Origin of the sequence: Proteus sp. G2675 (genome assembly GCF_963886535.1) — a bacterium.
Lineage (GTDB): Bacteria > Pseudomonadota > Gammaproteobacteria > Enterobacterales > Enterobacteriaceae > Proteus > Proteus mirabilis.
On sequence record NZ_CAWPCB010000037.1, the window covers coordinates 115,344 to 173,014 of the forward strand.

Annotated in this window: 56 protein-coding genes and 2 tRNA genes (2 of these 58 cut by a window edge); 14 read left to right on the forward strand and 44 right to left on the reverse strand. The window is 40.9% G+C overall.

The window, feature by feature from the left end:
* Positions 1 to 25, forward strand: the 3' portion of a protein-coding gene (locus tag AACQ49_RS12660; protein ID WP_004246231.1) for a helix-turn-helix transcriptional regulator. The gene continues 626 nt to the left of window position 1, outside the view; 25 of the gene's 651 nt are visible here — the last part of the coding sequence; its start codon lies beyond the left edge, outside the window; the stop codon is at positions 23 to 25.
* 182 nt (positions 26 to 207) lie between these two features.
* Here the strand turns inward: AACQ49_RS12660 and AACQ49_RS12665 are convergent, their stop codons facing one another.
* From AACQ49_RS12665 to rlmE, 16 genes are all read right to left on the reverse strand, one after another.
* On the reverse strand, positions 208 to 2,043 hold the full coding sequence (locus tag AACQ49_RS12665; protein ID WP_026090516.1) for a DEAD/DEAH family ATP-dependent RNA helicase: 1,836 nt from the start codon (positions 2,041 to 2,043) through the stop codon (positions 208 to 210).
* 171 nt (positions 2,044 to 2,214) lie between these two features.
* The gene (gene nlpI / locus AACQ49_RS12670) at positions 2,215 to 3,102 is read right to left on the reverse strand and encodes a lipoprotein NlpI (protein ID WP_004249600.1); all 888 of its coding nucleotides are present in this window, start codon (positions 3,100 to 3,102) and stop codon (positions 2,215 to 2,217) included.
* 114 nt (positions 3,103 to 3,216) lie between these two features.
* Positions 3,217 to 5,346 carry a polyribonucleotide nucleotidyltransferase gene (gene pnp, locus AACQ49_RS12675; RefSeq protein WP_004246234.1) on the reverse strand — a complete coding sequence of 710 codons (2,130 nt, stop codon included), beginning with the start codon at positions 5,344 to 5,346 and terminating at the stop codon, positions 3,217 to 3,219.
* A gap of 269 nt (positions 5,347 to 5,615) precedes the next feature.
* A complete protein-coding gene (gene rpsO / locus AACQ49_RS12680; protein WP_004253005.1) occupies positions 5,616 to 5,885 on the reverse strand; it encodes a 30S ribosomal protein S15 in 270 nt (89 codons plus the stop codon).
* Positions 5,886 to 6,007: 122 nt separating this feature from the next.
* On the reverse strand, positions 6,008 to 6,964 hold the full coding sequence (gene truB / locus AACQ49_RS12685; RefSeq protein WP_004253007.1) for a tRNA pseudouridine(55) synthase TruB: 957 nt from the start codon (positions 6,962 to 6,964) through the stop codon (positions 6,008 to 6,010).
* Positions 6,964 to 7,365, reverse strand: a complete 402-nt coding sequence (gene rbfA, locus AACQ49_RS12690) for a 30S ribosome-binding factor RbfA (RefSeq protein WP_004246236.1) — start codon at positions 7,363 to 7,365, stop codon at positions 6,964 to 6,966. Before rbfA ends, truB begins: the two co-directional genes overlap by 1 nt.
* A 307-nt stretch (positions 7,366 to 7,672) precedes the next feature.
* Positions 7,673 to 10,423: a translation initiation factor IF-2 gene (gene infB, locus AACQ49_RS12695; RefSeq protein WP_004246237.1), complete on the reverse strand. Its 2,751-nt coding sequence runs from the start codon at positions 10,421 to 10,423 to the stop codon at positions 7,673 to 7,675.
* A gap of 22 nt (positions 10,424 to 10,445) precedes the next feature.
* Entirely contained in the window at positions 10,446 to 11,954 is a 1,509-nt protein-coding gene (gene nusA / locus AACQ49_RS12700) for a transcription termination factor NusA (RefSeq protein WP_004246238.1), read from the reverse strand.
* 20 nt (positions 11,955 to 11,974) lie between these two features.
* The gene (gene rimP, locus AACQ49_RS12705; RefSeq protein ID WP_004253010.1) at positions 11,975 to 12,427 is read right to left on the reverse strand and encodes a ribosome maturation factor RimP; all 453 of its coding nucleotides are present in this window, start codon (positions 12,425 to 12,427) and stop codon (positions 11,975 to 11,977) included.
* A gap of 199 nt (positions 12,428 to 12,626) precedes the next feature.
* Positions 12,627 to 12,703: transfer RNA gene (locus AACQ49_RS12710), tRNA-Met, on the reverse strand.
* 60 nt (positions 12,704 to 12,763) lie between these two features.
* Positions 12,764 to 12,853, reverse strand: a tRNA-Leu gene (locus AACQ49_RS12715).
* Between the two features lie 64 nt (positions 12,854 to 12,917).
* Positions 12,918 to 13,262, reverse strand: a complete 345-nt coding sequence (secG, locus tag AACQ49_RS12720) for a preprotein translocase subunit SecG (protein ID WP_004246240.1) — start codon at positions 13,260 to 13,262, stop codon at positions 12,918 to 12,920.
* A 166-nt stretch (positions 13,263 to 13,428) separates the two neighbouring features.
* Entirely contained in the window at positions 13,429 to 14,766 is a 1,338-nt protein-coding gene (glmM, locus tag AACQ49_RS12725) for a phosphoglucosamine mutase (RefSeq protein ID WP_161779078.1), read from the reverse strand.
* Entirely contained in the window at positions 14,763 to 15,605 is an 843-nt protein-coding gene (gene folP / locus AACQ49_RS12730) for a dihydropteroate synthase (RefSeq protein WP_004246242.1), read from the reverse strand. The genes glmM and folP overlap by 4 nt, the downstream gene beginning before the upstream one ends.
* Positions 15,606 to 15,686: 81 nt before the next feature.
* A complete protein-coding gene (gene ftsH / locus AACQ49_RS12735; RefSeq protein ID WP_004253013.1) occupies positions 15,687 to 17,636 on the reverse strand; it encodes an ATP-dependent zinc metalloprotease FtsH in 1,950 nt (649 codons plus the stop codon).
* 47 nt (positions 17,637 to 17,683) lie between these two features.
* Complete coding sequence (gene rlmE / locus AACQ49_RS12740) at positions 17,684 to 18,313, reverse strand: 23S rRNA (uridine(2552)-2'-O)-methyltransferase RlmE (RefSeq protein WP_004246244.1); 630 nt, start codon at positions 18,311 to 18,313, stop codon at positions 17,684 to 17,686.
* A 145-nt stretch (positions 18,314 to 18,458) separates the two neighbouring features.
* On the opposite strand from rlmE, the gene yhbY reads away from it, so the two are divergent.
* Entirely contained in the window at positions 18,459 to 18,752 is a 294-nt protein-coding gene (gene yhbY, locus AACQ49_RS12745) for a ribosome assembly RNA-binding protein YhbY (RefSeq protein ID WP_012368729.1), read from the forward strand.
* 122 nt (positions 18,753 to 18,874) lie between these two features.
* On the opposite strand, the gene greA is transcribed toward yhbY, so the two are convergent.
* Positions 18,875 to 19,351, reverse strand: coding sequence for a transcription elongation factor GreA (greA, locus tag AACQ49_RS12750; RefSeq protein WP_004249606.1), 477 nt, complete (start codon positions 19,349 to 19,351; stop codon positions 18,875 to 18,877).
* 413 nt (positions 19,352 to 19,764) lie between these two features.
* On the opposite strand from greA, the gene dacB reads away from it, so the two are divergent.
* Positions 19,765 to 21,207 carry a serine-type D-Ala-D-Ala carboxypeptidase gene (dacB, locus tag AACQ49_RS12755; RefSeq protein WP_004249607.1) on the forward strand — a complete coding sequence of 481 codons (1,443 nt, stop codon included), beginning with the start codon at positions 19,765 to 19,767 and terminating at the stop codon, positions 21,205 to 21,207.
* A 110-nt stretch (positions 21,208 to 21,317) separates the two neighbouring features.
* On the opposite strand, the gene cgtA is transcribed toward dacB, so the two are convergent.
* The 3 genes from cgtA to rplU form a co-directional block, all read right to left on the reverse strand.
* Positions 21,318 to 22,487 carry an Obg family GTPase CgtA gene (cgtA, locus tag AACQ49_RS12760; RefSeq protein WP_004253016.1) on the reverse strand — a complete coding sequence of 390 codons (1,170 nt, stop codon included), beginning with the start codon at positions 22,485 to 22,487 and terminating at the stop codon, positions 21,318 to 21,320.
* Positions 22,488 to 22,618: 131 nt separating this feature from the next.
* Entirely contained in the window at positions 22,619 to 22,876 is a 258-nt protein-coding gene (rpmA, locus tag AACQ49_RS12765; protein WP_004246250.1) for a 50S ribosomal protein L27, read from the reverse strand.
* 19 nt (positions 22,877 to 22,895) lie between these two features.
* Positions 22,896 to 23,204 carry a 50S ribosomal protein L21 gene (rplU, locus tag AACQ49_RS12770; RefSeq protein WP_004246251.1) on the reverse strand — a complete coding sequence of 103 codons (309 nt, stop codon included), beginning with the start codon at positions 23,202 to 23,204 and terminating at the stop codon, positions 22,896 to 22,898.
* 262 nt (positions 23,205 to 23,466) lie between these two features.
* Here rplU and ispB point away from each other — a divergent pair, with 262 nt between their 5' ends.
* On the forward strand, positions 23,467 to 24,438 hold the full coding sequence (gene ispB, locus AACQ49_RS12775) for an octaprenyl diphosphate synthase (protein WP_004246252.1): 972 nt from the start codon (positions 23,467 to 23,469) through the stop codon (positions 24,436 to 24,438).
* Between the two features lie 46 nt (positions 24,439 to 24,484).
* Here the strand turns inward: ispB and AACQ49_RS12780 are convergent, their stop codons facing one another.
* Together AACQ49_RS12780 and AACQ49_RS12785 are read right to left on the reverse strand one after the other, a co-directional pair.
* Positions 24,485 to 24,901 (reverse strand): DNA-binding protein, encoded by a 417-nt coding sequence (locus AACQ49_RS12780; protein WP_004246253.1) that lies wholly within the window; start codon positions 24,899 to 24,901, stop codon positions 24,485 to 24,487.
* A gap of 78 nt (positions 24,902 to 24,979) precedes the next feature.
* Positions 24,980 to 25,327 (reverse strand): DNA-binding protein, encoded by a 348-nt coding sequence (locus tag AACQ49_RS12785; protein WP_004246254.1) that lies wholly within the window; start codon positions 25,325 to 25,327, stop codon positions 24,980 to 24,982.
* A 185-nt stretch (positions 25,328 to 25,512) separates the two neighbouring features.
* Here AACQ49_RS12785 and AACQ49_RS12790 point away from each other — a divergent pair, with 185 nt between their 5' ends.
* Complete coding sequence (locus AACQ49_RS12790; protein ID WP_004246255.1) at positions 25,513 to 25,779, forward strand: helix-turn-helix domain-containing protein; 267 nt, start codon at positions 25,513 to 25,515, stop codon at positions 25,777 to 25,779.
* Between the two features lie 100 nt (positions 25,780 to 25,879).
* Here the strand turns inward: AACQ49_RS12790 and mdh are convergent, their stop codons facing one another.
* The gene (gene mdh / locus AACQ49_RS12795) at positions 25,880 to 26,818 is read right to left on the reverse strand and encodes a malate dehydrogenase (RefSeq protein WP_004246256.1); all 939 of its coding nucleotides are present in this window, start codon (positions 26,816 to 26,818) and stop codon (positions 25,880 to 25,882) included.
* Between the two features lie 450 nt (positions 26,819 to 27,268).
* Here mdh and argR point away from each other — a divergent pair, with 450 nt between their 5' ends.
* Positions 27,269 to 27,739, forward strand: a complete 471-nt coding sequence (gene argR, locus AACQ49_RS12800; protein WP_004246257.1) for a transcriptional regulator ArgR — start codon at positions 27,269 to 27,271, stop codon at positions 27,737 to 27,739.
* A gap of 68 nt (positions 27,740 to 27,807) precedes the next feature.
* Here argR and mpl read toward each other — a convergent pair whose 3' ends face one another.
* On the reverse strand, positions 27,808 to 29,187 hold the full coding sequence (gene mpl, locus AACQ49_RS12805) for a UDP-N-acetylmuramate:L-alanyl-gamma-D-glutamyl-meso-diaminopimelate ligase (RefSeq protein ID WP_004246258.1): 1,380 nt from the start codon (positions 29,185 to 29,187) through the stop codon (positions 27,808 to 27,810).
* A 165-nt stretch (positions 29,188 to 29,352) separates the two neighbouring features.
* Here mpl and fbp point away from each other — a divergent pair, with 165 nt between their 5' ends.
* Positions 29,353 to 30,360, forward strand: coding sequence for a class 1 fructose-bisphosphatase (gene fbp / locus AACQ49_RS12810; protein ID WP_004249610.1), 1,008 nt, complete (start codon positions 29,353 to 29,355; stop codon positions 30,358 to 30,360).
* Positions 30,361 to 30,559: 199 nt separating this feature from the next.
* Positions 30,560 to 31,087: an inorganic diphosphatase gene (ppa, locus tag AACQ49_RS12815; protein WP_004246260.1), complete on the forward strand. Its 528-nt coding sequence runs from the start codon at positions 30,560 to 30,562 to the stop codon at positions 31,085 to 31,087.
* 77 nt (positions 31,088 to 31,164) lie between these two features.
* On the opposite strand, the gene AACQ49_RS12820 is transcribed toward ppa, so the two are convergent.
* The 6 genes from AACQ49_RS12820 to tamA all read right to left on the reverse strand — a co-directional run bounded on the left by AACQ49_RS12820 (position 31,165) and on the right by tamA (position 40,136).
* Entirely contained in the window at positions 31,165 to 32,358 is a 1,194-nt protein-coding gene (locus tag AACQ49_RS12820) for an MFS transporter (protein WP_049203438.1), read from the reverse strand.
* An 8-nt stretch (positions 32,359 to 32,366) separates the two neighbouring features.
* Entirely contained in the window at positions 32,367 to 33,659 is a 1,293-nt protein-coding gene (locus tag AACQ49_RS12825; RefSeq protein ID WP_161779079.1) for a dTDP-4-dehydrorhamnose 3,5-epimerase family protein, read from the reverse strand.
* 46 nt (positions 33,660 to 33,705) lie between these two features.
* Complete coding sequence (locus AACQ49_RS12830; RefSeq protein ID WP_004246263.1) at positions 33,706 to 33,969, reverse strand: hypothetical protein; 264 nt, start codon at positions 33,967 to 33,969, stop codon at positions 33,706 to 33,708.
* A gap of 253 nt (positions 33,970 to 34,222) precedes the next feature.
* Positions 34,223 to 34,570 carry a gamma-glutamylcyclotransferase family protein gene (locus AACQ49_RS12835; protein ID WP_004246264.1) on the reverse strand — a complete coding sequence of 116 codons (348 nt, stop codon included), beginning with the start codon at positions 34,568 to 34,570 and terminating at the stop codon, positions 34,223 to 34,225.
* Positions 34,571 to 34,575: 5 nt separating this feature from the next.
* Positions 34,576 to 38,397, reverse strand: a complete 3,822-nt coding sequence (gene tamB / locus AACQ49_RS12840; RefSeq protein ID WP_088206886.1) for an autotransporter assembly complex protein TamB — start codon at positions 38,395 to 38,397, stop codon at positions 34,576 to 34,578.
* Positions 38,394 to 40,136: an autotransporter assembly complex protein TamA gene (gene tamA / locus AACQ49_RS12845; RefSeq protein ID WP_161779080.1), complete on the reverse strand. Its 1,743-nt coding sequence runs from the start codon at positions 40,134 to 40,136 to the stop codon at positions 38,394 to 38,396. Before tamA ends, tamB begins: the two co-directional genes overlap by 4 nt.
* 137 nt (positions 40,137 to 40,273) lie before the next feature.
* Here tamA and msrA point away from each other — a divergent pair, with 137 nt between their 5' ends.
* Together msrA and AACQ49_RS12855 are read left to right on the forward strand one after the other, a co-directional pair.
* Positions 40,274 to 40,900, forward strand: coding sequence for a peptide-methionine (S)-S-oxide reductase MsrA (gene msrA, locus AACQ49_RS12850; protein WP_004249614.1), 627 nt, complete (start codon positions 40,274 to 40,276; stop codon positions 40,898 to 40,900).
* Between the two features lie 162 nt (positions 40,901 to 41,062).
* A complete protein-coding gene (locus AACQ49_RS12855) occupies positions 41,063 to 42,436 on the forward strand; it encodes a hemolysin family protein (RefSeq protein WP_012368722.1) in 1,374 nt (457 codons plus the stop codon).
* An 84-nt stretch (positions 42,437 to 42,520) separates the two neighbouring features.
* Here AACQ49_RS12855 and AACQ49_RS12860 read toward each other — a convergent pair whose 3' ends face one another.
* On the reverse strand, positions 42,521 to 42,727 hold the full coding sequence (locus tag AACQ49_RS12860) for a DUF1107 domain-containing protein (protein ID WP_004246270.1): 207 nt from the start codon (positions 42,725 to 42,727) through the stop codon (positions 42,521 to 42,523).
* Between the two features lie 283 nt (positions 42,728 to 43,010).
* Here AACQ49_RS12860 and AACQ49_RS12865 point away from each other — a divergent pair, with 283 nt between their 5' ends.
* The gene (locus AACQ49_RS12865; RefSeq protein ID WP_004246271.1) at positions 43,011 to 43,571 is read left to right on the forward strand and encodes a YtfJ family protein; all 561 of its coding nucleotides are present in this window, start codon (positions 43,011 to 43,013) and stop codon (positions 43,569 to 43,571) included.
* Positions 43,572 to 43,628: 57 nt separating this feature from the next.
* Here AACQ49_RS12865 and cysQ read toward each other — a convergent pair whose 3' ends face one another.
* Positions 43,629 to 44,369 (reverse strand): 3'(2'),5'-bisphosphate nucleotidase CysQ, encoded by a 741-nt coding sequence (gene cysQ / locus AACQ49_RS12870; protein ID WP_004246272.1) that lies wholly within the window; start codon positions 44,367 to 44,369, stop codon positions 43,629 to 43,631.
* Between the two features lie 138 nt (positions 44,370 to 44,507).
* Positions 44,508 to 45,128 (reverse strand): peptidylprolyl isomerase, encoded by a 621-nt coding sequence (locus AACQ49_RS12875; protein WP_004246273.1) that lies wholly within the window; start codon positions 45,126 to 45,128, stop codon positions 44,508 to 44,510.
* A gap of 259 nt (positions 45,129 to 45,387) precedes the next feature.
* On the opposite strand from AACQ49_RS12875, the gene AACQ49_RS12880 reads away from it, so the two are divergent.
* Both AACQ49_RS12880 and AACQ49_RS12885 read left to right on the forward strand, forming a co-directional pair.
* On the forward strand, positions 45,388 to 46,836 hold the full coding sequence (locus tag AACQ49_RS12880) for a succinate-semialdehyde dehydrogenase (RefSeq protein WP_161779081.1): 1,449 nt from the start codon (positions 45,388 to 45,390) through the stop codon (positions 46,834 to 46,836).
* A gap of 743 nt (positions 46,837 to 47,579) precedes the next feature.
* Positions 47,580 to 48,245 carry a hypothetical protein gene (locus AACQ49_RS12885; RefSeq protein ID WP_161779082.1) on the forward strand — a complete coding sequence of 222 codons (666 nt, stop codon included), beginning with the start codon at positions 47,580 to 47,582 and terminating at the stop codon, positions 48,243 to 48,245.
* A 617-nt stretch (positions 48,246 to 48,862) separates the two neighbouring features.
* Here AACQ49_RS12885 and zinT read toward each other — a convergent pair.
* The 3 genes from zinT to AACQ49_RS12900 are packed head-to-tail and all read right to left on the reverse strand — an operon-like array spanning position 48,863 to position 49,898.
* Positions 48,863 to 49,510, reverse strand: a complete 648-nt coding sequence (gene zinT / locus AACQ49_RS12890; protein WP_004246276.1) for a metal-binding protein ZinT — start codon at positions 49,508 to 49,510, stop codon at positions 48,863 to 48,865.
* 3 nt (positions 49,511 to 49,513) lie between these two features.
* Positions 49,514 to 49,639, reverse strand: coding sequence for a type B 50S ribosomal protein L36 (ykgO, locus tag AACQ49_RS12895; RefSeq protein WP_004246277.1), 126 nt, complete (start codon positions 49,637 to 49,639; stop codon positions 49,514 to 49,516).
* A gap of 10 nt (positions 49,640 to 49,649) precedes the next feature.
* Complete coding sequence (locus AACQ49_RS12900; RefSeq protein WP_161779083.1) at positions 49,650 to 49,898, reverse strand: type B 50S ribosomal protein L31; 249 nt, start codon at positions 49,896 to 49,898, stop codon at positions 49,650 to 49,652.
* Positions 49,899 to 50,268: 370 nt separating this feature from the next.
* Here AACQ49_RS12900 and AACQ49_RS12905 point away from each other — a divergent pair, with 370 nt between their 5' ends.
* Positions 50,269 to 50,928: an OapA family protein gene (locus AACQ49_RS12905; RefSeq protein ID WP_004249623.1), complete on the forward strand. Its 660-nt coding sequence runs from the start codon at positions 50,269 to 50,271 to the stop codon at positions 50,926 to 50,928.
* Between the two features lie 98 nt (positions 50,929 to 51,026).
* On the opposite strand, the gene rplI is transcribed toward AACQ49_RS12905, so the two are convergent.
* The 8 genes from rplI to AACQ49_RS12945 form a co-directional block, all read right to left on the reverse strand.
* Positions 51,027 to 51,476 (reverse strand): 50S ribosomal protein L9, encoded by a 450-nt coding sequence (gene rplI, locus AACQ49_RS12910; RefSeq protein WP_004246281.1) that lies wholly within the window; start codon positions 51,474 to 51,476, stop codon positions 51,027 to 51,029.
* Between the two features lie 43 nt (positions 51,477 to 51,519).
* Entirely contained in the window at positions 51,520 to 51,747 is a 228-nt protein-coding gene (gene rpsR, locus AACQ49_RS12915; RefSeq protein WP_000135199.1) for a 30S ribosomal protein S18, read from the reverse strand.
* 4 nt (positions 51,748 to 51,751) lie between these two features.
* Positions 51,752 to 52,069 carry a primosomal replication protein N gene (priB, locus tag AACQ49_RS12920; RefSeq protein ID WP_004246282.1) on the reverse strand — a complete coding sequence of 106 codons (318 nt, stop codon included), beginning with the start codon at positions 52,067 to 52,069 and terminating at the stop codon, positions 51,752 to 51,754.
* Between the two features lie 8 nt (positions 52,070 to 52,077).
* Positions 52,078 to 52,473 carry a 30S ribosomal protein S6 gene (rpsF, locus tag AACQ49_RS12925; protein WP_004246283.1) on the reverse strand — a complete coding sequence of 132 codons (396 nt, stop codon included), beginning with the start codon at positions 52,471 to 52,473 and terminating at the stop codon, positions 52,078 to 52,080.
* Between the two features lie 160 nt (positions 52,474 to 52,633).
* Positions 52,634 to 53,365, reverse strand: coding sequence for a 23S rRNA (guanosine(2251)-2'-O)-methyltransferase RlmB (gene rlmB / locus AACQ49_RS12930; protein ID WP_170827695.1), 732 nt, complete (start codon positions 53,363 to 53,365; stop codon positions 52,634 to 52,636).
* A gap of 115 nt (positions 53,366 to 53,480) precedes the next feature.
* On the reverse strand, positions 53,481 to 55,970 hold the full coding sequence (rnr, locus tag AACQ49_RS12935) for a ribonuclease R (RefSeq protein WP_049256053.1): 2,490 nt from the start codon (positions 55,968 to 55,970) through the stop codon (positions 53,481 to 53,483).
* A gap of 38 nt (positions 55,971 to 56,008) precedes the next feature.
* Positions 56,009 to 56,437, reverse strand: coding sequence for a nitric oxide-sensing transcriptional repressor NsrR (gene nsrR / locus AACQ49_RS12940; protein WP_004249627.1), 429 nt, complete (start codon positions 56,435 to 56,437; stop codon positions 56,009 to 56,011).
* 425 nt (positions 56,438 to 56,862) lie between these two features.
* Positions 56,863 to 57,671, reverse strand: the 3' portion of a protein-coding gene (locus AACQ49_RS12945) for an adenylosuccinate synthase (protein ID WP_004249629.1). It continues 490 nt past the right edge of the window; 809 of the gene's 1,299 nt are visible here — the last part of the coding sequence; its start codon lies off the right edge, out of view — the gene reads right to left on this strand; the stop codon is at positions 56,863 to 56,865.

Consider the following 57,671-nt stretch of genomic DNA (forward strand, 5'->3'; position numbering starts at 1 on the left):
TTTAAGAAATTTAAGTAAGAAATAATAATAAGATTTACTTATTGTCTAGTAGGAGATGGGATCACTCCTGTCGTCCTCTAACAGCACCCTACTTACGGCTGCATATAAGGCGCCAAACACCATGCTCAGCATACTATAAAAAAACCAGTCCATTGTATGGACTGGTTTTTATCAATTCAGCTTAAAATTGAATAAACTTTAAGTTTCTTATTGATTATGAGAGCTACTACGGCGACGTGGTGCGTTTTCGTTATTACCGCGACCACGGAAGTTACCACGCTCGCCATTACCACGGCGTGGTGGTTGATCGCCTTTACTAAAGCGACGACCACCTTGTGGCTGACCATCACGACGGCTGCTATTACGGCGCTCACGGTAAGGTTGTGCATCACCCACTAACTGCATATTCAATGGTTTATTCATAATACGAGTACGAGTGAAGTGGCTTAATAAATCGCCTGGCATCCCTTTTGGTAACTCAATGGTTGAGTGAGAGCCATATAATTTGATATTACCAATATAACGGCTACTGATATCGCCTTCGTTGGCAATAGCACCAACAATATGACGAACTTCAACCCCATCATCACGACCCACTTCAATACGATAAAGATCCATTTCACCCGCATCACGGCGCTCACGACGTGGAGAACGTTCGCGATCGTTACGGCGATCGTCACGATCGTTAAATTCACGACGAGGACGACGTACTGGATCAGGTGGCAGAATAAGTGCACGCTCACCTTGAGCCATTTTCAGTAATACTGCCGCCAATGTTTCCATATCTAACGCTTCTTCACCTTGTGGCGCTAATTTTGGTAACAATGCACGATATTGGTCAAGGTTACTTGTTTCTAACTGTTGAGCGATTTGCTGAGCAAATTTTTCCTGACGACGCTGACTAATCAGCTCTGCGTTTGGTAATTCAACTTCAGGAATAGACATCTTCATCGTGCGCTCGATATTGCGCAGTAAACGGCGCTCACGATTATCAACAAATAGAATTGCACGACCCGCACGACCAGCACGGCCAGTACGGCCAATACGGTGTACATAAGACTCTGAATCCATAGGGATATCATAGTTGACAACCAAGCTGATACGGTCAACATCCAGACCACGCGCAGCAACATCCGTTGCGATAAGGATATCTAAACGGCCGTTTTTCAGACGCTCTAATGTTTGCTCACGCAGAGACTGATTCATGTCACCATTCAATGCCGCACTGTTATAGCCATTACGCTCTAAGGTTTCTGCTACTTCTAAGGTCGCATTTTTTGTACGAACGAAAATAATAGCAGCATCGAAATCTTCTGCTTCTAAGAAACGGATTAATGCTTCATTTTTACGTGCACCATAAGTCATCCAATAGCTTTGGCTAATATCTGGGCGTGTAGTTACACTGCTTTGAATACGTACTTCTTTTGGATCATTCATAAAGCGGCGTGTAATACGACGGATAGCTTCTGGCATCGTCGCAGAGAATAATGCGGTCTGGTGCTCTGCTGGGATCTTACTTAAGATATTCTCAACATCTTCAATAAAGCCCATACGTAACATTTCATCAGCTTCATCTAATACTAAACCTTTTAGTTTAGATAAATCTAAGGTGCCACGGTTTAAGTGATCTAATAAACGACCCGGTGTACCCACAACAACTTGTGGCCCTTGGCGTAATGCACGTAGTTGAACGTCATAGCGTTGGCCGCCATACAGAGCAACGACATTCACTTTTGGTAAATGTTTAGAAAAATCTTCAATGGCTTCGGCAACCTGAACCGCAAGTTCACGGGTTGGTGCTAACACTAAAATTTGTGGTGCTTTTAATGATTCATCTAGATTGTGTAATAACGGTAAGCTAAACGCAGCGGTTTTACCACTACCGGTTTGTGCCATACCTAGAACATCATTGCCATCTAAAAGGAAAGGAATACATTGTTGCTGAATTGGAGAAGGCTTCTCGTAGCCTAAATCATTCAGTGCAGTCAAAATAGGTGCTGATAAACCTAGATCAGCAAAAGTCATATCGGTTTCAGTAGTCATGTCACTGTGCCTCATTCATTATGGCGGCCAGTTGACATAACATACCGCATGGTTTGTCGGTCTTTATCATCTAAAATGTGAACTGGCTCAAATTATATTATTAAACGAACAAACAAGCCCTCATCCTATGCAGATGATGGCTTTCAAACTGATCAAAGAAATGTTCGTCAGCTATTGCTGGTCCGATTCCGCTAGGTCTTCTTGTTGGCCTAACAGTGCTAATTCCAACAATGCGTAGCGGTGCTCAACAAAGTTATGTGCGTTGTTGGCAACCGTCAGCTTGAATAACGCTTCAGCGCTATCCATGTCCCCCAGACTTAGGTAATATTTACCTAAATAGAAGTTAGTTTCACTAAGATGCTCAGCGAGCGAAGTGTTATCGGTTGACGTCTCATTTAGCCTTTCCATTAATGTTTTTTCACTAATGTCACCTAAATAAAACTCAACTATATTCCATCCCCATTGTCCCGTTTTATTCGCCTGTAGGTATCGCTGTTTCAGCTGTTTTTTAGCAGAATCAGAGTCTATCTCTTTTTCAACAAGATATAACCAAAGCGAACGAATGGGATCATTTGGATCGACCTGATAAAACGCCTGCAGATCATCCTGCGCCAATTTCAATCGGCCACCATAGTATAAAGCGATACCACGATTAAAACGCGCATTATTGTAAGTTGGATCAAGCTCTAAAACAGAATCAAACGCTTCATAAGCAGCATCATAATTCGCTGCTTGCGTAAAATAGATACCTAGAAAATTAAAAATTTCTAGCATATCTGGTCTCATTGACAGCGCCATTGAAAAATCATTGCGCGCCAATGCTCTTAAACCGAGACTATCATACAGCACACCACGCTCATATAAAAGCTGTGCATATTCATCTTCGGTTAATGAACGGCTCGCCAGAATTTGTTCTATACGAGCCAATATCACTTCTTGTTGTAAAGAAGGCTGTAGTGGAGTAGCAAAAATAGCATTCTTACGCCATTCTGGACTAGTGCTGCACCCGGAAATAAAGATGAAAACAGCAATAGAACAACCGCGCAGAAATGTTTTCATTTCTCACTCCCAAAGTCAGACTCTTTCAACAAAAAGCGTTTTATGACGTCCTACTTGTCAATCATAATAAGTCTCTACCGATACCTATGTCTAGATATCGGTAGTAGAATATCATTAATTTGCAGGATCTTCAGAAGAAGTTTCAGCTGCTTCCTGCTGGGTTGCTTGAGCCTCTTTCATGCTTAAGCGGATACGGCCTTGGCGGTCAATTTCCAGTACTTTCACTGGAACTTCTTGACCCATAGTCAGGTAATCACTTACTTTCTCAACGCGTTTGTCTGCGATTTGAGAAATATGCACCAGACCTTCTTTACCACCGCCGATAGCAACAAATGCACCGAAATCAACGATACGTGTTACTTTACCGTTATAGATACGGCCAACTTCGACTTCTGCCGTGATCTCTTCGATACGAGCGATAGCTTGTTTTGCTTGTTCGCCACTAGTAGCTGCAATTTTCACTGTACCATCATCTTCGATTTCGATAGTGGTACCCGTTTCTTCCGTTAATGCACGGATAACTGAACCACCCTTACCGATAACATCTTTGATCTTATCAGCATTGATTTTGATAGTGTGAATACGTGGTGCAAACTCAGAAATTTCTGCACGAGGCTGGCTAATTGCACTTTCCATTACCCCTAAAATATGCAGACGTGCGCTTTTCGCTTGATTTAACGCAACTTGCATAATTTCACGAGTGATACCTTCGATTTTGATATCCATTTGTAATGCACTGACTCCGTTACGGCTACCCGCAACTTTAAAGTCCATATCACCTAAATGGTCTTCATCACCTAAAATATCAGAAAGAACAACGAAGTTTTCACCTTCTTTTACCAGACCCATTGCAATACCAGCAACAGATTCTTTAATTGGTACACCAGCATCCATCAGTGCTAAAGAAGCACCACAAACAGATGCCATTGAAGATGAACCATTGGATTCTGTAATTTCAGACACTACACGTACTGTGTATGGGAATTCTTCAATCGTTGGCATAACGGCTAATACACCACGTTTTGCTAAACGACCATGACCAATCTCACGACGTTTTGGCGAACCCATCATACCTGTTTCACCGACAGAATATGGAGGGAAGTTGTAGTGCAGTAAGAAGGTATCGGTATGCTCACCCATGATGTCATCAATGGTTTGTGCATCACGTGCAGTACCTAAAGTAGCTGTTACTAATGCTTGAGTTTCGCCACGAGTAAATAGCGCAGAGCCATGTGTACGTGGTAATAAACCTGTACGAATATCTAAAGCACGTACCATGTCTTTTTCACGACCATCGATACGAGGTTCACCTGCTAATACACGAGCACGAACAATTTTCTTCTCTAAACCAGAGAAAATTTCAATGATTTCGCCTTCGTCTAAAGACTCATCTTCTGCTAATAATGTGCTAATCACTTCATCACGAATAGCATCGATTTGCTCATAACGTTCTTGTTTTTCAGTAATACGATATGCATCACCAATACGAGTTTGTGCTAATTGAGCAATACGATCATGTAAAGATTGGTTAATAGGCTCTGGTGCCCAATCCCATTTTTCTTTACCGACTTCGGCAACTAATGCATTGATATTTTCAATCACAACTTGTTGTTGTTCATGACCAAATACCACTGCACCTAACATTTGTTCTTCTGATAATAAATCAGCTTCTGATTCAACCATCAGTACCGCACCCGCAGTACCTGCAACCACTAAGTCTAATTTACTAATTTTCAGTTCATCAACGGTTGGGTTCAGTACATATTGACCATCAATAAAGCCAACACGAGCACCACCGATAGGACCATTGAAAGGTACACCTGATAATGACAGTGCTGCAGAAGCACCAATCATAGCAACGATATCTGGGTTAACTTGTGGGTTAACAGAAACCACAGTCGCAACCACTTGGATTTCGTTTAAGAACCCTTCTGGGAATAGTGGGCGTAAAGGGCGGTCGATAAGACGCGCGATTAAAGTTTCACCTTCGCCAGGACGACCTTCACGACGGAAGAAACTTCCTGGAATACGGCCAGCTGCGTATGAACGCTCTTGATAGTTAACGGTGAGTGGGAAGAAGTCTTGTCCTTCTTTCACTTTTTTCTTAGCAACAACGGTAACAAAAACAGCAGTGCCGTCCATGTCAACCATTACAGCAGCCGTTGCTTGGCGAGCCATCATGCCCGTTTCTAACGTAACGGTATGTTGACCGTATTGAAATTTACGAACTGTAGGATTCAGCAAAATAATATCCTTTATCTTATTGTCGCATGATATTTAGCGACGATGAATAATCTTTTCTCCGCTACGTCCCCTCGCGACTAATGAAAATATTTAACTTAACCACGTTTAAACACTTTCATTAGCCGCGCGAATTGTCGCAACTAGAGAGACTAAATAACCATCACCACATTAAAACATAACGACTCATTTTTGAAATAGCACTTTCTTAAAAATAGCACTTTCTAGTAGAAAAGGGGCCTACTGGCCCCTTTTCACTGAAACTCACTTGATTAGCGACGCAGACCTAAACGTTCAATCAGTGCAGTATAACGAGCTACATCTTTACGTTTCAGGTAGTCCAGCAGATTACGACGGCTGGAAACTTTACGCAGCAGACCACGACGGCTGTGGTGATCTTTTTTGTGCTCTGAAAAGTGACCTTGCAGGTGGTTGATTTCTGCAGTCAGCAGTGCGATCTGAACTTCGCTTGAGCCAGTATCGTTAGCATCACGACCGAATTCAGCAACGATCTTTGCTTTCGCTTCAGTACTTAGAGACATAATAAAACTCCAATAAAAGTAAAATTTTCAGATAGCCAATCTCTAATTCAGCTATCCAACTCAGCCACCTAAACAGATAGCCGCATTATTCTACGCTTCAAACACACTTAGCGCAAGAATTGCTATTCAGGGTTATTGAGTGCGTGATAATCCACGACTAATCTTTTCGGTGCAACTAGACCATCTTTGATGATCGCAAGGCCAATAAATTTTTTCTCATCGCCTTCGGTGACTCTGACCCATTCCCCTTCATCCAAGGTGTGATTTACCCGAACCGGTTGCCCCAGTTTTAAGTAACCCGCCATAATGGCGGTTAAATGCACCACAGGGAAATGTGCAACCGCAGTATCCATAGGCAATAATAAGGCATCTAACGCAGGAAATGGTGACTCATCTTGTTGCTGAGCATCATCAATGATTGCGCGCAATTGCTCAAGCGTCACCATACGCTCTTTCGGATAATCTGCGACTTCTAAACGACGTAAGAAAATCACATGGGCACCACAGTTTAATTTCTCACCCAGATCATCAATGATAGTGCGAATATAGGTACCTTTAGAACAATGAATTTCTAGTTCTAATTCATCGTCTTCCCAGCGAATAAATTGCAATTCATACACGGTAATGGGTCTTGCTTCTCGCTCAACTTCAATACCTTGTCTTGCATATTCATAAAGTGGTTTACCTTGATGCTTAAGGGCTGAATACATTGAAGGAATTTGCAATGTTTCACCACGAAAACTCTCTAACGCAGCATCGAGCGCTTGCTGGTTAAACTGTACAGGTCGTTGCTGGATCACTTGTCCATGAGCATCAGAGGTATCTGTTCTTTCACCTAATTTGGCAATCACTCGATAGCGTTTATCTGAATCCAATAAAAACTGTGAAAACTTTGTCGCTTCACCTAAACAGATAGGAAGCATACCTGTCGCTAAAGGATCTAAAGCGCCGGTATGCCCCGCTTTACTTGCATTAAACATGCGGCGTACTTTTTGCAAAGCGTCATTCGATGAAATATCTTGAGGCTTATCAAGCAATAATACGCCGTTAATCTCACGCCCTTTACGACGACGCCCCATTACTCTTCCTCTTTATGACGGCGTTTTTCATCATCTTTGACAACATTTGACACAAGGTTAGACATACGCATACCTTCAACTAATGAATTGTCATAAGCAAATGTTAGCTCAGGAACAACACGTAAGCGCATCGCTTTACCTAATAAAGAGCGAATAAAGCCTGCTGCTTCGTTAAGGGCTTTTAAGCCATTTTCTACCATTTCTTCATCGCTTTCTTCACCTGCTGATAGGTTTAAAAAGGTGACAAATACTTTTGCGTAAGCCAGATCACGTGAAATTTCAACACCGGATACGGTGGCCATTCCAATACGTGGATCTTTTACTTCGCGCTGTAAAATGATGGCGATTTCTTTTTGCATTTCCTGAGAAACACGCTGAGCACGGCTAAAATCTCTTGCCATTTTATCTCTCCCTGACAATGTCGTTATCACTCTATTGTCATTATTGATCCAATTTTAAAATCGATGATATCTAAAGAGTATACATAAAGTCACGTTTCACAACCGCTTTACGCTTTTTTTCTCTTTAGCAATAAATCTGCTCTTTAGCGTTATCTTACCCTGTTCTTTTAATGACATAAATTACTGAAAGCCAATCTATTTCGCTTATATTGAAAAATACAGAAAAGAATAAAGGGGGAATAGCATAAAGAGAGGAATAAGAAGGGAGCCATTAAGCTCCCTTCCTTTTTAAATCAGACGTACTCGATTAATCGATAGAACGTTTAATTTCGATAACTTGGAACACTTCAATCATATCGCCAACACGGACATCGTTGTAGTTTTTCACACCGATACCACATTCCATACCATTACGGACTTCGTTGACGTCATCTTTAAAGCGACGCAGTGATTCAAGCTCACCTTCGTAAATAACCACGTTATCACGTAATACGCGAATAGGATTGTTACGTTTAATGTTACCTTCAACCACCATACAACCCGCGATAGCGCCGAATTTAGGTGATTTAAACACATCACGAACCTCAGCAAGACCCATGATTTCTTGTTTGTATTCAGGCTCTAACATACCGCTCATTGCTGATTTAATTTCATCAATCAAGCTATAGATAACGGAGTAGTAACGTAAATCAACACTTTCTTGTTCGATAATACGACGAGCAGAAGCATCAGCACGAACGTTGAAACCAAGAATGATAGCATCAGAAGCAGCCGCTAAAGTCGCATCTGTTTCAGTGATACCACCCACGCCAGAACCGATAATTTTCAGTTTAACTTCATCTGTAGAAAGTTTAACTAATGCATCAGTGATGGCTTCACAAGTTCCTTGAACATCCGTTTTCAGTACGATGTTCAGTTCAGAAACTTTACCTTCTTCCATGTTAGCAAACATGTTTTCCAGTTTAGATTTCTGTTGACGAGCCAGTTTCACTTCACGGAATTTACCTTGACGATATAAGGCAACTTCACGCGCTTTTTTCTCATCACGAACAACGGTTGCTTCATCACCCGCAGAAGGTACATTAGACAGACCTAAAATCTCAACAGGCATTGATGGGCCGGCAGATTGTACTTCTTTACCTAATTCGTTACGCATTGCACGAATACGACCGTATTCAAAGCCACACAGAACGATATCACCTTTATTCAAAGTACCTTCACGAACAAGGATAGTCGCAACAGGACCACGGCCTTTATCGAGGTAAGATTCGATAACAACACCGCTTGCCATACCTTCTTTTACTGCTTTCAGTTCAAGTACTTCAGCTTGTAATAAGATAGCATCCAGCAACTCGTCAATACCTAAGCCTTGTTTTGCTGACACATGGATAAACTGAGTCTCACCACCCCAATCTTCTGGCAGAATGCCATATTGAGACAGCTCAGTTTTAACACGATCAGGATCAGCTTCTGGTTTATCAATTTTGTTCACGGCAACAACAACAGGCACATTTGCTGCTTTGGCATGTTGGATAGCTTCGATAGTTTGTGGCATCACACCATCATCAGCAGCAACAACCAGAACAACGATATCCGTTACCTGAGCACCACGGGCACGCATTGAAGTAAATGCGGCGTGACCTGGAGTATCTAGGAAGGTAATTTCACCTTTGTCGGTTTTAACGTGATAAGCACCGATATGCTGAGTAATACCACCTGCTTCACCTGAAGCCACTTTCGTTGAGCGAATGTAGTCGAGTAAAGAGGTTTTACCATGGTCAACGTGACCCATAATAGTCACCACAGGCGCACGAGATACAGCCATTTCATCGCTAGTATCACGGTCGTTCATCACTTGTTCTTCTAACTCGTTTTCACGACGTAAGATAACTTTGTGACCCATTTCTTCCGCAACCAGTTGTGCCGTTTCTTGGTCTAAAACTTGATTGATGGTTGCCATTGCACCCATTTTCATCATTGTTTTAATGACTTCAGAACCTTTCACTGCCATTTTGTTTGCTAAATCAGCAACTGAAATAGTCTCACCAATGACAACATCGCGGTTTACAGCAGCTGCTGGCTTATTGAAGCCTTGCTGTAATGTGCTGTTTTTACGTCCTTTGCCTTTCTTGTTAGAACGGCCAGCAGCGCGAGCTTCTTCACGATCTGCTTTTTCAGAGTGACGGTTATTTTTCTTTGGACGAGGGGCTTTTGCTGCACGACCACGGCCACGGCCACCTTCAACCTCAGCATCACTTTCATCTTCTGCATCACGCGCATAGCGAGATGTCGTCACATGATAGTCAGTACCTTCTGTTTCAGATGACGTATCTGAAGTCCATTTTTCAGCATTTTCTTCCGCTAAGCGACGCGCTTTTTCTGCTGCAATGCGAGCTTCTTCTTCAGCTTTACGACGCTGGGCTTCTTCTGTTTTACGTTTCAGTTCAGCCTGTTCGGCTATGCGACGTGCTTTTTCCTGATCAGCCTTATCAGCTTTTGGTTTCTCGTTTTGTTTCACTTTGTCTTTTTCCGCTGCTTCGCGCTTAGCTAATTCCGCTGCTTCACGTTTTGCTTCTTCAGCTTCACGTTTTGCCTTTTCTTCAGCCTTTTTCTTGGCTTCTTCAGCTTCACGTTTTGCTTTTTCTTCAGCTTCGCGCTGTGCTTTCTCTTGTGCTTCGCGCTGTGCTTTTTCTTCTGCTTCGCGACGCGCCTTTTCTTCCGCTTCACGCTGAGCTTGCTCTGCCGCTTGTGCTTTTTCAACTGCATCACGGTTCACATAAGTGCGTTTTTTGCGGACTTCGATGGCTACTGATTTATTTTTGCCACCTGTACCAGGAACACTTAACGTACTACGCACTTTGCGCTGTAACGTTAATTTTTCTGGTTGGCTGGTTGACTCTTTATCACGGTTCAACCAAGCCAGCAAGGTTTCTTTCTCTTTTTGGGAGACAGAATCAGAGACGGTTTTCTTAATACCGGCATCAGCAAACTGCTGTACCAAACGTTCAACCGGTGTCTGAATCTCTTCTGCAAGTGATTTTACTGTTTCATCTGTCATTCTGTTCCTTCCTGCTCAGTTGTTACGCATCATTCCCAAACCAGCAGATATTACGAGCAGCCATAATGAGTTCGCCTGCGCGCTCACTATTTAAACCGTCAATATCAGTTAGGTCGTCGATACCCTGTTCGGCAAGATCTTCCAGTGTGCAGATACCACGGGCAGCTAGATCAAATGCTAAAGAACGTTCCATGCCTTCGAGAGCTAATAAGTCCTCAGCTGGCTGGTTATCGCCTAGGCTTTCTTTTTGAGCTAGTTCAATCGTTGTTAATGCCGCTTTTGCTCTTTCACGTAATGCTTCAACTGTTTCTTCATCAAGACCGTCGATAGCTAACAGTTCGTCAATCGGCACATAAACTAACTCTTCAAGGGTAGAGAAACCTTCTTCAACTAAAACAGTTGCGAAGTCTTCATCAATGTCGAGATGCTTAGTAAATATTTCAATGGCTGCGTTTGCTTCTGCCTGATGCTTAGCATTCAGTTCATCTGCAGTCATGACATTCAGTTCCCATTTGTCATCACCACGATGTTTTTTCAGTAATTGCGCTGCTAAGCGAACATTTTGACCATTACGGCCAATCGCTTGGGCAAGATTACTGCTTTCAACAGCGACGTCCATTGTACATTTGTCTTCATCGACAACAATAGAAGCAACATCTGCCGGAGCCATTGCATTAATCACGAATTGTGCAGGATTATCATCCCACAGAACAATATCAATTCGTTCACCGCCCAGTTCACTGGAAACGGCTTGTACACGTGCACCACGCATACCAACACAAGCACCCACAGGGTCGATGCGTTTATCGTTGGTTTTTACAGCGATTTTGGCACGAGAACCTGGATCACGTGCTGCAGCTTTAATCTCAATGATCTCTTCGCCAATTTCAGGTACTTCAATGCGGAATAATTCGATCAGCATTTCAGGACGAGAACGTGTTACGAAAAGTTGTGCACCACGAGTTTCTGTACGAACATCGTATAAGACACCACGTACACGGTCACCTGGGCGGAAATTTTCACGCGGTAGCATATCTTCACGTAAGATAACAGCTTCTGCGTTATTTCCTAAATCTAGGGTGATGTTATCGCGGTTTACTTTTTTCACAACGCCCGTGATAATTTCGCCTAATTGTTCGCGGAATTGATCAACAACCATCGCTCTTTCCGCTTCACGTACTTTTTGTACGATCACTTGTTTTGCGGTCTGGGTGGTAATACGGTCGAAAGTAACAGACTCAATTTGGTCTTCAATGAAGCCGCCTAGTTCAATTTCAGGCTCTTCGTATTTAGCCGCTTCAAGTGTGATTTCACGAGTAGGCTGAGTAACTTCTTCAACCACAAGCCAACGACGGAAAGTATCAAAATCCCCCGTTTTACGATCAATGCAAACTCGTACATCAATCTCTTGCTCATATTTTTTCTTAGTCGCTGTCGCTAATGCAGTTTCCAGTGCTTCGAAAATCTTCTCACGAGGAAGAGATTTTTCGTTAGAGACCGCTTCCACAACAGCCAGAATCTCTTTGTTCATCCTAGTTGCCTCTTCAAAACTTAAAAGTGGGGTACCAGGTTAGCTTTCTGGATGTTGCTCAGTGCGAACACTTCGTCTTTACCATCCACAGTAACCGTGATCATTTCGCCAGCGACAGACTTAATAATGCCCTGCCATTTACGGCGGTTTTGCATCGCAATTCGTAATACAACGGCGACTTCTTCGCCGATAAATTGCTCATAATGCGTTGTAGTGAATAAAGGTCTTTCTAAACCAGGAGATGAGATCTCAAGGTTATAAAATGTTTGAATTGGATCTTCAACATCCAGCACAGCACTGACCTGGTGGCTAACATCAGCACAATCATCAACAGTGATACCTTCTTCACTATCAATATAGATACGCAATGTTGATACTCGACCACGAATAAACTCAAGACCAACAAATTCAAAGCCTAATGCTTCTACTGGTGCTGAAACCATCGCTGTTAATTTTTGCTCTAATGTGGACAAACCCACCCCCAAGGCATAAAAAAAGGGCTTATAGCCCAGTATTCTATTCTCTGATAACAAAAAACCCCGAAATTCGGGGCTTTATGCAACTGGACCCTGTAACTTGCCAATCGAGATAACCTCTTCTACGGCACATTCCACTCAGGATCATAATCGGTTTACAAGATGATTAATGAGAAAAGTGCTGTATTGTTAGAAGTGGTTGCGGGGGCTGGATTTGAACCAACGACCTTCGGGTTATGAGCCCGACGAGCTACCAAGCTGCTCCACCCCGCGTTCGAAAAACGTGGCAAATTTTACGCTGATAACAAGCAAAACGCAAGCTATCTGGAATAATGGTGCCGAGAACGGGACTTGAACCCGTACGCCCGTTTTGTAGGCACTACCACCTCAAGGTAGCGTGTATACCAATTTCACCACCTCGGCACTTTAATGAGACTGTTTATTTAACCAAAACCCCAAACAATCTCATTTTTAACTATTACTTAGTTTACTGCGGAATATCTGTGTTTGCTGGTGCTACAGGCGCTGCTAATTGCTCAGCTTTTTTCGCTTCTTCTGCAGTCTGCTCGATAGACATCCACTTACTGTCTTCACGAACAGTTTTATTGGCACTTAAATTACCTAAAATAAGGCAAAGTACAATAAACACTGTTGCTAAAACAGCGGTCATACGGGTCATGAAATTTGCTGAACCGCTTGAACCAAATACTGTACCGGAAGCACCTGCACCAAAAGAAGCGCCCATATCAGCACCTTTACCCTGCTGTAACAGGATCAGACCAACCAGCCCTGTTGCTGCAATGATAAGAATAACAATGAGTGCTGTATACATTTGCGTTACCTATTCTATGGAACTTATCGCCTATGCGATAACCTTCGATTGCTTCACCCGCTTTAGTTCAACGACCTTACTAAGCGGGTGTGAATACTAACCAAACCTGAACTGACAAGCAAGGTTATTTTACTATAAAGTGATTAATTGAAGAAAAAAACAGCAATTAGCCAACATGTTTTACTGCATCAGCAATACGATTCGCCATCGCTGTGACTTGCTCTTCATTTTCGCCTTCAACCATCACTCGAATTAATGGTTCTGTTCCTGATTTACGTAATAAAACGCGTCCCTTACCACCAAGCCCCGCCTCAACTTCTTTTGCGACTTGCTGAACTTCTGTGGATTGTAGAGGATCGTGATTTCCCGTAAAACGAACATTCACCAAAATTTGTGGTAATAATTTCATGCCACTGCATAGATCATGCAAGCTCATATGGTTACGAACCATTGCGCTTAATACTTGTAGACCAGCAACAATACCATCACCCGTTGTTGTCTTATCAAGTAAAATAATATGACCCGAGTTTTCCGCCCCTAAACGCCAGCCTTTTTCTTGCAATTTCTCAAGCACATAGCGGTCACCCACTTTGGCTCTCACAAAAGGAATACCAAGCTGTTTTAAGGCAATCTCTAACCCCATATTACTCATTAGTGTACCGACGGCACCACCACGTAGTTGACCTTGGCGTAACGCTTCTCGCGCAATGATATAGAGAATTTGGTCACCATCTACTTTTAGGCCTTTATGATCAACCATAATAATACGGTCACCATCACCATCAAAGGCTAAACCAACGTCGGCACCCTCTTCTAACACGCGTTTTTGCAACATACGTACATCTGTTGCACCACATTCGTCATTGATATTGATGCCCGTAGGCTCACAACCAATAGTGATAACCTCAGCCCCGAGTTCACGAAAAACATTAGGCGCAATATGGTAAGTTGCACCATGGGCACAATCCACAACAACTTTTAACCCATTTAAATTATTTTCGTTAGGGAACGTACCTTTACAAAATTCAATATAACGGCCCGCGGCATCAACAATGCGATTCGCACGCCCTAATTCTGCGGACTCTACACAAGTGATCGGTTTTTCCATTTCCGCTTCAATGGCTTCTTCTACTTCATCAGGTAGTTTTGTACCATCAATGGAGAAGAATTTGATGCCATTATCATAATAGGGATTATGAGAAGCAGAAATCACTATGCCAGCTTCTGCTCTGAAAGTACGGGTTAAATAAGCGACCGCGGGGGTTGGCATCGGGCCTGTAAATGAAGCGGATAATCCCGCAGCAGCAAGGCCTGCTTCTAGAGCCGATTCCAACATATAACCAGAAATACGAGTATCTTTACCAATAATGATTTTACGTGAGCCGTGACGTGCAAGTACTTTACCTGCAGCCCAGCCTAGCTTTAATACAAAATCAGGTGTAATAGGGCTGTCACCTACTTTTCCACGGATACCGTCTGTTCCAAAGTATTTACGTTCGCTCATTCATTATTTTCCTTTGCAGAAAGAGTCGCCTGCACGACTTTCATCGCATCTACAGTCTCTTTAACATCGTGTACACGAATAATTTGTGCCCCTTGCATTGCAGCAATAACTGCGCAAGCAACACTACCAGCAACACGCTCTTGTGGCGGAACATTGAGTAACTGTCCTACCATTGATTTACGTGACATTCCGGCGAGTATCGGTAAACCAAAGTGATGAAAATCACTTAGATGTGCTAATAATTGATAATTATGCGCTAAATTTTTACCAAAGCCGAAGCCTGGATCAAGAATAATTTGATTTTTCTCGATACCAGCATCAATACAACGTTGAATATTCTCTGCCAGAAAAGCATCAACTTCTATCATCACATTCTTATACTGCGGCGAATGTTGCATTGTTTTAGGTAAACCTTGCATATGCATAATACAAACAGGTAACCCCGTTTTTGCAGCCGCCTGAAGTGCTCCAGGTTCGGTAAGTGAACGTATATCATTGATAATAGAGGCACCCGCTTGAGCGGACTCCGTGATCACTTGTGCTTTGGATGTATCAACAGAAATCCACACATCAAAACGTTGCTGGATAGCTTCGACCACAGGAATAACACGATGTAACTCTTCATCGACAGAAACATCACTGGCACCCGGCCTTGTTGATTCACCACCGATATCGATGATAGAAGCCCCTTCAGCAATAAGTTTAGCGGCGTGGTTAATAGCATCATTAAGAGAGTTATGCGTTCCGCCATCAGAAAATGAATCTGGCGTCACATTTAAAATGCCCATCACTTGGGGTGAAGATAAATTAAGCTCTCTTCCTCTGGCAATTAATTTCATTTCGTTGATACCTATATAAAAAAACCCCAGAAAGCCTGGGGTTTGTATTTATAGCTTACTCAATATAGAACCCGATAAGGATTAATGAGTATTGTTATCAGAAGGTGTGTCACTCTCTGATCCTGACTTATTATTTGGCTCATTCGTCACATGTGTTTGTGTCGGCTGTGCTGTAGCGGTAGTTGCACCACTATTGCCATTATTGCCTTCCCAACCTGCCGGTGGACGAACTTCACGACGATTCATTAAGTCATCAATTTGAGGTGCATCAATGGTTTCATAAGTCATTAATGCATCTTTCATTGAGTGCAGAATATCTAGGTTATCCATCAGGATTTGACGAGCACGGGTATAGTTACGATCGATGATAGCTTTAATTTCTTCGTCGATAGTACGTGCCGTTTCATCTGACATATGTTGCGCTTTAGCAACTGAACGACCTAAGAACACCTCACCGTCTTCATCAGCATACAGTAATGGCCCTAATTTTTCAGAGAAGCCCCACTGTGTCACCATGTTACGCGCAATATTGGTTGCCACTTTGATATCATTAGAAGCCCCTGTCGAAACATGTTCAGGCCCATAAATGATCTCTTCCGCTAAACGACCACCATAAAGTGTTGAAATTTGGCTTTCCAGTTTTTGACGGCTGGCACTGATTTGGTCACCTTCAGGTAAGAAGAAAGTCACACCTAATGCACGTCCACGCGGGATAATCGTCACTTTGTGTACCGGATCATGTTCAGGCACTAAACGACCAATAATGGCGTGTCCCGCTTCATGATAAGCCGTTGATGCTTTTTGTTCTTCGGTCATAACCATTGAACGGCGTTCAGCACCCATCATGATCTTATCTTTTGCTTTTTCGAACTCGACCATTGAAACAACACGTTTGTTACCGCGTGCGGCAAATAGTGCAGCTTCATTAACCAAGTTTGCCAAGTCAGCACCGGAGAAACCCGGAGTACCACGAGCAAGGATCGCAGGATCAACGTCTGGTGATAATGGCACTCGGCGCATATGCACTTTCAGAATTTGCTCACGACCACGAACATCTGGTAAACCTACGACGACTTGACGGTCAAAACGACCTGGACGTAATAATGCAGGGTCTAATACGTCAGGGCGGTTAGTTGCGGCAATCACGATGATACCTTCGTTGCCTTCAAAACCATCCATTTCGACCAGCATCTGGTTCAGCGTTTGTTCACGTTCATCATGACCACCGCCAAGACCGGCACCACGTTGACGACCAACCGCATCGATTTCATCGATAAAGATGATACAAGGTGCTGCTTTTTTAGCCTGTTCAAACATATCACGAACACGAGAAGCACCGACCCCGACAAACATTTCAACGAAGTCAGAACCAGAAATAGTAAAGAAAGGTACTTTTGCTTCACCAGCAATCGCTTTTGCTAATAATGTTTTACCCGTACCAGGAGGACCAACCATTAGGATACCTTTCGGAATTTTACCACCTAATTTCTGGAAACGACCCGGATCACGTAAATACTCAACTAGCTCGCTGACTTCTTCTTTTGCCTCATCACAACCTGCAACATCAGCAAAGGTTGTTTTGATTTGGTCTTCTGTCAACATGCGAGCCTTACTCTTACCAAAAGACATCGCACCTTTACCGCCACCACCTTGCATTTGGCGCATAAAGAAGATCCAAAGACCAATCAGTAAAAGCATTGGGAACCAAGACACAAAAATTTGTGTTAGAAGGCTTTGACCTTCAATGGGTTCACCGGTCACTTTTACATTACGGTTCATTAAAGTGGTCAGCAGGTTATCATCACGCATAGGCATATACGTGCTGTACTTTGAGTTATCTGTTTTAGTTACATTAATATCATAACCACTTATGCTGACCTCGCGTAACTGGTTATTAGTTAACTCATTGATAAAGGTAGAGTAATCCACCTTACGACTATTCGAATCGCTGGGTCCGAAGCTCTGGAATAATGACATCAATACGACTGCAATGACTAACCAGAGGATCAGGTTTTTCGCCATGTCACTCAAGGGATTAACCTCATATTACAACTGTGTTAACAAATAGCTTTAGGGTACTAAAGTTTACGCCCTGTGGCTACAATATATACCTCACGAGAACGAGACCGCGAAGCGTCTGGTTTACGAACTTTCACTTTCGTAAACAGGGAGCGTATTTGCCCCAGGTACTCATCAAAGCCTTCTCCCTGAAACACTTTGACAATAAAACTTCCCCCGGGAGCCAGCACATCACGACACATATCAAGCGCTAACTCTACTAAATACATGGATCGAGGAATATCGACCGCGGGTGTTCCGCTCATGTTTGGAGCCATGTCAGACATGACAACCTGGACTTTATTATCACCTACTCTATCAAGCAATGCCTTCAATACAAGTTCATCACGAAAATCGCCTTGAAGGAAATCGACACCAACGATAGGATCCATAGGTAAAAGGTCACATGCGATGATCCTACCTTTATTTCCTAACTGCTGTACGACATATTGAGACCACCCACCCGGAGCAGCACCTAAATCGACAACGGTCATACCTGGTTTGAAAATGTTATCACTTTGCTGAATTTCTTCCAATTTAAACCAAGCTCGAGAGCGAAACCCTTTTTTCTTTGCTTGTTGAACATATTTATCACTAAAATGTTCTTGTAACCAGCGGCTAGAGCTTGCCGAACGTTTTTTATTGGCCATTGCGTTTTCCAACTATCATACACTTAGCAATCAAAAATTTTACTTCTTCACTCATTTTACCGCATCTTGACGACATTTTATGGTGATAAATGAGAGATGGCGTTAGAATAGACCGTTTTCAATCCCAACTAAGCAAAAATTAATGATGACTCTTAACAAAAAACAAATTCAACACCTGAAAGGGCTCGCTCATCATCTCAATCCTGTCGTTATGATCGGTAACAACGGGTTGACTGAAGGCGTTCTTGCAGAAATTGAAATCGCTCTGGCACATCATGAGCTTATCAAAGTCAAAATCGCAGGCGAAGATCGAGATGTTAAAAACTTGATCGTGGCAGCGATTGTGCGTGAAAGCGGTGCACAGAATGTACAAGTTATCGGAAAAATGGTTGTTCTTTATCGCCCTTCTGAAGCGCGTAAAATTATTTTACCGAAATAAAACTTATACCTTTATATAAAAATGCCATAACTAACTCTATGGCAAAAAAGGCCTTTTCAGGCCTTTTTTAATATTACCACAGGATAGCATTCTAGTTTTCTATAGAAACGTAAAATTACAAATTAAATATATTCTACGTTTAAAACTTCATACTCTACTTGGCCGCCTGGGGTGTTAATGACCACCACATCATCTAACTCTTTACCAATCAATCCACGGGCAATCGGTGAGTTGACTGAAATTAAGTTTTCTTTAATGTTTGCTTCATCATCACCAACAATGCGGTATTTTTGCTCTTCTTCAGTATCCACATTGAGTAAAGTCACCGTGGCACCAAAAATAATACGTCCATTATTTGTCATTTTAGTGATATCAATGACTTGCGCATTTGATAATTTTGCTTCAATTTCTTGAATGCGGCCTTCACAGAAACCCTGTTGTTCACGAGCTGCGTGATATTCCGCGTTTTCTTTTAAGTCGCCATGTTCCCGTGCCTCAGCAATGGCCGCGGTAATTTCTGGGCGACGAACAGTTTTTAGATATTCCAGTTCTTCGCGTAATTTTTCTGCTCCGAGAACTGTCATAGGGATCTGATTCATGTGTTAATACCTCAATACTATTCCTAATAAAAAATAGGTATCATCCTGATTTTTTATACTAACAACACAGAGAAAAGGTTCTACTTTACTCTTCTCAAGACAAAAAAAGACACAGGCAGCCTTAATGAGGGCCTGTCCCTTTATATATTCGATGAATAGAAAATAATTGTAACTTTCTACCCTTTTGGTTGGGAAGTAGTAAAAACCTCCCTTATCTAAAGCTAAACTAAATCTAACACAAGAGGCCAATGGCTTCACGTCTTATTCTCGTTTTAAAAACAGGATAAGTAATATTTTCTGATAATCAGATAATCACACGTGTTACCGTTTACTTTTGCCCTCATTGCCCTTTAGTATTAGCCTCTGGCAATCAACACTATAGCGTTAAGCTTATAGTTACGGATAGAGAAATTATGCGCTTATTACCTATATTCCGCGGAATATTTTATACCTTGAGTCTGTTAAGCTTTTCAACCCTCGCCATTCCTGTTGAAAAATATATAGAACTTTTGCCTGATGGCACTCAAGTCGGTTTAATCACCCAAACTGTTGGCGCATCCTCCCCTAACCTAACTTATAATGATAATCAATTATCTTTGCCAGCCAGCACACAAAAAGTGGTCACAGCTTTAGCCGCCCTATTGCAATTAGGGGGCGATTATCAATTTACCACCACAATGGAAACGGAAGGTAAGATAAAAAACAATCAACTAGAGGGTGATTTAATTTTCCGTTTTAGTGGTGATCCTACGCTAACTCGCCAGCAATTACGAGCAATGGTTGCCGTATTAAAACAATCCGGCGTCACAAAAATAACGGGAAATTTATTAATTGATACCTCTGCTTTCTCCAGCCATGACAAAGCGCCGGGATGGGTTTGGAATGATATGACCCAATGCTTTAGTGCCCCACCAAGTGCCGCTATTGTAGATAAAAATTGTTTTTCCGTCTTACTGCAAAGTGGTCAAAAAGAAGGTGATATCGCCACCATACGTAAAGCGTCTTTTTATCCTGTCACGGTTTTAAGCGAAGTTGAAACCTATGAAAAAGGCTCAACACGAACCCGCTTTTGCGAATTAGACGTCACGGTGAGAGATTTAAATACTTATGTGATAACAGGCTGCATTCCTAAACGTGAAGAAGCCATGCCGCTGATGTTTTCCATTCAAGATGGTGCGCACTGGGCAGGTATATTGCTAAAAGAAGAGTTACAACGTGCAGATATTGAGCTGGACGGTTATGTCAAACGCCGCTCCCAACCTAAAGCCCCTGTTACTGTTTTAGCACAAACACAATCTAAACCGTTACACACTTTATTGACGACGATGTTAAAAGAGTCTGACAATATGATTGCAGATGCCGTATTTAGAACTATTGGTCGTGAATATTATGGTGTTGCTGGCACTTGGCGTTCAGGGGCGGATGCCACTCGTGCTATTTTAAAACAAAAAGCGGGCATTGATTTAGCTAATACAATTATGGTGGATGGATCTGGGCTTTCCCGCCATAACCTGATAGCCCCCGCAACCATGATGCAAGTATTACAATATGTCGGACAACATGATAGTGAGTTAAATTTTATCAGTATGCTTCCTCTTGCTGGTCATGATGGTACATTGCAATATCGTGGTGGTTTTACTGAAGCGGGCGTCAACGGTAAAGTTTCCGCTAAAACAGGCTCACTCAAGGGAGTGTATAATCTAGCTGGCTTTATGACCACAGCCAATGGACAGAAAGTAGCATTTGTACAATTTATTTCTGCCTACTCTCCCCCTACACAAAATCGCAATGCTGGACGCGCCTATTTGGTTCGTTTTGAAACGAATTTATATAAAGATATCTATAACAATAGATAGCACTATTATTTGTTAGAAAGTAAAAACGCCTGAAAATTCAGGCGTTTTTTATGTCTCGCTATCTGTATGTCTATACGATACCGAGACAACAATACCGATAAAAAGAGAGATTAGCGTTGGTAGATAAACTCTACACCATCATCATCTTCTTCATCCCAATCTTCGTCATCGTCTTCAAGGTCAGGATTTTCAAGTTGTTCTTTATGGTAGTCATCCCACATAAAATCAACTTTTTCTTCAGCGGCTAAAGCGGTAGCAATATCTTGCTCACGTGGGGTTACTTTCAGGAATTCCATAATATCCCAACAAAGTTTTTTCACCCCTTCTTGGTTGATAGCAGCAATCATATAATAATCACCTTCCCAACCCAACGCTTCAACTATCGCTTGTGCTTTCTGTTTTGCTTCATCGGCATCAAGCAGATCCACTTTATTGAAAACTAACCAACGTGGTTTTTGTGCCAGTTTATCGCTGTATTTTTCTAATTCAGAAATAATGATTTTGGCATTTTCAACGGGATCAGAACCATCAATAGGATCGATGTCGATCAAATGCAATAATACACGGCAACGTTCTAAATGTTTCAGGAACTGGATCCCAAGACCCGCGCCATCAGCAGCCCCTTCGATCAGCCCCGGTATATCCGCAACGACAAAGCTTTGATGGCTGTCCATACGCACAACACCTAAGCTAGGTACTAGTGTAGTAAATGGATAATCTGCCACTTTTGGTTTGGCTGCCGAGACGGCTCGAATAAAGGTAGATTTACCGGCATTCGGCATACCTAACATACCTACATCCGCAAGTAACATCAGCTCTAACAGTACTTCACGTGATTCACCTGGTGTACCCATTGTGCGTTGACGTGGTGCACGATTGACTGATGATTTAAAACGCGTATTCCCTAAACCATGGAAGCCACCTTTAGCGACCATTTGTTTTTGACCATGTACCGTTAAGTCAGCAATGATCTCACCTGTAGCAAGATCACGGGCACGCGTCCCCACAGGGACATTAATAGTAATATCTTGACCACGTTTTCCCGTACAATCACGGCTTTGGCCATTTTCACCACGCTCAGCGCGGTAAGATTTAGTAAAACGGTAATCGATAAGGGTGTTGAGGTTTTCGTCTGCAACCATGTAGACATCACCACCATCACCGCCATCACCACCGTCTGGTCCCCCTTTCGGGATATATTTTTCTCGACGAAAGCTTACACAGCCGTTACCACCGTCGCCAGCGACGATTAGGATCTTGGCCTCATCAACAAATTTCATGATTTTACTCCGTATGATAGCCATTAACGTGCTGGATGGCCGAAATTACCCAGAGATGGCCTTTTTTAAATATAAAAAGCCCCGCAACAGACTGTGCAGGGCTTTTAACTCGGTGTTTAAAGGACCGGTAATTATTCAGCTTCGATGCTGATAAATTTACGATTGTTTGGACCTTTAACTTCGAATTTAACTTTTCCGTCAGCTAACGCAAACAGGGTGTGGTCACGACCACAACCAACGTTAGTACCTGCATGGAACTTAGTACCACGTTGACGAACGATGATGCTACCTGCTAATACAGCTTCACCACCGAAACGTTTTACACCTAGACGTTTTGCTTCGGAATCGCGACCGTTACGAGTCGAGCCGCCAGCCTTTTTGTGTGCCATTAATCTGCTCTCCTAAACCTTAAGCGATACCAGTGATTTTAACATCAGTAAACCACTGACGGTGGCCCTGTTGTTTACGGCTGTGTTTACGACGACGGAACTTAACAATTTTAACTTTCTCGCCGCGACCGTGAGCAACCACTTCCGCTTTAACTTTAACGCCCTCAAGGATTGGAGCGCCAATTTGAATGTTGTCGCCATCAGCGACCATCATGACGGTGTCAAACTCAATAGTTTCGCCAGTTGCTACTTCAAGCTTTTCTAAGCGAATTGTTTGACCTTCGCTGACTCGGTGTTGTTTACCACCACTTTGGAAAACCGCGTACATATAAACTCCGCTTTCCGCACACTCCCAATATGTATAATTTGAGTGCACAATTAAAATATTCACATAGGGCGCGAATTCTACGCAAATTTAGTCGCGATGACAAGTATAGATCGCAAACAACCAGCAAAAAAAAGAGTTTTTTACACAATATTTATTTCAGCCATTTTTAAAGTACAATCTAAATTATAAGAGAGTAAAATCTATGGCATGATCATTTTTTATTAATTATAACGCGCTCATTGGCGAGCCAAAGTCGAAAAACATGAATTTAGAATCTATTATAAAACTCACATCCGCTGATATGGCTGCGGTAAATGACGCAATTCTTTACCAGCTTAATTCAGATGTTTCTTTGATAAACCAGCTTGGTTACTACATCATTAGCGGTGGTGGTAAAAGGATCCGCCCAATGATCGCTGTTCTGACCGGCCGAGCTTTGGATTATCAAGGGGACAAACATATCTCTGTCGCCGCTTTAATTGAATTTATTCATACCGCAACATTATTGCACGACGATGTTGTTGATGAATCCGATATGCGTAGAGGCAAACAAACAGCTAATGCTGTGTTTGGTAATGCTGCAAGCGTGCTGGTAGGTGACTTTATTTATACACGATCTTTTCAGATGATGACGGATCTTGATTCCATGCGCGTGCTAAAGCTGATGTCTAGCGCAACCAATGTGATCGCTGAAGGTGAAGTATTACAATTAATGAATTGTAACGATCCTGACATTACTGAAGATGACTATATGCAAGTTATCTACAGTAAAACCGCCCGTTTATTTGAAGCTGCCTCTCATGCGTCAGCCATCCTCTGCGGAGCCACTCCAGAGCAAGAGAAAGCTTTCCAAGATTATGGTCGTTATCTTGGTACTGCATTCCAGCTGATTGACGATTTACTGGATTATGATGCAGATAATACCCAATTAGGTAAAAATACCGGTGACGATCTGGATGAAGGTAAACCTACTTTGCCTTTACTTCATGCCATGCACCATGGTAACGAAACAGAATCACAACTCATTCGTCAAGCCATTGAAAAAGGTAACGGCCGTCATTTACTCGACACTGTGTTAAAAACGATGAAACAGTGTGGCTCACTGGAATATACCCGCCAAAAAGCGGAAGAAGAAGCCGATAAAGCCATTGAGGCGTTAGCGATTATTCCTGATTCATCTTACAAAGATGCATTAATTGGCCTTGCGCACGTTGCTGTGCAACGACAATCGTAATTTTCATACCTAAACCCCATAAAGTATGAGAAGCCCGTCAGAGCGACTATGTCGACTCTGGGGGGCTTTTTAATTTTTGAACCACTTCTTCATTTTCTCGTTCGATCTCTTCTTGATTGTCAGCATCAATATAGCTAATTAACTTAGCGAGACCTTCTCGTAAAACAAATTTTACGATTTTTTCACGCTCTGATTTTGTTAGCTGATAATAAGCTTCCACCCAGATAAGAAAGGCATCCTGACGCTTAGATAAATATTCTGCAGGAGGCTCATGCGCCGCTAACACACTCACCACCTCTTCAGGGAGGCTTTTAACCGAGTACTCAACGGCTTTACCTTGTACTCCACGCTTACGGCGATTTTCCCATCCTTCACGGCGTGCCATTAAATTGACCCCTTGTGGAGAATTAGGTAACCCTGCAAGCCCTACTAATTCTTTTGCTGTATACCATTCTTTTTTCATGATCTCATCTCACATTCAACTAAGAGGTTAGTCAGATATCGGTTGCGGATAACGCAATAGCGCGTTCTTTAAAGTCGCTTAATCTTTGACGATCTTTTCTAAAAAACTTCTAATACCATCCCGCAAGATCAGCTCTGTTACTGTTTTTTGTTCACCATCATTAAGTTGTTGGAATGCTTTCACCCAGATAACGAGTGGCTCCTCTTTATTTAGTTTGTAATGTGCTAATGGTTCATAAAGCTCCAGAGCAATTAAAGTTTCTTCTGGTAAACAAGAGTAATGATATTCAACGCCATTTCCTTGTTTATTAGTTCTCTTTTGTTTTAACCAAGATTCACGTTTAGCTTTTGCATTTACACCTTGTGGTGATTTAGGTAATCCACCTATACCCGTCAATTCCATTGCCGTATACCACTCTTTTTTCATTACGTTTCTCTAAAATTGTTATCAACTTCAAAAAAGAAATTATTAAGAAAAAAATCAGAAATATTTTTAGAAAAATAATGTTATTTTATTTTCTAAATAATCAGTTTAATGCTTTTAAGCATTTCTAATAAACTGTTATTTATACCACTAACACAGCATTTAATTTTATAGAAAAAGGATTAAAAATGATTTCAAGGAAATCTGATTGGCATCCTGCCGATATTATTGCCGCACTCAGAAAACGGGGCACAACACTGGCAGCCATCTCTCGCCAAGCTGGTTTAAGCTCTTCAACACTGGCTAATGCACTGTCACGCCCTTGGCCAAAAGGTGAGAAAATCATTGCTGACTTTCTAGGTGTAGCGCCTTCGGAAATTTGGCCCAGTCGTTATTTTCATCCTGAAACAGGAGAATTACTTGAACGGAAGATACGCGACAAAACCAATAATTAACTAATAATTACATATATTATAATTAATAAAAAAAACCGCTGATACACTATCAGCGGTTTTTATTTAAATTTACATTATTTTAAAGCAAAAAAGTTATTTTTTATTTATTAATAAATTCTTCGCCAAGAATTATATCTTTTTTCAATACATCCAACATGCCATTAAGAGATTGTTTTTCAAAATCACTTAATTGACCGATTGGTAGATATTCTTCAACACCATTCTTACCTAAACGAACAGGTTGTGCAAAGAAACGGGCATGTTCACCATCGCCTTCGGTATAGGTGCATTCAATAACATCTTTTTCGCCATTTAAAGCACGGATCAATGAAAGACCAAAGCGCGCAGCTGCTTGTCCCATTGATAATGTGGCTGATCCGCCACCTGCTTTAGCTTCAACAACCTCAGTCCCCGCATTTTGAATACGTTTTGTTAATGCAGCAACTTCTTCATCAGTAAATGACACACCGGCTACTTGAGATAGCAAAGGAAGAATAGTGACACCTGAGTGTCCACCAATGACCGGAACATTCGTTGTTTGTGGATCTTTGCCTTTTAATTCAGCAACAAAAGTATTCGCACGGATAATATCTAGTGTTGTCACACCAAATAGGCGTTTTTTATCATAAACACCGGCTTTTTTCAGTACTTCAGCAGCGATAGCAACCGTAGTATTGACTGGATTAGTAATGATACCAATAAGCGCCTTAGGGCAGTTTTGTGCAACTTTTTCAATAAGATTACGCACGATCCCTGCATTTACATTGAAAAGATCAGAGCGATCCATACCCGGTTTACGGGCAACACCGGCAGAAATTAAAACAACATCTGCATCTTTTAATGCAGGAGAAGGATCTTCGCCAGCAAAACCTTTTACCCTTACTTGAGTAGGTATATGACTTAAGTCCGCTGCAACACCCGGTGTAACCGGAGCGATATCATATAAAGAGAGTTCACTACCAGCTGGAAGCTGATTTTTAAGAAGAAGTGCCAGTGCCTGACCAATACCACCCGCTGCACCGAGAACTGCTACTTTCATTCTGATACTCCTTAGTTTACGAGATAGTGGAACGCCTTTGATATACTCACTATTACGCAACACACCTAGTAAAGAAAACAATTATTTAACAGCTATATTGCATAATAAGGCATTTGTAGTAAAAAATAATACTTCGGTTATTCTAAACAAATTGCTTATCTGTTAATGAGATAGCGGGCACTCTTTTGAGAAATAATTCCAATAAATATCGCTAAGTGCTAAACGCGCTATCTCATATTGCATAATCATTTAAGATTATCATTTAGTTAACAAATTATTTACCTAATCAAGATTATCGCATTCAATATCGAGAAATAAAACTTTTTTGAGTTAACACACAAAAACACACATCAACCAAGAAGAGAAACAAGATTAACGGAGCTAATGTTGCATAAAAATTCACTTCTCTGCATAATGTGCGAGTTATTGATAACTCACTAAAGGTGAACTATGCGCACTCCTTCTAAGCAAGAAGACTTGGTTAAAGCATTTAAAGCCCTGCTGAAAGAAGAAAAATTCAGTTCACAAGGCGAGATTGTAACTGCATTACAAGAAGCTGGTTTTGATAATATTAACCAGTCTAAAATCTCTCGTATGCTAACAAAATTTGGCGCAGTAAGAACGCGTAATGCCAAAATGGAGATGGTTTACTGCCTGCCAACAGAACTTGGTGTACCAACAGCAAGTAGCCCATTGAAAAATTTGGTACTTGATATTGACCATAACCACTCAGTAGTGGTTATTAGAACCAGCCCCGGTGCCGCACAGCTTATTGCACGTTTATTAGATTCTTTAGGTAAAGCAGAAGGGATCCTCGGAAGTATCGCTGGTGATGACACTATTTTTTCTACACCCGCGCCAGGATTCTCAACAGAAGAACTACGAGATGCGATTTTAAACCTATTTGATCAGGAATTATAAAGAGCAACTTCAGGAAAATAGGTCATAAACAGTAAGCCACTGAAATTTCAGTGGCTTACTTATTTAAATTAATATTGATCCACAGATGATTTTGGTGTGGCTAATTTCGCCAGGAGTTTTTCATGTATACCACCAAAGCCACCATTGCTCATGATCAAAATATGATCACCCGGTTTAGCTTCTTTAGCAACCATCTCCACTAATGTGTCAATATCCGTGCTCCAACGAGCAGGCTGTACACACTTCTCGGCAATATCACTGACTAACCATTGAATGTTAGGTGGCTGAAATAAGAAAACTTCATCAGCACGTCCCAATGCTGGGGCGATATCATCTTTACTGATCCCCATCTTCATCGTATTAGAGCGAGGTTCTAATACCGCAATAATACGTGCTGTTCCGCCAACTTTACTACGTAGCGCTTCAAGGGTTGCTAAAATCGCCGTAGGATGATGGGCAAAGTCATCATAAACACTCACTTGATTTACTTCACCCCGTAACTCTAAACGACGACGGGCGTTAATAAATTTATTGAGTGCTGCGCATGCATCTACCGGTAATACACCAACGTGGTGAGCTGCCACAATGGCCATTAAGCCATTTTGCATATTGTGTTCACCCGAAAGTCCCCAACAAACCTCACCGACTTGCTCACCTTTATGGAACACTGCAAAGTGGCTACTGTCATTACTGATCTTTTTCGCCTGCCAATCACCCGTCTCACCGGTGTACTCTTCCTCACTCCAACATCCCATACCAATGGTCTGTTTTAAGTTCAGATCGTTATCAGGCATGATAATTTTGCCACTGCCCGGCACAATACGGACTAAATGATGAAACTGTTTTTGAATCGCCGTTAAATCATCAAAAATATCCGCGTGATCGAATTCCAGATTATTTAAGATAAGCGTACGTGGCGAGTAATGAACAAATTTAGAACGTTTATCAAAGAAAGCACTGTCATACTCATCAGCTTCAATAACAAAAAACGGGCTTTCCCCTAATTGGGCTGAAACTTGAAAGTTACCCGGCACACCACCAATTAAAAAACCAGGTTGATAACCACAATCTTCTAAAATCCAAGCCAGCATACCTGCCGTAGTCGTTTTACCATGGGTACCCGCAACGGCCAAAACCCAACGCTCAGGTAAAATATAGTCATGTAACCATTGTGGCCCTGATGTGTAAGGCAATCCTTTTTCAAGTACCGCTTCAACACAAGGATTCCCTCGAGTCATCGCATTGCCAATAATCACCATGTCAGGAGCAGGTTCTAATTGTTGTGGATCATAACCTTCGATTAGCTCAATGCCTTGATTTTCCAATAATGTGCTCATTGGAGGATAAACATTTGCATCAGAGCCAGTTACTTTATGCCCTTTCGCTCGAGCTAAGATGGCAAGACTTCCCATAAAGGTGCCACAAATACCAAGAATATGAATGTGCATGAATTTCTTTCCAATAGCATGAAGTTGGTCACTATTCTAACCATCAAAAAGCAGATTAGAAACGGATTAACCTTTGAATCATGCGATTCTTTGGATAAACTTGCCACTAATAAGGAAACTTTTTTCCTTTTTATATTTTATCCATTCACATTCAGGACCCACGTCATGAAAACATTAGGCGAATTTATCGTCGAGAAACAACAAGATTTTCCCCATGCAACTGGCGAATTAACGGCATTACTGTCAGCCATTAAGCTTGGGGCTAAAATTATTCACCGTGATATTAATAAAGCTGGGTTAGTCGATATTCTTGGCACTAACGGTGTTTCTAATGTTCAAGGTGAAGCCCAGATGAAACTGGATCTTTACGCGAATGAGAAACTAAAAGCAGCACTTAAAGCTCGTGGTGAAGTTGCGGGGATCGGTTCGGAAGAAGAAGACGATATCGTTATCTTTGAAGGTGATCGTGCGGAAAATGCCAAGTATGTGGTATTAATGGATCCATTGGATGGTTCTTCTAATATCGATGTAAACGTTTCCGTTGGTACTATTTTCTCTATTTACCACCGTATTACGCCTATTGGCCAACCAGTGACACTAGATGATTTCCTGCAACCCGGTAATCGCCAAGTTGCTGCGGGTTATGTCGTTTATGGCTCATCTACTATGTTGGTTTACACTACCGGTTGTGGTGTACATGCCTTTACTTACGATCCTTCTTTAGGGGTTTTCTGTTTATCTCACGAAAGTGTTCATTTTCCGCCTACCGGAAATATGTATTCAATCAATGAAGGTAACTACATTAAATTCCCATTAGGGGTAAAAAAATACATCAAGTATTGCCAAGAGCAGGATGCAGCGACTAACCGTCCTTATACAACTCGCTATATTGGCTCTTTGGTTGCGGATTTCCATCGTAACTTGCTCAAAGGGGGGATTTATATTTACCCAAGTACGGCAAGTCATCCAAATGGTAAATTACGCTTACTTTATGAATGCAACCCAATGGCATTCCTCGCGGAACAAGCGGGTGGTAAAGCCAGTAATGGTAAAGATCGTATTTTAGATATCAAACCAACAGAGTTGCACCAACGCATGCCATTCTTTGTGGGTACTAAAGCGATGGTCGAACAAGCAGAAGCATTTATGGCTCAATATCCAGACGAAGAATAAATTTTCTTTTTGTCAGGATATAGTTAAACCGGGCTTAATTAACGCGTCCGGTTTTTTCATCTCCCAAAATAGCTAATTCGTGTATTTGTTGCTTATTTTTACCTCAAAAGGCAACCTGTACGGCAAAAAACGGGTATTGTTAAAAACTTTTCGCTATACTACGAGCCACGTCAAATTAATTTTTCATAGGAAATTTTTTATGAGCCTGAATCATGTTCCTGCTGGTAAAGAACTACCAGAAGATATCTATGTTGTTATTGAAATTCCAGCCAATGCTGATCCAATCAAATACGAAGTTGATAAAGAAAGTGGTGCACTGTTCGTTGACCGTTTTATGTCAACAGCGATGTTCTACCCATGCAACTACGGTTACATCAACAACACATTATCTTTAGATGGTGATCCAGTAGACGTTCTGGTTCCAACTCCATACCCATTGCAACCAGGTTCAGTCATTCGTTGCCGTCCTGTTGGCGTACTGAAAATGACTGATGAATCAGGTGAAGATGCAAAACTGGTTGCAGTACCACACACCAAACTAAGTAAAGAATACGATCACATTAAAGATGTGAACGATCTACCTGAATTATTAAAAGCTCAAATCAAACACTTCTTCGAACATTACAAAGATTTAGAATCTGGTAAATGGGTAAAAGTTGATGGTTGGGAAGGCGTAGAAGCGGCTAAAGCTGAAATTCTGTCTTCTTTTGAACGCGCAAAAAAATAATTCTGTGTCATTAGAATTAGCGTTGCTAAGTAATCCATTGGTTGCTTAGCCAAAATAAGCCCACTTCAAATGTGGGCTTATTTTATGATTATCTCTTTTTTATGGTTTAACCGCATAATAAGCATTACGCCACTCACCAAGGTGATCGCCATAGCAATTATCATCAATATATATACTGTCGAAATATTCCCTGTAGAGAAAAAGAGCAATCCCCCAACAATGGGCAAAATCAGTTGATTAAACAAAATAATCAGTGAGGAAATGCTAGCTAATTGTGCCACAGGAATAATTTCTATTCTTAACATCCGTAAAATATTCCCTGAAAAAACTTTACCAATAATGGATAGAGCATAAAAGAGAATAAAAGCCGTGATATCATGTTGAAAAATAACCAATAGAAAAGAACTTATTGTGATGATACAAATTGATAGAGACATTAATAATTTTCGATTTAAATAATGGGTTAGATAACCATATAAATAAGTTCCTATCACGCCACAGATCCCCGCAGAAATATCAATAAAGCCATAATATTTAATGGGTAAATTCATCGATTGGTCGATCAACGCCGCCCCACTCGACTCAATTAATCCATCAAACATATTATTGCCGATAGCAATTAAAATAGAAAAAACCAAAATAGGAGACGTAAAAATCACCACTATCCTTTTCGTCACCTGTAATGTCTCTGTTAGGCTATGTAACTGAGTGGCAGATTGGCGCTGTTTTGGCACTAAGTAAAAGAACAAAAAGAACACGGCGTTAATGAAATAAAATAGACAGGGAATAATCAGTAAATAATGGTAACCATAATCAATAAATAACATACCGATTAATGGGCCAATGATCATGCCCAAAAAATCCATTCGAGACATTATATTAATATGATGTTCTTTATGGCGACTCATCAAGGCAATAATTTTTTCATATGAAATCAGTGTCTGTGAATTACCAATAGAAATTAAGCTACCCACTAATCCAAAACTAATTGCAATAACTAAATCAGAGGAAAAATCTACTATTAATAAAAATAAACAACCGATAATTTTACAGCTATCGGAAATAACAGAAACAGGACGGACACCTAGACCATCAATATATTGACCAATAAGCGGTATTAAAAAAATACGTGGTAACCACCATAAAGCGTATGTCAATCCCGCATATTCAATGCTTGTTGTTAATTGATAAACAATAACAGGTGTCAAAAAAACCATTAGACCATCTGCACTTAATACCAAAAAAAGCATATAGAAAAAGACAATACGCATAATAGAGGTTACACCTTTTCTTTAATTAATACTTTAATAGGCTGATTATTTTCATCATAAACAATAATCGATTTTGGGGTATGATGGGTGGGCTTATGTTTCATTAACGCTTGTTGTTTAGAAACAAGAAATTGATAATAGGTTAAATCTGCTGCTATTTTATTAACACGATAAGCTTGATAATTTTTATTAGCGATTTTCCAATCAATCACGTCATGACCCGGAATATATTCTTTTTCTTCGTCCAAATAGATAACAGGTCGATTCACAGTAATGATATTCGCCATATTAAATAAGGCATGGGCAACACCACAGGGGATCACTAATTCAATATTGGGTGCCGGCTCAAAAACCATTTCATCTTCATAAAATAGCGTAGGCGAATCTTCACGCATATCCACCAGCTTAATAGTGATTTTACCCGAGGTATCTCCTAAAAAAGTTAAATGATCTTCTTGCCCTAAATGTAATCCATAAGAGTCGAAATCATAAGCCTCCTGACCATGTTCAACTAGATACATAGGGGATTGTCGCGTTAATGGAACAATGCCACTCTCTTTGCCCGTATGCAGGGTCGCCATTTCACGAAATTCAACACCTAAAATAGTGGATGTAGGTAATGACTGTTTTTGAACATCGGCTATTTTCTCTCGCAACCTTACATTAATTTCATCGCCATTATCTAAGCGAATTTTACGAGTTTCAGAGTGTAAAAATCGATGTTGGCTTAACCACTGCTGTTGTATCTCAGCAACTCGATAGTAGACCAGCGCCGAAGCTTCTTCTGTCATCGGCTCATAGCCTTCAATCTCATTAATATCGATATCTTCCGGCAGATTTATCACATCATTATTAGGTGACCAATTTAATGTTTCACTTGCTAATTGCTCGATAGTAGGTAAAAAAAGAGAGTAGCTATTTAAGGTAAAAACATTTTCTAGATGGGAAAAAGTATGAGCAACTCCTGGGGGAATAATAAGTGTTCTTGCGGATGATGGGGTTATCTCCAAACTTAATTCTGATTTAAATGTCGGTGAGTTTTTACGACAATCAATAAATTTAGCCAGTATCTTTTGTTTTTTATCACCTAAAAAGGTGAGTGTATCTTGCTGGCCAAGATGAATGCCATACTGCCCATATTTAAATTCGCTTTTACCGTGATAAACAATATTAATAGGATAGGTTGTTGCGAAAGGAATAACATAAGACTGATGTTTTCCATTATTCACTCGCCAGCGTTCAATCCAATGTAATCCGACAATATTAATATCTTTATTAAATTCATTAATATCCTTATTCACTATTGCCTCCTTTCATTTAAAAAGCAGCCTTATGGCTGCTTATTGATTAAAGACTGACGACTTCGATATCATAACCAAGTGACTTCGCACTTTTTAGTAACGCATCTAAGCTAGTGGTGTTTAATTTTAAATACTTATCATCAGCAGGTGCATTTTTAATACCTGCAAGATAAGCTAATTTATCTAATGCTTCTGTTGCAACAGTTTTAGTTTGTAGCATCATATCCGTAAAACGATGATTGACTATATTATGTTTTACATCTTTTGGCGGATTATTATAAAGTTGAGTAATATCGTTTAATTTGTCCATAAATTACCTTATTTCGCTATTTAATAATAAGTCGTTATCTCTTTCCTTCTTAAGCAAAACTGTTTTAACACTGAAGTTATTTTTCTGTCAATCAGCTCTACCATTAATTATTTTCATATCAATTTTGATAAAAAACGAAGTAATAATTATTTATTTAAATTTTAAAATATAAATACTACTTTTAGTAAAAATAAAAAAGCTCGATATATATCGAGCTTTTTTAATCATTATTGAGTCAGCTTTCGTAAGCCTATTACTCTTCTTCGTGGCGTTTTAGCCAATCTCCACTTTTGATTTCTCGCAACCCATCAACTGGCTTTTGATAAAGATAGATCCAAGCACTACCATAAGGTGTTGATATCAACTGGCGCTTGTAATCTTGATCATTTTTTTTCAGTTCATCAAGCTCCGTCAAAATGGAAGGCGTGATCCGATAAACTTCACATTCTATTTCACCATCACCTTCAACCACAGCAGGATAAAACCCTAAATCATAGAGTTTATACCCCGCTAATTTATACTCACCTAATAGCTGAGCGTAGGTCATCCAGTGATGGTTACCCTGATTTCGCCGTAAACTTCCATAAACAATAATTCGCATATAAATTAAAACTCAAATTGATAAAGCAGATCTATTGCCTGATTCATACCAGACACTGCTTGTAAATACAACCTGGGCATCAAGCGATAACGTAATGTTAACGTCGCTAGCGAATCAAATATACCCATCCCATACTTCACTTGTAAATCATCAGTTATCTTACCACTGACGACAACTTGTGAACTATCCCCTACACCTTGTGTATCTAACGCTAAATCAGAAATACCAAAGGTTTCGCCAATACGTCCTACGAGTTGTCCACTTTGTCCAACACCTAATCCTATTAGCATGGCTGTCATTTGTGCTGAATCAGAATCACCACTTGCTAATCCTTCACCTCTTAACAAGTAGGATAATGCTTCTTGTTGTGTTTTGGCCGGCTCAGAGAATATTTCCACTTTCGGCTTATCCGCAAGCCCGGTAACTTTAACCCCAGCAATGACATTATCTGCCGTATTATCAGGGTTACGTATCGCTTCAATATTTAAGTATGGCTGATCAACCGGCCCTGAGAACAAGATTTGCCCTTTACGTACTTGTAAATCTTGTCCATAAGCTTTGAATTCCCCGCGAGGAATATCCACTTGACCATTTAATCCCAACCCTTGCTTACTTTGAGCAACTTTTAATGCCCCTGTTAATCTGGCTTTCAATCCAAAGGCATCTAATGTGACATCATCGCCAATATTAATCGCCAAATTACTTTGAATAGGTATAGAAGTCTGCTTTGGTGCTATAGGTTGTAATTCTTTATCCAACATCACTTCATCAGAAGAGGCCGACACCGCAGACTCGGGTAATTCCTGCACCACGATACGAGCCCAAGGGATATCAATACGTCCATCTAATTTAAGCAAATGTGGATTAGCTTCAAAAACTAAGTCTGGGTTAACATCAATACGAACCATTGGTGGTAATGACACACGCAGTTTGTTGCCATTCGCAGCCACCACGGCACGCCACTCATCTAGTTTGCGCCAGTCCGCATTCCCCGTCAGATTTAAATAACCTTCCGGTGTTTCGATTCTACCGCTTAAATCAGAAGTCGCACCATTAAAGCGAATATCGACATTCCCTTTGGTGATGTCAAATGGGATCCAGTGACCAACTACTTTTAACTGGTTAATACCAAACTGCCCAAATAGCAATGGTGATTGTGCATTCCCCCCTAAACGTAGCTGTGCCCCTACACTACCTTGTGCTATTTCACCTTTACCCAAGAAAGGCTTAATCAGATCTAATGTCAGGTTATCAATATCAACCGTACCTGATAATTGACGTGTTTTTTCTAGATCAGCAACATTGATATGGCCTTTAAAGTCACCATTACCGGCAATACTAATCAACCATTGCAAGGTCGCTTTACCATTATTGATGCCCGCATTTAACGTAACTGCATCAAAATCAATAGGTAATACCGTACCATCGACATTTTGTTTTACACCAACGCCCTGACCTTTAAGGTTAACTGACGCTTTAGGTAATCCGCCTTTCGCATTCCAAGTTGCCGTAGCATCTCCCGTAAAGACACCGCGTAGCGCAGTTTCAGGAGGTAAGAATGGTTTTATCATGGCTAAATCAAAACGTGTTAACGTGATTGCCGCACTACCACTCTCACCTACAGTGATCTCTTTAGGTACACACAGTTGTGCATTAGGATTTACCCAGCAATGTGAACCAATCGTCACTTGCTGTTTTTCCGCTAATAAATTTAGCGCCATCGCTTTATTTAAACGCCATTCGCCTACAGGCGTATCAAATGCGGTATTGTTAAGTGTGCCTTGCCACTGCTGTTTTTCTTTATCAAACGAGCCGGCTAATGTCAGGCCACCCGATACGGGTTCCCCATCCATTTTCAAGGTAAGCTTATGCTGTTTTTCTGTCCCGGCCGCATCTAGCGTTAATTGACGAATAATCAAATCAGCCTGTTTTAACTGACGTGCCGTAATTGCCAGTTTGCCACTGATCACGTCATCTGACTGAATGTCACCTTTAACCACAACTGACCCAACACTGAGCTGATCTTGCCATTTGATCCCTTGTGCATTGATATCAGCAATAATTTTCGGCTTATTAATATCACCGCGAACATTCACTTTCCCTTTAATAACGCCCGCTAACCCCGGCACTAAACCATTTAACCCCGGAGCATTGATGTTCGCATCAAGCGCCCACTGCTCACCTAAGTGCCCCGCAATATCGAGATTATTTTTACCTAGAATTAAGGTTAATTGAGGAATATTCCATTGCCCCGAATCATTACCATAGGCGTTTCCTCGCGCCTTAATAAGATTATTTTTTAAATTACCATCTAAGGTAATTTCAGGCACTCGCAGTTGCCAACTGCCTCCATACAGGCTACCCGTTGTAGCAATACGTCCATCTAATTTCGCTGGCATATCGGGATATTGTTTAGCTGTATTAATACCAGAGATAGTCAATAATGCATTCCAGCTAATCGCCTTACTCCAATCTGCCACACCAGTAATATCCGCATGACCTTGTAATGCAGCTAAACGCAAACGAGTGAGTGCTATTTTCTCTTCATTCCCTTTAGCGTCTAGGGTCAATTTGGCTGGCGGGATCTCTTGTCCTTCAATATTAGAACGTAATGAAAGATCATAATTATCCGTCTGCCCATTAAGACGTAGTCGAGTATCATTAAGTTGATACTGCACATCTCCCGTTAAAGGCCAGCGCACTTTTTGGCTCTCTAAGGTTAATTTTAGTGGAAGATGTGCTTTAGCGAGCTCAGCTTGTGCATCAAGGCTTGCGGTAACAGTTCCTGTTAAAGAGAGTGCGAGTTTTAATTCATCAAGTATCGCACCTTGTAAGGACAGTGTCGCTTGCTGATCTTTAAACTCTTCCAATCCTGCCATCTCACGAAGCATCGCTTGCATATCTAGATTAACCGGCCACTGTTTATCCAGTGTAATTTGACCATTTAAACTGACTTCGCCTTCTGGCGCATCAATACTGAGCCTAGTGAGATTAACCTGTTGACCTTGCGTATTGGCTTGAAAAGAGAGTTGATTAATAGTCACAGGCGTATCACCACTAACTTGTAACTGTTTACCTTCTATCCCCTCCACATTGATATCAACAGGAATAATAATTTCGGGTAACTGCGCTAATAAAGGCTTGGCGAAAATTGTCTTAATAGTGTCAGCTAGTGCCTGCTCTTGCTCTTGCGGTGTTTTAGGCTCCGCTTGAGGCGTCGTTGCTGCAACTTCTTTTACATCTTGCGCCATGGCGGCAACACTACCGTCTTCGGGTGTTTTCGGTAACGCCACCAACAAATCATTAATGACTGTCGGTTTTAAGGTAACTTGACGCCCTTCCCATTGTGCTGCCGTAGTAAACTCATTGAGTGATAGGGCCATATCATCAATTTGTACACGCGTATTGGCTAATGAGAGAGAGTTTAAATAGATAGGTAAAGGGGCATTAAGCTCAGTTAAAGGCTCAGAAGGGGGTGTTTCTTGTGCTGGAGGGAGTGCACTGGTATCTACATTGACGATAACATCACGTGTGCCTAAGGCCTCAACACACAGTTGTTTGTCCTTCAAGCAGCTTAAATTTAAGCCTAGTGATAACTCCCCCACATTGACGTCTACACCCGGCATTTGATACTCAACACCCGTTAAACGTAAATCTTGCCAACCGCCATTAACACTATTAATGGTTAAACCTGGCACCCAACGAGCTGCACTATTAATGGCAAAATGTAGCCCTGATTGCGTCCCTAAAATCCATGCAAGAGCACCTAAAACCAGTAAAATGATGATAAGTAGCGTTAGTGTTATCCTTTTCAACCACTTCATCATAACTCAGCTCCTAACCCAATATAAAACTGTAACTTACGCTCTTCACCACTATTGACTGGAACGGCTAAATCAAACTTTATAGGCCCGACTGGAGATGCCCAACGAACCCCCGCACCCGCACCTGTTTTAAAATCACTTTTCGTAAAATCGTTAACGGCTTCACCACTATCAACAAATACAGCTCCCCACCAATTTCCAGTTACGTTATATTGGTATTCAGCAGATCCCGTTAGCATTCTTGATGCCCCTGTTAATTTACCTTTGCTATCTTCCGGTGAAATACTTTGGTATTTATAACCCCTAATACTTCTATCGCCACCGGCAAAGAAACGTAATTCGGGTGGCACTTTCTCAAATTGATTCGTTTCAATCCAGTCAAACGTCCCTCTGACCACAAAACGGTGGCCTTCCCAAGGCGTGCGTATCCACACTTGCTGAGCTTGTAGGGCGAGAAATTCAACATCAGATCCCCATATTTTATTGGAATAATCGACTGAATAACGTTGGCTATCCCCCCAATAAGGCATCATGCCACCCCGTTGGCGTACGCGACTTGCATTCGCACCAGGATAAAGCAACATGGTTGTATTGGTAACATCACCTTGGGTAAAGTGGCTCAGACTCCAGCGGGTATTAATACTGTATTGCCATCCCGTTGACATATCCCAGTTACGAGAAACGTTCAGTGTGGTGGTATCCGAACGAGTATCATTTAAATCTGTACGTTTATAGCCGCCTTGAATGCCATAATATTGTTCTAATGGGTTAACTTTTAATGGAATTTTATAATTAGCACCAATAGATTGCTCAGGCTTAGAAATACTCATATTCGATGTTAAACTATGGCCCCTAGAATTTATCCAAGGTTTATCCCACTGCATATTTAATCGAGGTCCGACATCTGTGGCAAAACCGCCCCCTAGCTCCATATAGTTACGTGAACGAGGGGTAACAACGGCATCCATTGGTAGCAAATAATTGCCTTCACTACGTGCTTTAGCGATATTAGGTGTGACAACCGCCGAATTAAACCATCCTGTGGCAGCTAAGCGTCGATTAAACTCTGCCAAATCTTCAGAAGAGTAATATTCCCCTTCTTTAAAAGGCACAATATTTTGTAGGTAGTCTTCACGAATTTGTGAGCCAGTATAATTCACTTTACCAAAACGGTAACGTTCACCACTATTAAAGACAAAATCCCAATAAGAGGCGTGATTATCTAAAGAGACACCGAGCTGGCTTTTTTCCATATCTGCATCAAAGTAACCACGACGAATAGCAAGCCCTGTTAACGAGCCTTTTAATTTTTCATATTCGGCATGATTTAACACACTATCAAGAGGGGGAGTGTTTTCTTTAATCACTTTGGCATATTGTTCATCTGTTTTAGCTCCCCCTTCCAGTACAATATTGACCCCTTTTAACAGTACGGGAATACCAAGCTCAACCTTTGCTGTTAATACAGGGCGTGTCGGAGGGGTATTTTCTTGATAAGAGAAAGTGACCGTTGGCTGATAATAACCTAAAGGCCGTAGGCCCTCTTTAATTGCCTTTTCAACACGCGCACGAAAACGCCCGTCTGGTGCAACTTCTTCTGTTGTTATGTTTGATAGCTGGACTCGTACATTCTTTTCGAGTTGCCCTTCTAAACCTTCTACTTTTAAACGTAAATTTGCCCCATAAGCAAAAGACGTTATAGAAGACAGACAGAGAACGTAGATAACGGAGTATCTCGGCACGTTTTCTCCTCAATATTATTTATATCATTCGGTAATTGACGACAAATAGTTTTAAGCTTTATTGTAGATTTAGTTTATAACAATATTAAACCTTTACCATAGTAAAGCGTTTACAAATATAAAATTTGGAGTTTACCTTGCAACATAAAGCTTATCATCCTGAGCATGCCGTAATCGGCAGCACAACGCCATTAGAAATTTCTGCTAATCATGCCGTCAATGGGCATTCTATCCGTGAGATCCCAGAAAATATGCAAATTGCTTATTTTGCCATGGGCTGCTTTTGGGGCGTTGAACGCCTATTTTGGCAACAACCCGGTGTTTATAGCACAAGTGCCGGTTATAGCGGTGGTGTAACAGAAAATCCCACCTATGAGCAAGTTTGCCAAGGCCGTACCGGTCATGCAGAGGTCGTTCGTGTGGTATTTGATCCGACCCTTATCAGCTATCAACAATTATTGGCTATTTTTTGGGAGAATCATGACCCTTCCCAAGGTATGCGCCAAGGTAATGATATTGGTAGCCAATATCGCTCGGCCATTTATACCCTAACCCCAGAGCAATATGCACAAGCTATTGAGTCAAAACAACGTTATCAACAAGCTATCAATAGTGAAGGGGCACATAAAGAGATCACCACTGAAATACAACCTGCCGGACCTTTCTATTTTGCTGAAGATTATCATCAGCAATACCTATTTAAAAACCCTCAAGGTTATTGTGGACTTGGTGGCATTGGTATCTGTTTTCCACCGGCAAACTAACACTAGCAGAAAATAGCAGGGCGATGATATAATTACGCCCTCTTATCTATCTTTGTGTCTATTTTTATAAAATAGTCTATCACAATATATTGATTTATCTTCGATTATTAACACTCAAGTATTACCCTCTGGATTTAATACTCTGGGTGATGTGAGCCTTATATGCTTAATAGTTTACTCATTGTGCTTTTGCTGTGTGCCATTAGCGCCTTTTTTTCGCTGTCTGAAATATCACTGGCGGCCTCCCGTCGTATTAAACTCAAACAGTTGGTTGACGAAGGAAATATCAACGCTGCTCGTGTATTAAAAATGCAAGAAACCCCCGGTATGTTTTTTACCGTGGTACAAATTGGTCTTAACGCCGTTGCCATTTTGGCGGGTATTGTCGGTGAATCTGCTTTTTCTCCCGCATTAAAAGATCTCTTTTCCCGCTTTTTAGAAGCACCTCTCGCGCAACAATTAGGATCGGTCTGTTCATTTATTATCGTCACATCGATGTTTATTCTGCTTGCCGATTTAACTCCTAAACGTATCGGCATGATCAAGCCAGAAGTCATTGCACTGAAAATTGTTAATCCTATGCGTTTTTGTCTCGCCTTATTCCGCCCTTTAGTTTGGTTGTTTAATGGCATGGCAGATCTTATCTTTAAACTATTTAAAATCCCGATGGTAAGAAATGAAGATATTACATCTGATGATATCTTTGCGATTGTCGAAGCCGGTGCCGTAGCGGGGGTATTACGTAAACAAGAGCACGAATTAATTGAAAATGTCTTTGAATTAGAATCACGTACCGTACCATCAGCCATGACACCACGTGAAGATGTTGTCTACTTTGATCGCGAAGAGACAGAAGAAGATATTAAGCATAAAATTGCCACTCAGCCCCACTCTAAATTCTTAGTTTGTGAAGGGGATATAGACCATATTATTGGTTATGTAGATTCAAAAGAGCTACTCAACCGTGTGATCAATGGGCAAAGTCTTAACCTCAAAGAAGGTGTGCATATCCGTAAAGCCCTTATTATTCCGGATACCTTAACTTTATCTGACATGCTAGAAAGCTTTAAAACCTCAGGGGAAGATTTTGCCATTATTCTCAATGAATATGCGATGGTGATGGGCGTTATCACCTTAAATGACGTGATGACCACTTTAATGGGCGATCTGATTGGCCCGGGCCAAGAAGAGCAAATCGTCAGTCGTGATGAGCATTCATGGTTGGTTGAAGGTGGAACACCTATTGATGATGTTATGCGGGCATTAGATATTGATGATTTCCCGGATTCTAGCAATTACGAAACCATTGCTGGGTTTATGATGTTCCGTTTGCGTAAGATCCCCAAACGTACTGACTATGTGAAGTTTGCAGGTTATAAATTTGAAGTGGTGGATATTGATAACTATAAAATTGATCAACTGCTTGTCACTAAAATTGATGATATTCCGCCAGTAAAACCGGTTTTGCAAGAAGCAATACCTGCTCCTCAAACAACGGCAGAAGTGCCTTTTGAGCACGAAGAGCATAAAGCCTAAATCAACTGGTAACAAACTGAAATTAATAACTGAGTCTTATCGTAAAAGCACAAGATATAGACTCAGTTATCTATCAGATAAAAGTTAGCCCATTTCAGCTTTGAGTAAAACCACCTGCTGGTTAACTTCACTCATCACATTAAAATGCAGCTTATCTTTTATTTTCGGCAATAAAATTTTACCGTAATCGAACTCAAATGCGCCCATTCCTTTGATATAAAACCGTCCACGAAATAACGTCTTAACGTAGAGAGCAATTTTTTCTGGGTTATAGCGATTGAAGATCTTCATCTTTCAGTTAGTCTCCCATGCTCAGTTGTGAATTTAATCAGTCATAAAGACCGATCTTTATATACCAAATTTAAAGACCTAATTATAAGTACTAGGTTCCATTTATTTAAATTTCTTATCTATTTTTACACTTATTGACAGTAAAGAAGATAAGTCGAGACTGTGAATACTTTATCTTACACCCTATATGTTAAAAAAATGTATCAACAATGAGGTATTATTCTTTTTTAGCCTCTATGCTTAAATAGCCGATAAAGTCGAATTTAATAATAGGACAATAACGATGCACAAAATAACCTTGGCTGCACTTTTGCTTAGCACATCTACATGGGTATTTGCCCATAATATTACTGAAGAAACTCTCCTACCGGCGATCTCTGTGAGTGACAAAGGGGAGCTTCTTTATGATGGTGCCAAAGATAAATTTAGCTATCAAAATTGGAATAGCGGACTACTTAGTGGCAAAGTACGCACAATTCAACATATCGCTGGACGCAGTAAGGCTAAAGAGATGAATGCGCCACTGATTGAAGCCATCAAACAAGCCAAATTTCCACAAAATAGTTATCAGACAACCACTATCATCAATACTGATGATGCTATCTTTGGTACTGGGCCTTTTGTTCGCGGTAGTGTTGAAGACAGTAAAAAAGAGTTTCCTTGGTCACAATTTATTGTTGATGCTGATGGTGTAGCGCAAAAAGGTTGGGGACTAGAAAAAGAGAGTTCAGCAATTATTGTGCTGGATAAACAAGGAAAAGTTCGTTTTGTCAAAGAAGGTGTATTAAGTGGTGCAGAAATAACTTCCGCCATTAACCTTATCAATGACTTAATTAAAGAATAGTATTTAAATTATCTGTATCGGAGCCCTTTAAACTTAAGGGCTCTGCTCTCGTTATCATTAGAAAATAGAAACTCTAAAACCAGGATTTATCAGTGATTCTCTCGGTGAATAATCAAGTGTCACCCCTTTCCAATCGGTAACATGTGCCCCTGCGGCTATCGCAATGGCGTGTCCTGCTGCAGTATCCCATGTATGAGTAGGTCCAAAACGAGGATAAAGCTGAGCTTTTCCTTCCGCCACTAGACAAAATTTTAATGAAGATCCAACAGCCACTGTTTGGTGCTCACCCAATTGCGATAAATATTCTTTTAATTCATCATCTTGATGAGAACGACTAATAACAATCACGGGGGGTTCAGCACGGCTGACTTTTATTGGTAAACGCTGACCACAGGTTTCTTTCCATGCCTGTTTATTGGCTGCTGAGTAGAGAATATTTTGTACTGGTGCATACACAACGCCTAATACCGGCACACCCTGTTCAATCAACGCAATATTAACCGTAAACTCACCATTTTTATTGATAAACTCTTTGGTACCATCGAGGGGATCAATCAGCCAATAACGTTGCCAATGGCGACGTTCTTCCCACGCAGGAGGATCTTCTTCAGATAATTGAGGAATATCTGGCGCAATACTGGCAAGTCCTTGCTTAATAATTTGATGGGCGGCTAAATCTGCTGCAGTAACCGGTGAATGGTCACTCTTTTCCTGTACTTCAATTGGCGCTGATTGTTGATAAATTTGCATTATCGCCTGACCCGCTTGGCGGGCTAATTCGCTGACTTGTTCTAACATAATGCACCTCACTTATTTTTATAAGAATGGTACTCACTCTTATAAAAATCAATTATCTTGCACTCTCTTTACTCTAGTATAGAGACAAAAATAGCCGGAAAAAACCGGCTATAGTGTTATTTTTTGCAGAAGAAGAAATTATAAAATTTCTAATAGTTCTACTTCGAAAACTAATGTTGCAAAAGGAGGAATAGCCGCCCCCGCACCACGTTCACCATAAGCTAATTGGTAAGGAATATATAATTCCCATTTAGAGCCTACTGGCATCAAGGTTAATGCTTCAATCCATCCTGCAATCACCCCATTAACAGGGAATTCTGCTGGCTGACCACGCTGTACTGAGCTATCAAATACCGTACCATCGATTAAACGACCAGTATAATGCACACGAACATGATCAGTACGAGCTGGAATAGCGCCATCTCCTGCTTTCAGTACTTTGTACTGTAAACCAGATTCAGTGACTTGCACGCCTTCTTTTTTTACATTTTCTGCTAAGAATACTTTGCCGGCTTCTGCCAGTGCCGCTTGACGCTCTTGACGAACAGCTTCAGCACGCTCATGCATAGTACGTAAAGCATTGTGTAACGTTTCAACAGGTACAGAAGGAGTATTGCCTTCTAACGCGTCAGTCAAGCCGGCAAGCAGTGCTGCTGGCTCTAATCCTTGGAGACCTGATTCAGTCAGTTGTTGACCGACTTGCAGACCAATACCGTAACTTGCCTGCGATTCAATAGAATCAAATGATGGTTTTGACATGAAAAAATACCTGTTTTTATGAAAGTTAGTGCCAAGAATAACAGTGGTAAGCTAGAGCGTAAACCTCCCGTCTTGGCTAATCGCGATTATTCGTCGAAAACGCGATAAATTTGCGCTATTTGTCATGGATTTTGACCTTTCTTGACGATATTTTTCAGACTTTTTTTCACAAGCCCCTCACACAAGCATATAATTAAAGACAAGGTAGCTCTGTTAACCCAGCGCTCAATATCAATATATATGTTCAGAGAGGTACGAAGTGAAAATAACTGACAATCCCTATTTCCGTGAACAAGGATATATTGACGGTATTTGGTGTGATGCAAAAAGCAAAGACACGGTTGAAGTGATTGATCCTGCAACAAATCAGCCCATTGGTACTGTGCCAAATATGGCAACAGAAGAAGCCAAAGCGGCTGTTGATGCAGCCGCCAAAGCATTACCGACATGGCGTGCGTTAACCGCACATCAAAGAAGCACTTTACTGCAACGCTGGTTCCAACTGATACAGGATAACAAGCGTCAACTTGCAGAACTGATGACGTTTGAACAAGGTAAACCCGTGGCCGAAGCTGAAGGCGAAATCACCTACGCAGCCTCATTTATTGAGTGGTTTGCTGAGCAAGGTAAAAGAACCAACGGTGAAATTATCCCCTCCCCTTCATCAGATAAGCGGCTTATGGTGATCAAACAAGGGATTGGTGTTTGTGCGGCTATCACACCTTGGAACTTCCCTGCTGCCATGATCACCCGTAAAGCAGCCCCAGCATTAGCAGCTGGGTGTACTATGGTGATAAAACCTGCCAACGAAACCCCCTATACAGCCCTTGCGTTAGCTGAATTAGCCGCGCAAGCAGGAATACCTGCCGGTGTTATTAATATTGTCACCGGTGATGCAGTTAAAATCGGTGAAGTGTTCACATCAGACAACCGCGTGCGTAAATTGAGTTTTACTGGCTCTACAGGGGTTGGCCGTTTATTAATGCGCCAATGTGCTGACAGTGTGAAAAAAGTCTCACTGGAGCTAGGGGGAAATGCGCCATTTATTGTCTTTAATGACGCCGATATTGAGAAAGCGGTTGCAGGTGCTATGGGGGCGAAATTCCGTAACGCCGGACAGACTTGCGTGTGTGCAAATCGTTTTTATATCCATAAAGATGTATATCAACAATTTAGTGAACGCTTTGTTGCTAAGGTTAAAAAACTAAAAGTCGGTAATGGCTTTACCGAAGGCGTGACTATTGGGCCTCTTATTAATCATAAGGCGGTAGAAAAATCACAATCACTCCTTGCTGATACCTTACAACGCGGTGCGACACTGCTATGTGGTGGTGAAAGAGATAAAGCAGGTGAAAATTTCTTTCAGCCTACCGTGGTCGGTAATGTGCCTGCTGATAGTCATATTCTTGAAGAAGAGATCTTTGGCCCCGTGGCACCTTTAGTCATTTTTGACAATGAAGAAGAAGTAGTACATCTAGCCAATAATACCATCTATGGCTTAGCCGCTTATTTCTACAGTGAAGATCCACAACGTATTTGGCGTGTGGCTGAAAATCTAGAATATGGCATGGTCGGTATTAACACGGGTCTAATTTCCAATGAAGTGGCTCCTTTCGGTGGTATAAAGCAGTCTGGCTTAGGTCGTGAAGGCTCTGAGCATGGTATTGAGGACTATATGGAAATGAAATACCTCTGCCAAGGCCTGTAAACGAGGCCACTGATTAACAGTAAAAGTCATCGCAAGGACGCGATTGCTTTTTGCAACCATTATCTTTTATTAAATAAACAATACCCTCGATAATTATCAAGGGTATTGATGTCAGCCCAATAGGTTATTTCTTCACTTTAATTAACCTAGCGTCGGTTTAAGCCATCGCTCTAAGCTTTGCTTTTCTGGATTTGTTAAATTAAATGTGCTTTTCCAGTTTTAAACAATAATCTATTAATCCCATAAGCAGATCCAAGATAAAATAATGTACACTGTGATGCAGTGGTATGTGTAAGTTGTGACACCTCTTAGGCTAGTTGGATCAATAAATTCAATACTCGTTGGTTGTCCTTTTAAGTAAGCAAAAAAGAATTGGGTGGGACTAACATACTTGGCATGACACCAGTAAACGGGTATAGCTCAATAAGGCTAGGAAAATTTTTTATGATATATCGCGAAAAATCCGGTATATAAATGTATTGATAGAAAAATGCAACGTCATAAGCCCACTAAATTATAATACATCGTAGGTTCCTTTGTGTGAACTGTTGTTTCATGGTCGAAAGTTTTGATCATGTGCCTAACGTTTACTCCTCTGTTTTTTATCTCAAGTTCAGGTTAATTAAAAAATATAATAGGTAGGGATGAAAATAATTTTTTAATCTTCATTGCATTGTTATATTAAACAAACTATATTTCAGGAAAATAATTATCTATAATTAATGAATAGGAAGGAGTCTATAGTGGGTATCTATCATTATAAACCAGACAATAATGATCAATTAATTAGTGAATTGATTCTTCCACATACGAATGAATCATATAAAGAAATGCTTGCAAAAATAAAAAATATCTTAGCTAATGAAAATAAAAAGCGATTTCGTTATATTCGTTATATAACTTATATTTGTTTTTTTATTTTAGTGCTAGATGCTTTACTTGTTAATATTACGGGGACTAATGCTATAATAAGAGATAATTTTTCAGCAGGACTGATAATTGTACAAATTGCGGGTATCCTTTTTATCATAGGAGGCCTGCTCTTATTGCTAATAAGAATGGCCGTTTTCTTTTCATTTAGAGAAAATATTAAAGCAATAAAATTAAAAAAATTAACACCAGAAAATCCGATAATATTTAAGTTTTATGATACAGGAATTACCTTTAAAGAGCCTCATCAACATGGATCATTATATTGGCAAGCTTTTACTTTGATTGAATTGACAAATGATTATCTATATTTAAGCTTATGCCCAGAAAACACAGAGAAAGGAAAAGAGACTGCAGGTATTTCAGATCTTTTTATTCTGACGGAAAATCTAAGTAATGTCGATAGCCTGATTTCATTATTATCTCATGAATATTTTCTTAGTAGTTTTACTTTTCGTGATAATCGTAAAAAGAAATAGGAATAATTCATTAAATTGAGATTGATTCAAGCCATCTCTCTAAGTTCTATTTTTCTATACTTGTTAACTTAAGTGATGGCTTTCCCAGTTTTAAACAATAAGCAATTAATTCCCACGCAGATCCAAGATAAAATAATGCACACTGTGATGCAGTGGTGTGTGTAAGTTGCGACACCTTTTTAGGCTAGTTGGATCAATAAATTCAATACCCGTAGGTTGCCCTTTTAGGTAAGTAAAAAACTAAGTAGGACTAACATGCTTGGTATACGTCAGTAAGCCGATACAGCTCAATAAGGTTAGAAAAATTTTTTATGATATATCACGAAAAATCCCATATATAAATGTGTTGATAGAAAAATATAGCAAAATAGTGATCGTCATAATTACACAGTCATTCATTTTATCTTGACGCAATTACGGGTATTCATCACTTTCAATTAGATATTTTTTCATTCAGGTAAAAAATATTTTATAAATCATCGATATGACAGAATAAGTCAACTAAATTATGCATCGTGGGTTCCTTTGTGCGAACAGTTGTTTCATGGTCGGAAGATCTGATCACAGAACCCACGTTTAATACCTTTTTTATTTTTCTTATTCCAAGTTCACTTTAATTAGTGATAAAGCATTTCATGAACAATATCTTCCCCTTTCATTGAATAAGGGTAATAGGTTGGCCAATTAGTTAGCTCTTTAAGTAATTCATCTTGTGAACTATTTCCCATATATAGATGAAAATGCTGTGCTTTTTCTGGTGCAATAATATGATCGCTAAACTGAATAAACCGTGGAGCTTGGCTGTTGGCATCGTCACATCTAAACAGATAGCGAACACCTTTTTTACCCGATTGATAATGTAGAATACGATAACCATCATAGTGATATTCACAGCTATCGACTTTATCACCACGATGAAACTCTACGATATTATTCTCAATACCAATCATATCAACATCGGTTTTATAGCCTTGTGTATAGTAAGCTCGATATTGTTCTACTGTTTTATCTTGCTTCGTCTCCGCTTTCTTTTGCAAAACGATATCTAATTCGCCACTACGCAGATAGGGTTCAACAGATTGCCATACGCCATCCCAATCGCTTAATGAGCGATTGAGAACGTCCTTGTCCTCAAAAATCCCATTCGCAGCATCTATTTGTGCTTGTGTGCGTACTTTTTCATGATGATGTCCATGTGCCAAAACAGACATAGCACTACCTAAAAAACCCATAATCAAAAGACAAGAAAGGATTGGTTTTTGCATAGGTTACCCCTGAACGGCTTTAAAACGTGGATTTGATTTGCAAATTACATACAGACGTCCACGACGGCGTACCACTTTACAATCAGGGTGGCGCAGCTTCGCACTCTTTAATGAACTTAATACTTGCATTTTTTCTTCCCTAATTAACAAATCGGCCAAAACGCTTATTAAAGCGTGCCACATTACCTTCTTGAGAATGTGTTTTTTGTTTACCGGTATAAAATGGATGAGACTGAGAAGAGATATCTAAAGTGACATAAGGATAGCGTTGCCCCTCATACTCAATAGTTTTATCAGTTTGAATGGTTGATCCCACTTTAAAATAAGCATCTACGCTAGTGTCATGAAAAATGACAGTACGATATTGTGGATGAATATTTTCTTTCATACTCGCCCTCTTTATGTAATGTTATAATATAACAATATTGAGTTGCGATAATGTAGCGCCTTTTTATTTTAATGGCTAGTTTTTTTGATCATTTTTTTTATATACCTATTAGTGATAGTGGCATCTCTACATGTTGCAAGGGGTGAGGCAACATAGAACATTTGATTAAGCAGAGTAAGTCTATTAAGCAAATAAATGCTAAACATTCGCCACATTATGCCGTTGAATAGATAACACTCAGTATTCTTCTGTCTCGCTTAATCGCACAACTATAGACGATTAAGCATCGGGTGCTTTTGGTAACACCTTCAAGGACGTAATCAAATTAAAGAGATAATTCTGAAAAGAATTCAGGGAGCAGGTAAGGATCATGGTTCGTGCTAGTATGGCAACAAGAAATAAAAAAGAGGTTACAATTAGTGATAGTGATTCACAGTTCAATCATGAGGTGAATATGGGCAAATTCCCAGGCTTACATCGTCGAGCAATCGTTGTTATTGCCATTATTTTGTTAGTCGTTTTTTTCTGGCCAACAAGTGAAAATACCACCCCACCTCAACCCTCATCTTCGACACAAGATCTTCCTGTGCCTGTAGCACCTTCTGTCTCAAATGAAACACAAAATGTCCCTAATACACTACCACCAGCACAAGATAGTCTAAATGCTGAGCAAGAGACAGAAGACTTACCAGAAGAAGGTGAAGCCAATAATACCAATGACAATACGCCAGTAAATACAACGCCTCAAACACCGTCAACCGCGACTGAAAATTGGCAAACTTATACCATTAAAGAGGGGCAAACCCTTGCACAACTATTTAGAGATAATCAGTTGCTTGTCAATGATGCGTTTACTATGGCGAAATCAGAAGGCCCACAAAAGCCGTTAAGCCAGTTACGCGCCGGACAAACCATTCGTTTACAACGAGGTTCACAAGGTGAAGTAAGTATGCTTGAAGTGACTGACAATACCGGTACTGTTATTACCTTCACACGGCTAAGTGATGGTAGTTATTATCGTACGCCATAGTGTCAACAAGCGGTGTGGAGAAATAGAGCAAATAACCTATATAAAAAACGCCAGCTAAGCTGGCGTTTTTCTATCAACATAACTGTTTAATCTAATGATTATTCAGCAACGATGATTACATTCAGTTCAGCGAATACGTCACTGTGAACTTGGAAGTGAACTTCGTGGTCACCAGTTGTACGCAGAACGCCGTTTGGCAGGCGAACTTCGCTCTTACAAATTTCAACGCCAGCTGCAGTTACTGCATCAGCGATGTCACGTGTACCGATTGAACCAAACAGTTTACCTTCGTCACCCGCTTTAGAGCTGATAGTGACAGAACCCAGCGCAGTGATTTTCGCTGCACGAGCTTCAGCTGCTGCTAAAGTTTCAGCTAATTTAGCTTCTAACTCAGCACGACGCGCTTCGAAAAACTCGATGTTTTTCTTAGTCGCAGAAACAGCTTTACCCTGTGGGATTAAATAGTTACGAGCATAGCCCGATTTTACGTTAACCTGATCACCCAGGCTACCCAGATTCGCTACTTTATCAAGCAGAATAATTTGCATTACCTTATCCTCTACAAGTCATTAATGGACTATATAATACCTATTACTGATGACGATCAGTATAAGGTAATAAAGACAGGTAGCGCGCGCGCTTGATAGCACGAGCCAGCTGACGCTGGTATTTTGCACGAGTACCGGTGATACGGCTTGGTACAATTTTACCACTTTCAGTGATATAGTTTTTCAGCGTAGCGATGTCTTTATAATCAATCTCTTGTACGCCTTCCGCTGTGAAACGGCAGAACTTACGACGACGGAAATAACGTGCCATATGGCTAGTCTCCAGAATCTATCAATTCAATCTGTTCGGCATGCAATACCAGTTTAAACAATCCATTTCTCGCCTGATGGCTACTAATGAATCCTGAAACGGTAACTTTGCTACCGACCGTTATACTGTGAGTATCAGTTTGTAACGCTTTCCCACTGGCAATAATGGGCATTCTGCACCATGATTGTCTTTTTAATCCCGCTTCTTCTTGTGTTGAACGATGTTCAATCACAAATTGGCAATGCGGGATCCCAGCAGGGCTAACTTTTCGTATCAATGCTTTGCACACAGTGCCTGTTAGCACTAATCGATTAGCCGTCACAACACTAATTACTCTTCAGAATCCTCTGCTACATCATCAACTTCTTCTTCATCAAGATCTTCAGCAACATCGCGACGACGTTCGTCTTTTGCTTTAACCATTGGTGAAGCTTCAGTCACTGCGTGTTTAGTACGCATGATCATGTTGCGGAGCACGGCATCATTGAAGCGGAAAGTAGTTTCCAGTTCATCAATCACTTCTTGCGGAGCTTCAACGTTCATCAGAACGTAGTGTGCTTTGTGCAGTTTGTTGATTGGATAAGCCAGTTGACGACGACCCCAGTCTTCGAGACGGTGGATCTGACCATTAGCATTAGTGATAGCGGTTTTATAACGTTCGATCATACCAGGAACTTGTTCGCTCTGGTCTGGGTGAACCATAAAAACGATTTCGTAATGACGCATTTGATATTGCTCCTTACGGATTTATCAGCCTCCTGTCAGGGTCAGTCACCACCCATGGAGGCAAGGAACTTGTTTAAGTGTGACTGAAAAAATTGACGCGTAACTATACCCCCCCACGCAATAAAACTCAAGGGAGGAAGAGAATAAAATACGCGCAGTGTTATTTTACAGAAATACGCTGACGCATTGCTTCAAATAAACAAACTCCGGTTGCCACGGAGACATTTAATGAAGAGACTGAGCCTGCCATAGGAATACTGATTAACTCATCACAATGTTCGCGGGTTAAACGGCGCATTCCTTCACCTTCAGCCCCCATAACCAAAGCTAAAGGCCCTGTGAGTTTGCTTTGATATAATGTATGATCCGCTTCCCCCGCGGTGCCAACAATCCAGATGTTCTCTTCTTGTAATAAGCGTAAAGTACGTGCCAGATTGGTTACACGGATCAAAGGTACGCTTTCTGCAGCACCACAAGCGACTTTTTTCGCCGTGGCATTTAATTGAGCTGAGCGATCTTTTGGTACAATGACTGCGTGAACACCAGCCGCATCAGCACTACGTAAGCATGCCCCTAAGTTGTGTGGATCAGTCACACCATCTAACACTAATAGAAAAGGTGTACCTACTTCAGCTAATAAGTCCGGTAAATCTTGTTCTTGGTACTGACGACTAGGTTTTACCTTAGCAATTATCCCTTGGTGAACCGCACCTTCAGTTTGATTATCTAACCATTGGCGATTAGCAACTTGAACTAAAATCCCTTGTTCTTCCAACGCATGGATCACCGGCATTAAACGACGATCTTCGCGTCCTTTTAACACATAAACTTCTTTAAAACGTGTCGGATCACGCTCAAGCAGTGCTTTTACTGCGTGAATACCATAAATAATATCTTCGCTCATAGCGGTTGTTACTCGTTAAAAAATAAAAGGCACAATAACAGATAAAAGGCGGAAAATCCGCCTTTTTAATAGGAGTCAAACAGTGAATGACTTCGTTGTATAACTACGCTTTAGTGCGTTTCGCCGCACGTTTGGCTTTTAATTTCGCCTCTATCTTTTTGGTTTGTGCAGAGGCTTTTTTGCGTTTAGTACTCGCCTTGTCCTTCGCAATTTTCTCTTTAATGACTTTATCTTTACTCTGTTTTTCTTTACTTAATTTACCTTTTCTAAAGGCACTATCAGGTTCAAAGTTTTTGTCTTTGCTGGCATCACGACGACGAGACTTACTACTGCTCGCATTTTTCTTGTCTTTTCCCCCTTTTAACGCACGAACACGTGCTGTTTTCCCGGGGTTACGTGCTTTACGTGTTGTTGAAATCAATGAGAAGTCAATAGTACGTTCATCCATACTGACCGCTTCAACTTTCACTTCAACTTCATCACCCAGACGATACACCTGACCGGATGACTCACCAATTAAACGCTGTCCAACATTATCAAATTGATAGTAATCATTATTTAATGTGGATACATGAACAAGACCATCAATAAATAGATCGTTTAAGCGCACAAAGAAACCGAAACCAGTGACACTGGTAATAATACCGGTAAATTGCTGACCAATTTGATCAAGCATGAAATCACATTTCAGCCAATCAGCCACATCACGGGTTGCTTCATCCGCCCGACGTTCAGTTAAAGAGCAGTGTTCCCCTAACTGAAGCATGGTATCCATATCACTATGATAGCCACCCGTTGGTGTCCAGCGTTGTGAGCCATGGCCTTGCTGTTTCGCTATCTGGTATTTAATAGCACGATGTAATGCTAAGTCAGGATAACGACGGATGGGTGAAGTGAAGTGAGCATAAGATTTTAATGCTAAACCAAAGTGACCTCGATTTTCAGGATCGTAAATCGCCTGTTTCATGGAGCGCAATACCATGGTTTGTAGCATTTCGTGATCTGGACGCTCTTCGACTTCTTTCATGACTCGCGCATAATCGCCTGGCTCCGGTGTTAATCCTCCCGGTAACGTTAAACCCAGTTCATTAAATACCGAACGTAAATTCATTACGCTCTCTTCTTTGGGTTTATCATGCACACGATATAACGCAGGCTCTTCATTTTTCTCAACAAAACGCGCCGCCGCAATATTGGCTAAAATCATGCACTCTTCAATTAATTTATGTGCATCATTACGTACAACCGGTTCGATACGATCGATACGACGTTCTGCATTGAAAATAAATTTCGCTTCTTCCGATTCAAAACCAATGGCACCACGCTGTTCACGCGCCTTATCGAGGGCTTGGTATAGCTCATAAAGGTGCTCAATATCTTTTACGATCGGTTGGTAGTGCTCACGTAACTCTTCATCACCTTGAATGATTTTCCATACTTTGGTGTAAGTCATTCGCGCGTGAGAGCTCATTACGGCTTCATAGAATTTATAAGATGAAAGGCGCCCCTGCTCAGAAACGGTCATTTCACAAACCATACATAAACGGTCGACTTGTGGATTTAATGAACATAATCCATTCGACAGTACTTCTGGCAGCATAGGGACAACTTGAGATGGGAAATAGACCGAATTGCCTCGGCTACGCGCTTCTGTGTCTAATGCAGTTTGAGGGCGTACATAATAGCTCACATCTGCAATTGCTACCCATAAACGCCAGCCCCCGCCTTTTTTACGCTGGCAATAAACGGCATCATCAAAGTCTCGCGCATCTTCACCATCAATGGTAATTAAAGGGAGATCACGCAAATCAACGCGGCCTTGTTTCGCTGACTCTGGCACATCTTCTTTTAAATCAGCGATTTCTTTTTCTACTTTAGGTGGCCAAGTATGAGGAATTTCATGGGTGCGTAGTGCAATTTCTACCGCAATTCCCGTCCCCATAGTTTCACCTAAAATTTCAACAATGCGTCCTACCGCTTGAGTACGCCGTGTTGGTCTTGTGGTAACTTCAACCACCACCACATTCCCCATACGTGCGCCCATGATATCTTCTTTAGGGATAAGAATATCAAAACTTAAACGGCTATCGTCAGGTACTACAAATCCCATACCTGACTCAATAAAATAGCGCCCAACAATTTGGCTGTTTCTGGGTTCAAGAACACGAACGACGCGACCTTCTCGACGCCCTTTTCTATCCATGCCTAGGGGTTGCGCTAAAATCACATCACCATGCATGGTTTTTTTCATTTCATCTTGTGAAAGATAGAGATCATCCTTTTGGCCTTCCGCACGTAAAAAACCATAGCCGTCACGGTGACCGATAACTTTACCTTTCCAAAGATCGAGGCGTTCAGGTAAGGCATAACACTGACGTCGAGTAAAAACTAACTGACCATCTCGTTCCATAGCCCGTAAACGACGACGTAATGCTTCCAGATTTTCTTCACCTGAAATTTTCAATGCCTGCGCGATATCTTCACGGCTCATCGGGGCCGGGCGTTTCTTCATTTCTTCTAAAATAAATTCACGACTAGCAATTGGAGAGGCGTATTTTTCGGCTTCTCTATCCTGAAAAGGATCTTTGGACATTATGACCTCCAAGCTATCAGAATGATGAAATTGTCGACTCAAACATCTTCTAATAACAATTTATATAAGGGGCTGTTGTTTTCTACCAATTCAGCCAGTGTATGACGGTCTAGCTCTTTCAAAAACTGTTCTATCGCTTGATTTAATACAAGTTTTAATCGACAAGCTGGGGTGATATGACAAAACTCAGCACTACAGTTAACCAGTGAAAGCGGCTCTAAAGCACGAACGACCTCGCCGACAATAATATCAGCGGCAGGTTTACCTAAGCGTATACCACCATTTTTTCCACGTATCGCTTCGACAAATCCCATATGACTTAGCTGATTAATAATCTTAACCATATGATTACGTGACACACCATAGACCTGCGTCACTTCGGTGATGCTCGTCATTTTGCCTTCTGGCAATGAAGCCATATATATCAACGCCCGCAATCCATAATCTGTAAAACTGGTTAATTGCACAATGACCTCTGAAAAGTAAAACTCCCAGTTAAAGAAGTTAAAGGATAAATAATGAGTAATGAGAATATCATTTTATTAAGCAATATTATGTTTAATTTTTGGACATTTAGCAAAGATATACTCAAAAGTCCGCGCTTTTAGGCTTACTCACCACAACCATTAAAATAATAGCGATATCATAGGCAAAGAAAAAGCGATCCTGTCGCTTTTCAACAGATCGCTTCTCTTAGTTGACAACAAAATAACGTTATCTTATTTCACTTCTGACCATAGCCCTAAAACAAAAACGCAACCGAGCGGGAAAGAGTTTTTCGTTTTATTGCTAATCAACATAGTGACTCAGTTCGGCTTTGTTACAGATACGAAAAAATCGCCCCTGTCATTTTCAGGGACGATTTTCACATCAAACCAATTAATACAATAAATTATGCATCAAATGGATGACGGAGAATAATCGTTTCTGAACGATCTGGACCTGTAGAAACAATATCAACAGGCACACCAGTTAACTCTTCAACGCGTTTAATATAATTTAACGCAGCTTGTGGTAACTGTGCTTTATCTTTAACGCCGAAAGTGCTTTCGTTCCAGCCAGGCATAGATTCATAAATAGGCTCAATACCTTCCCAATCATCTGCTGCTAATGGTGTAGTTTCAATCACTTCGCCATTTGGTAAGCGATAACCTACACACACTTTAACTTCTTTCAGACCATCTAAGACATCAAGTTTGGTCATGCAGAAGCCTGACAATGAGTTGATTTGAACAGCACGGCGGATAGCAATAATATCTAACCAACCAGTACGGCGACTACGACCTGTTGTTGCACCGAACTCTTGGCCTTTTTCACGCAGGAAATCGCCGGTTTCGTCAAATAATTCTGTAGGGAATGGACCTGCACCAACACGGGTAGAATAGGCTTTAATGATACCTAATACATAACCAACATAACGAGGACCTAAGCCTGAACCTGTTGCAACACCACCTGCGGTGGTATTTGAAGAGGTGACATACGGATAAGTACCGTGATCGATATCTAATAGAGTACCTTGCGCCCCTTCAAACATCACTAACTCACCTTTTTGTGTTGCTTTGTAAAGTAAGTCAGAAACGTCAACAACCATCCCAGTTAAGATATCAGCGATCGCCATGATATCGTCTAAGGTTTTTTGGTAATCAACAGGCTCAACTTTGTAATAATTAACCAGTTGGAAATTATGGTATTCGATGATCT

Bases quoted from the DNA above. Each gene is read 5' to 3' on its own strand.
- infB (WP_004246237.1), bottom strand. From the start codon at position 10,423: ATGACAGATGAAACAGTAAAATCACTTGCAGAAGAGATTCAGACACCG.
- zinT (WP_004246276.1), bottom strand. From the start codon at position 49,510: ATGCAAAAACCAATCCTTTCTTGTCTTTTGATTATGGGTTTTTTAGGT.
- AACQ49_RS12900 (WP_161779083.1), bottom strand. From the start codon at position 49,898: ATGAAAGAAAATATTCATCCACAATATCGTACTGTCATTTTTCATGAC.
- ykgO (WP_004246277.1), bottom strand. From the start codon at position 49,639: ATGCAAGTATTAAGTTCATTAAAGAGTGCGAAGCTGCGCCACCCTGAT.
- folP (WP_004246242.1), bottom strand. From the start codon at position 15,605: ATGAAATTAATTGCCAGAGGAAGAGAGCTTAATTTATCTTCACCCCAA.
- mdh (WP_004246256.1), bottom strand. From the start codon at position 26,818: ATGAAAGTAGCAGTTCTCGGTGCAGCGGGTGGTATTGGTCAGGCACTG.
- rplU (WP_004246251.1), bottom strand. From the start codon at position 23,204: ATGTACGCGGTTTTCCAAAGTGGTGGTAAACAACACCGAGTCAGCGAA.
- secG (WP_004246240.1), bottom strand. From the start codon at position 13,262: ATGTATACAGCACTCATTGTTATTCTTATCATTGCAGCAACAGGGCTG.
- AACQ49_RS12785 (WP_004246254.1), bottom strand. From the start codon at position 25,327: ATGAAAAAAGAGTGGTATACGGCAATGGAATTGACGGGTATAGGTGGA.
- nusA (WP_004246238.1), bottom strand. From the start codon at position 11,954: ATGAACAAAGAGATTCTGGCTGTTGTGGAAGCGGTCTCTAACGAAAAA.
- rpsO (WP_004253005.1), bottom strand. From the start codon at position 5,885: ATGTCTCTAAGTACTGAAGCGAAAGCAAAGATCGTTGCTGAATTCGGT.
- dacB (WP_004249607.1), top strand. From the start codon at position 19,765: ATGCGCTTATTACCTATATTCCGCGGAATATTTTATACCTTGAGTCTG.
- rnr (WP_049256053.1), bottom strand. From the start codon at position 55,970: ATGTCCAAAGATCCTTTTCAGGATAGAGAAGCCGAAAAATACGCCTCT.
- AACQ49_RS12855 (WP_012368722.1), top strand. From the start codon at position 41,063: ATGCTTAATAGTTTACTCATTGTGCTTTTGCTGTGTGCCATTAGCGCC.
- mpl (WP_004246258.1), bottom strand. From the start codon at position 29,187: ATGCACATTCATATTCTTGGTATTTGTGGCACCTTTATGGGAAGTCTT.
- AACQ49_RS12835 (WP_004246264.1), bottom strand. From the start codon at position 34,570: ATGCGAATTATTGTTTATGGAAGTTTACGGCGAAATCAGGGTAACCAT.
- AACQ49_RS12860 (WP_004246270.1), bottom strand. From the start codon at position 42,727: ATGAAGATCTTCAATCGCTATAACCCAGAAAAAATTGCTCTCTACGTT.
- tamB (WP_088206886.1), bottom strand. From the start codon at position 38,397: ATGATGAAGTGGTTGAAAAGGATAACACTAACGCTACTTATCATCATT.
- rlmE (WP_004246244.1), bottom strand. From the start codon at position 18,313: ATGGCCAATAAAAAACGTTCGGCAAGCTCTAGCCGCTGGTTACAAGAA.
- AACQ49_RS12905 (WP_004249623.1), top strand. From the start codon at position 50,269: ATGGTTCGTGCTAGTATGGCAACAAGAAATAAAAAAGAGGTTACAATT.
- greA (WP_004249606.1), bottom strand. From the start codon at position 19,351: ATGAATCAGATCCCTATGACAGTTCTCGGAGCAGAAAAATTACGCGAA.
- cysQ (WP_004246272.1), bottom strand. From the start codon at position 44,369: ATGTTAGAACAAGTCAGCGAATTAGCCCGCCAAGCGGGTCAGGCGATA.
- AACQ49_RS12820 (WP_049203438.1), bottom strand. From the start codon at position 32,358: ATGCGTATTGTCTTTTTCTATATGCTTTTTTTGGTATTAAGTGCAGAT.
- argR (WP_004246257.1), top strand. From the start codon at position 27,269: ATGCGCACTCCTTCTAAGCAAGAAGACTTGGTTAAAGCATTTAAAGCC.
- glmM (WP_161779078.1), bottom strand. From the start codon at position 14,766: ATGAGCGAACGTAAATACTTTGGAACAGACGGTATCCGTGGAAAAGTA.
- ispB (WP_004246252.1), top strand. From the start codon at position 23,467: ATGAATTTAGAATCTATTATAAAACTCACATCCGCTGATATGGCTGCG.
- ppa (WP_004246260.1), top strand. From the start codon at position 30,560: ATGAGCCTGAATCATGTTCCTGCTGGTAAAGAACTACCAGAAGATATC.
- nlpI (WP_004249600.1), bottom strand. From the start codon at position 3,102: ATGAAAACATTTCTGCGCGGTTGTTCTATTGCTGTTTTCATCTTTATT.
- rbfA (WP_004246236.1), bottom strand. From the start codon at position 7,365: ATGGCAAGAGATTTTAGCCGTGCTCAGCGTGTTTCTCAGGAAATGCAA.
- AACQ49_RS12830 (WP_004246263.1), bottom strand. From the start codon at position 33,969: ATGGACAAATTAAACGATATTACTCAACTTTATAATAATCCGCCAAAA.
- fbp (WP_004249610.1), top strand. From the start codon at position 29,353: ATGAAAACATTAGGCGAATTTATCGTCGAGAAACAACAAGATTTTCCC.
- rpmA (WP_004246250.1), bottom strand. From the start codon at position 22,876: ATGGCACACAAAAAGGCTGGCGGCTCGACTCGTAACGGTCGCGATTCC.
- rpsF (WP_004246283.1), bottom strand. From the start codon at position 52,473: ATGCGTCATTACGAAATCGTTTTTATGGTTCACCCAGACCAGAGCGAA.
- AACQ49_RS12865 (WP_004246271.1), top strand. From the start codon at position 43,011: ATGCACAAAATAACCTTGGCTGCACTTTTGCTTAGCACATCTACATGG.
- AACQ49_RS12665 (WP_026090516.1), bottom strand. From the start codon at position 2,043: ATGACTACTGAAACCGATATGACTTTTGCTGATCTAGGTTTATCAGCA.
- AACQ49_RS12780 (WP_004246253.1), bottom strand. From the start codon at position 24,901: ATGAAAAAAGAATGGTATACAGCAAAAGAATTAGTAGGGCTTGCAGGG.
- truB (WP_004253007.1), bottom strand. From the start codon at position 6,964: ATGGGGCGTCGTCGTAAAGGGCGTGAGATTAACGGCGTATTATTGCTT.
- rpsR (WP_000135199.1), bottom strand. From the start codon at position 51,747: ATGGCACGTTATTTCCGTCGTCGTAAGTTCTGCCGTTTCACAGCGGAA.
- rplI (WP_004246281.1), bottom strand. From the start codon at position 51,476: ATGCAAATTATTCTGCTTGATAAAGTAGCGAATCTGGGTAGCCTGGGT.
- yhbY (WP_012368729.1), top strand. From the start codon at position 18,459: ATGACTCTTAACAAAAAACAAATTCAACACCTGAAAGGGCTCGCTCAT.
- cgtA (WP_004253016.1), bottom strand. From the start codon at position 22,487: ATGAAATTTGTTGATGAGGCCAAGATCCTAATCGTCGCTGGCGACGGT.
- AACQ49_RS12875 (WP_004246273.1), bottom strand. From the start codon at position 45,128: ATGTCAAAACCATCATTTGATTCTATTGAATCGCAGGCAAGTTACGGT.
- AACQ49_RS12790 (WP_004246255.1), top strand. From the start codon at position 25,513: ATGATTTCAAGGAAATCTGATTGGCATCCTGCCGATATTATTGCCGCA.